This window comes from Profundibacterium mesophilum KAUST100406-0324 (genome assembly GCF_009835145.1).
Lineage (GTDB): Bacteria > Pseudomonadota > Alphaproteobacteria > Rhodobacterales > Rhodobacteraceae > Profundibacterium > Profundibacterium mesophilum.
The window spans coordinates 1-54,930 of record NZ_APKE01000007.1; the positions used below are offsets into that span (position 1 = coordinate 1).

The 54,930-nt window shown below is 66.6% G+C and carries 54 protein-coding genes and 2 tRNA genes (1 of these 56 only partly in view); 30 read left to right on the forward strand and 26 right to left on the reverse strand.

What is annotated here, in order from left to right:
• Positions 1–334: 334 nt before the first annotated feature.
• From PMES_RS02050 to PMES_RS02060, 3 genes are all read right to left on the reverse strand, one after another.
• Positions 335–2,545, reverse strand: a complete 2,211-nt coding sequence (locus PMES_RS02050) for a TRAP transporter permease (RefSeq protein WP_159963875.1) — start codon at positions 2,543–2,545, stop codon at positions 335–337.
• Positions 2,546–2,636: 91 nt separating this feature from the next.
• Positions 2,637–3,605 carry a TAXI family TRAP transporter solute-binding subunit gene (locus PMES_RS02055; protein WP_159963876.1) on the reverse strand — a complete coding sequence of 323 codons (969 nt, stop codon included), beginning with the start codon at positions 3,603–3,605 and terminating at the stop codon, positions 2,637–2,639.
• Positions 3,606–3,729: 124 nt separating this feature from the next.
• On the reverse strand, positions 3,730–4,644 hold the full coding sequence (locus PMES_RS02060; RefSeq protein WP_159963877.1) for a LysR family transcriptional regulator: 915 nt from the start codon (positions 4,642–4,644) through the stop codon (positions 3,730–3,732).
• A 114-nt stretch (positions 4,645–4,758) separates the two neighbouring features.
• Between PMES_RS02060 and PMES_RS02065 the strand changes: the two genes are divergently transcribed.
• The 3 genes from PMES_RS02065 to PMES_RS16820 are packed head-to-tail and all read left to right on the forward strand — an operon-like array spanning position 4,759 to position 6,974.
• Positions 4,759–5,889 (forward strand): tartrate dehydrogenase, encoded by a 1,131-nt coding sequence (locus PMES_RS02065; protein ID WP_159963878.1) that lies wholly within the window; start codon positions 4,759–4,761, stop codon positions 5,887–5,889.
• Between the two features lie 12 nt (positions 5,890–5,901).
• Positions 5,902–6,309: a DUF4147 domain-containing protein gene (locus tag PMES_RS16815; RefSeq protein WP_268892400.1), complete on the forward strand. Its 408-nt coding sequence runs from the start codon at positions 5,902–5,904 to the stop codon at positions 6,307–6,309.
• A 14-nt stretch (positions 6,310–6,323) separates the two neighbouring features.
• A complete protein-coding gene (locus PMES_RS16820) occupies positions 6,324–6,974 on the forward strand; it encodes a DUF4147 domain-containing protein (protein WP_268892401.1) in 651 nt (216 codons plus the stop codon).
• A gap of 20 nt (positions 6,975–6,994) precedes the next feature.
• Here the strand turns inward: PMES_RS16820 and PMES_RS02075 are convergent, their stop codons facing one another.
• On the reverse strand, positions 6,995–7,339 hold the full coding sequence (locus tag PMES_RS02075) for a hypothetical protein (protein WP_159963879.1): 345 nt from the start codon (positions 7,337–7,339) through the stop codon (positions 6,995–6,997).
• Here PMES_RS02075 and PMES_RS02080 point away from each other — a divergent pair.
• The 6 genes from PMES_RS02080 to PMES_RS02105 all read left to right on the forward strand — a co-directional run bounded on the left by PMES_RS02080 (position 7,326) and on the right by PMES_RS02105 (position 11,652).
• A complete protein-coding gene (locus tag PMES_RS02080) occupies positions 7,326–7,766 on the forward strand; it encodes a hypothetical protein (RefSeq protein ID WP_159963880.1) in 441 nt (146 codons plus the stop codon). The two genes, PMES_RS02075 and PMES_RS02080, sit on opposite strands and share 14 nt — an antisense overlap.
• Entirely contained in the window at positions 7,763–9,403 is a 1,641-nt protein-coding gene (locus PMES_RS02085) for a sodium:solute symporter family protein (RefSeq protein WP_159963881.1), read from the forward strand. Before PMES_RS02080 ends, PMES_RS02085 begins: the two co-directional genes overlap by 4 nt.
• Positions 9,404–9,411: 8 nt before the next feature.
• The gene (locus tag PMES_RS02090) at positions 9,412–9,894 is read left to right on the forward strand and encodes a hypothetical protein (RefSeq protein ID WP_159963882.1); all 483 of its coding nucleotides are present in this window, start codon (positions 9,412–9,414) and stop codon (positions 9,892–9,894) included.
• Positions 9,895–9,936: 42 nt separating this feature from the next.
• Positions 9,937–10,668 carry a haloacid dehalogenase type II gene (locus tag PMES_RS02095; RefSeq protein WP_159963883.1) on the forward strand — a complete coding sequence of 244 codons (732 nt, stop codon included), beginning with the start codon at positions 9,937–9,939 and terminating at the stop codon, positions 10,666–10,668.
• Positions 10,665–10,961 (forward strand): nitrate/nitrite transporter NrtS, encoded by a 297-nt coding sequence (gene nrtS, locus PMES_RS02100; RefSeq protein ID WP_201288939.1) that lies wholly within the window; start codon positions 10,665–10,667, stop codon positions 10,959–10,961. The genes PMES_RS02095 and nrtS overlap by 4 nt, the downstream gene beginning before the upstream one ends.
• 133 nt (positions 10,962–11,094) lie before the next feature.
• Entirely contained in the window at positions 11,095–11,652 is a 558-nt protein-coding gene (locus PMES_RS02105) for a TetR/AcrR family transcriptional regulator (protein WP_236549665.1), read from the forward strand.
• Positions 11,653–11,659: 7 nt separating this feature from the next.
• Here the strand turns inward: PMES_RS02105 and PMES_RS02110 are convergent, their stop codons facing one another.
• Entirely contained in the window at positions 11,660–12,544 is an 885-nt protein-coding gene (locus PMES_RS02110) for a hypothetical protein (RefSeq protein WP_159963885.1), read from the reverse strand.
• A gap of 473 nt (positions 12,545–13,017) precedes the next feature.
• On the opposite strand from PMES_RS02110, the gene PMES_RS02115 reads away from it, so the two are divergent.
• Positions 13,018–14,301, forward strand: coding sequence for an NAD(P)/FAD-dependent oxidoreductase (locus PMES_RS02115; RefSeq protein WP_438943220.1), 1,284 nt, complete (start codon positions 13,018–13,020; stop codon positions 14,299–14,301).
• A gap of 55 nt (positions 14,302–14,356) precedes the next feature.
• Here PMES_RS02115 and PMES_RS02120 read toward each other — a convergent pair whose 3' ends face one another.
• Together PMES_RS02120 and PMES_RS02125 are read right to left on the reverse strand one after the other, a co-directional pair.
• Positions 14,357–16,417, reverse strand: coding sequence for a catalase (locus PMES_RS02120; RefSeq protein WP_159963886.1), 2,061 nt, complete (start codon positions 16,415–16,417; stop codon positions 14,357–14,359).
• 121 nt (positions 16,418–16,538) lie between these two features.
• Positions 16,539–17,180, reverse strand: coding sequence for a TetR/AcrR family transcriptional regulator (locus tag PMES_RS02125; RefSeq protein ID WP_159963887.1), 642 nt, complete (start codon positions 17,178–17,180; stop codon positions 16,539–16,541).
• Between the two features lie 84 nt (positions 17,181–17,264).
• On the opposite strand from PMES_RS02125, the gene PMES_RS02130 reads away from it, so the two are divergent.
• Entirely contained in the window at positions 17,265–18,884 is a 1,620-nt protein-coding gene (locus PMES_RS02130; RefSeq protein WP_159963888.1) for a 4-hydroxyphenylacetate 3-hydroxylase family protein, read from the forward strand.
• 11 nt (positions 18,885–18,895) lie between these two features.
• The gene (locus PMES_RS02135; RefSeq protein WP_159963889.1) at positions 18,896–19,594 is read left to right on the forward strand and encodes a 2-hydroxychromene-2-carboxylate isomerase; all 699 of its coding nucleotides are present in this window, start codon (positions 18,896–18,898) and stop codon (positions 19,592–19,594) included.
• Here PMES_RS02135 and PMES_RS02140 read toward each other — a convergent pair.
• The 5 genes from PMES_RS02140 to PMES_RS02160 all read right to left on the reverse strand — a co-directional run bounded on the left by PMES_RS02140 (position 19,543) and on the right by PMES_RS02160 (position 23,236).
• Entirely contained in the window at positions 19,543–20,259 is a 717-nt protein-coding gene (locus PMES_RS02140) for an endonuclease/exonuclease/phosphatase family protein (RefSeq protein ID WP_159963890.1), read from the reverse strand. The two genes, PMES_RS02135 and PMES_RS02140, sit on opposite strands and share 52 nt — an antisense overlap.
• Positions 20,256–21,608: a phospholipase D-like domain-containing protein gene (locus PMES_RS02145; protein WP_159963891.1), complete on the reverse strand. Its 1,353-nt coding sequence runs from the start codon at positions 21,606–21,608 to the stop codon at positions 20,256–20,258. The genes PMES_RS02140 and PMES_RS02145 overlap by 4 nt, the downstream gene beginning before the upstream one ends.
• Positions 21,609–21,709: 101 nt before the next feature.
• Positions 21,710–22,597: a glutathione-dependent disulfide-bond oxidoreductase gene (yghU, locus tag PMES_RS02150; protein ID WP_159963892.1), complete on the reverse strand. Its 888-nt coding sequence runs from the start codon at positions 22,595–22,597 to the stop codon at positions 21,710–21,712.
• Positions 22,598–22,866: 269 nt separating this feature from the next.
• A tRNA-Ile gene (locus tag PMES_RS02155) sits at positions 22,867–22,943 on the reverse strand.
• Between the two features lie 8 nt (positions 22,944–22,951).
• Entirely contained in the window at positions 22,952–23,236 is a 285-nt protein-coding gene (locus tag PMES_RS02160; RefSeq protein ID WP_159963893.1) for a hypothetical protein, read from the reverse strand.
• A 141-nt stretch (positions 23,237–23,377) separates the two neighbouring features.
• On the opposite strand from PMES_RS02160, the gene purM reads away from it, so the two are divergent.
• From purM to rnd, 3 genes are all read left to right on the forward strand, one after another.
• Entirely contained in the window at positions 23,378–24,439 is a 1,062-nt protein-coding gene (gene purM, locus PMES_RS02165; protein ID WP_159963894.1) for a phosphoribosylformylglycinamidine cyclo-ligase, read from the forward strand.
• Positions 24,439–25,026, forward strand: a complete 588-nt coding sequence (gene purN / locus PMES_RS02170; protein WP_159963895.1) for a phosphoribosylglycinamide formyltransferase — start codon at positions 24,439–24,441, stop codon at positions 25,024–25,026. The genes purM and purN overlap by 1 nt, the downstream gene beginning before the upstream one ends.
• 71 nt (positions 25,027–25,097) lie before the next feature.
• Entirely contained in the window at positions 25,098–26,258 is a 1,161-nt protein-coding gene (rnd, locus tag PMES_RS02175) for a ribonuclease D (protein WP_159963896.1), read from the forward strand.
• A 123-nt stretch (positions 26,259–26,381) separates the two neighbouring features.
• Here the strand turns inward: rnd and PMES_RS02180 are convergent, their stop codons facing one another.
• Positions 26,382–26,843, reverse strand: coding sequence for a hypothetical protein (locus PMES_RS02180; protein WP_159963897.1), 462 nt, complete (start codon positions 26,841–26,843; stop codon positions 26,382–26,384).
• Between the two features lie 159 nt (positions 26,844–27,002).
• On the opposite strand from PMES_RS02180, the gene PMES_RS02185 reads away from it, so the two are divergent.
• Positions 27,003–27,428 (forward strand): SufE family protein, encoded by a 426-nt coding sequence (locus PMES_RS02185; RefSeq protein WP_159963898.1) that lies wholly within the window; start codon positions 27,003–27,005, stop codon positions 27,426–27,428.
• A 109-nt stretch (positions 27,429–27,537) separates the two neighbouring features.
• Here PMES_RS02185 and PMES_RS02190 read toward each other — a convergent pair whose 3' ends face one another.
• From PMES_RS02190 to PMES_RS02210, 5 genes are all read right to left on the reverse strand, one after another.
• Entirely contained in the window at positions 27,538–28,197 is a 660-nt protein-coding gene (locus PMES_RS02190) for a DUF1638 domain-containing protein (protein ID WP_159963899.1), read from the reverse strand.
• A gap of 49 nt (positions 28,198–28,246) precedes the next feature.
• Entirely contained in the window at positions 28,247–28,876 is a 630-nt protein-coding gene (locus PMES_RS02195; RefSeq protein ID WP_159963900.1) for a glutathione S-transferase family protein, read from the reverse strand.
• Complete coding sequence (locus PMES_RS02200; RefSeq protein WP_159963901.1) at positions 28,873–29,574, reverse strand: corrinoid protein; 702 nt, start codon at positions 29,572–29,574, stop codon at positions 28,873–28,875. The genes PMES_RS02195 and PMES_RS02200 overlap by 4 nt, the downstream gene beginning before the upstream one ends.
• A 132-nt stretch (positions 29,575–29,706) precedes the next feature.
• The gene (gene bmt / locus PMES_RS02205; protein WP_159963902.1) at positions 29,707–30,720 is read right to left on the reverse strand and encodes a betaine--homocysteine S-methyltransferase; all 1,014 of its coding nucleotides are present in this window, start codon (positions 30,718–30,720) and stop codon (positions 29,707–29,709) included.
• A 226-nt stretch (positions 30,721–30,946) separates the two neighbouring features.
• Entirely contained in the window at positions 30,947–31,261 is a 315-nt protein-coding gene (locus tag PMES_RS02210; protein ID WP_159963903.1) for a DUF1476 domain-containing protein, read from the reverse strand.
• A gap of 153 nt (positions 31,262–31,414) precedes the next feature.
• Between PMES_RS02210 and purC the strand changes: the two genes are divergently transcribed.
• The 6 genes from purC to PMES_RS02240 all read left to right on the forward strand — a co-directional run bounded on the left by purC (position 31,415) and on the right by PMES_RS02240 (position 39,584).
• On the forward strand, positions 31,415–32,176 hold the full coding sequence (gene purC / locus PMES_RS02215; RefSeq protein ID WP_159963904.1) for a phosphoribosylaminoimidazolesuccinocarboxamide synthase: 762 nt from the start codon (positions 31,415–31,417) through the stop codon (positions 32,174–32,176).
• 155 nt (positions 32,177–32,331) lie between these two features.
• Positions 32,332–32,562 (forward strand): phosphoribosylformylglycinamidine synthase subunit PurS, encoded by a 231-nt coding sequence (gene purS, locus PMES_RS02220; protein WP_159963905.1) that lies wholly within the window; start codon positions 32,332–32,334, stop codon positions 32,560–32,562.
• A 71-nt stretch (positions 32,563–32,633) separates the two neighbouring features.
• On the forward strand, positions 32,634–33,308 hold the full coding sequence (purQ, locus tag PMES_RS02225; RefSeq protein ID WP_159963906.1) for a phosphoribosylformylglycinamidine synthase subunit PurQ: 675 nt from the start codon (positions 32,634–32,636) through the stop codon (positions 33,306–33,308).
• A 31-nt stretch (positions 33,309–33,339) separates the two neighbouring features.
• The gene (locus tag PMES_RS02230) at positions 33,340–35,100 is read left to right on the forward strand and encodes a sensor histidine kinase (RefSeq protein ID WP_159963907.1); all 1,761 of its coding nucleotides are present in this window, start codon (positions 33,340–33,342) and stop codon (positions 35,098–35,100) included.
• Between the two features lie 10 nt (positions 35,101–35,110).
• Positions 35,111–36,442: a sigma-54-dependent transcriptional regulator gene (locus tag PMES_RS02235; protein ID WP_159963908.1), complete on the forward strand. Its 1,332-nt coding sequence runs from the start codon at positions 35,111–35,113 to the stop codon at positions 36,440–36,442.
• Between the two features lie 430 nt (positions 36,443–36,872).
• A complete protein-coding gene (locus PMES_RS02240) occupies positions 36,873–39,584 on the forward strand; it encodes a ribonuclease E/G (RefSeq protein ID WP_159963909.1) in 2,712 nt (903 codons plus the stop codon).
• Between the two features lie 151 nt (positions 39,585–39,735).
• On the opposite strand, the gene PMES_RS02245 is transcribed toward PMES_RS02240, so the two are convergent.
• Positions 39,736–39,963, reverse strand: coding sequence for a sulfurtransferase TusA family protein (locus PMES_RS02245; protein WP_159963910.1), 228 nt, complete (start codon positions 39,961–39,963; stop codon positions 39,736–39,738).
• A gap of 90 nt (positions 39,964–40,053) precedes the next feature.
• On the opposite strand from PMES_RS02245, the gene PMES_RS02250 reads away from it, so the two are divergent.
• From PMES_RS02250 to PMES_RS02260, 3 genes are all read left to right on the forward strand, one after another.
• On the forward strand, positions 40,054–40,806 hold the full coding sequence (locus tag PMES_RS02250) for a cytochrome c biogenesis CcdA family protein (RefSeq protein ID WP_159963911.1): 753 nt from the start codon (positions 40,054–40,056) through the stop codon (positions 40,804–40,806).
• A 75-nt stretch (positions 40,807–40,881) separates the two neighbouring features.
• Positions 40,882–42,126: a hypothetical protein gene (locus tag PMES_RS02255; protein WP_159963912.1), complete on the forward strand. Its 1,245-nt coding sequence runs from the start codon at positions 40,882–40,884 to the stop codon at positions 42,124–42,126.
• Positions 42,127–42,236: 110 nt separating this feature from the next.
• A complete protein-coding gene (locus PMES_RS02260; RefSeq protein WP_159964000.1) occupies positions 42,237–43,625 on the forward strand; it encodes a cytochrome P450 in 1,389 nt (462 codons plus the stop codon).
• 35 nt (positions 43,626–43,660) lie between these two features.
• Here PMES_RS02260 and PMES_RS02265 read toward each other — a convergent pair whose 3' ends face one another.
• The 3 genes from PMES_RS02265 to PMES_RS02275 are packed head-to-tail and all read right to left on the reverse strand — an operon-like array spanning position 43,661 to position 45,902.
• Entirely contained in the window at positions 43,661–44,641 is a 981-nt protein-coding gene (locus PMES_RS02265; protein ID WP_159963913.1) for a methyltetrahydrofolate cobalamin methyltransferase, read from the reverse strand.
• The gene (locus tag PMES_RS02270) at positions 44,638–45,579 is read right to left on the reverse strand and encodes a methylenetetrahydrofolate reductase (protein ID WP_159963914.1); all 942 of its coding nucleotides are present in this window, start codon (positions 45,577–45,579) and stop codon (positions 44,638–44,640) included. The genes PMES_RS02265 and PMES_RS02270 overlap by 4 nt, the downstream gene beginning before the upstream one ends.
• A 20-nt stretch (positions 45,580–45,599) precedes the next feature.
• Positions 45,600–45,902 carry a virulence factor gene (locus tag PMES_RS02275; RefSeq protein WP_159963915.1) on the reverse strand — a complete coding sequence of 101 codons (303 nt, stop codon included), beginning with the start codon at positions 45,900–45,902 and terminating at the stop codon, positions 45,600–45,602.
• Between the two features lie 242 nt (positions 45,903–46,144).
• On the opposite strand from PMES_RS02275, the gene PMES_RS02280 reads away from it, so the two are divergent.
• Entirely contained in the window at positions 46,145–47,260 is a 1,116-nt protein-coding gene (locus PMES_RS02280; RefSeq protein WP_159963916.1) for a Ppx/GppA phosphatase family protein, read from the forward strand.
• A gap of 110 nt (positions 47,261–47,370) precedes the next feature.
• The gene (locus PMES_RS02285) at positions 47,371–48,093 is read left to right on the forward strand and encodes an RlmE family RNA methyltransferase (protein WP_159963917.1); all 723 of its coding nucleotides are present in this window, start codon (positions 47,371–47,373) and stop codon (positions 48,091–48,093) included.
• 6 nt (positions 48,094–48,099) lie between these two features.
• Here PMES_RS02285 and PMES_RS02290 read toward each other — a convergent pair whose 3' ends face one another.
• A complete protein-coding gene (locus PMES_RS02290) occupies positions 48,100–49,422 on the reverse strand; it encodes an ATP-binding protein (protein ID WP_159963918.1) in 1,323 nt (440 codons plus the stop codon).
• A gap of 40 nt (positions 49,423–49,462) precedes the next feature.
• On the opposite strand from PMES_RS02290, the gene PMES_RS02295 reads away from it, so the two are divergent.
• The 3 genes from PMES_RS02295 (at position 49,463) to PMES_RS02305 (ending at position 51,445) form a co-directional block, all read left to right on the forward strand.
• Positions 49,463–50,356 carry an MBL fold metallo-hydrolase gene (locus PMES_RS02295; RefSeq protein WP_159963919.1) on the forward strand — a complete coding sequence of 298 codons (894 nt, stop codon included), beginning with the start codon at positions 49,463–49,465 and terminating at the stop codon, positions 50,354–50,356.
• A 58-nt stretch (positions 50,357–50,414) separates the two neighbouring features.
• Positions 50,415–50,489: transfer RNA gene (locus PMES_RS02300), tRNA-Asn, on the forward strand.
• A 641-nt stretch (positions 50,490–51,130) separates the two neighbouring features.
• On the forward strand, positions 51,131–51,445 hold the full coding sequence (locus PMES_RS02305) for a hypothetical protein (protein ID WP_159963920.1): 315 nt from the start codon (positions 51,131–51,133) through the stop codon (positions 51,443–51,445).
• Positions 51,446–51,705: 260 nt separating this feature from the next.
• On the opposite strand, the gene PMES_RS02310 is transcribed toward PMES_RS02305, so the two are convergent.
• The 3 genes from PMES_RS02310 to PMES_RS02320 form a co-directional block, all read right to left on the reverse strand.
• Positions 51,706–52,452, reverse strand: a complete 747-nt coding sequence (locus tag PMES_RS02310) for an SH3 domain-containing protein (protein WP_159963921.1) — start codon at positions 52,450–52,452, stop codon at positions 51,706–51,708.
• Between the two features lie 173 nt (positions 52,453–52,625).
• A complete protein-coding gene (locus PMES_RS02315) occupies positions 52,626–53,282 on the reverse strand; it encodes a hypothetical protein (RefSeq protein WP_159963922.1) in 657 nt (218 codons plus the stop codon).
• Between the two features lie 262 nt (positions 53,283–53,544).
• Positions 53,545–54,930 carry the 3' portion of a hypothetical protein gene (locus PMES_RS02320; protein WP_159963923.1) on the reverse strand. The gene runs 117 nt beyond the window's last position, so 1,386 of the gene's 1,503 nt are visible here — the last part of the coding sequence; its start codon lies beyond the right edge, outside the window; the stop codon is at positions 53,545–53,547.

Here is a 54,930-nt window from a genome sequence, read left to right on the forward strand (position 1 = left end):
AACGGCCGAGATCGTCCGCGTGGACTGATGACGGCGGGGAAAGGGGGCATCATGTCTCAGGCGTGAGTTACGCAACAACGCCGTTCAAGTCCCTCATCCGCTACCATTCTTTCCCCAATGTTTTCGGCGACTTCCTTCTAAGTGGGGTTGTTGCATGACTTCGGGAAAGCCCCCCGGGGTGGCGGGACGGTGCTGCTGGCCATGTTTCGCGAGGCCGGCATGGAGATCATCTCCCGGGCGGACCGATTCCGGCAACCTGGCATGGCCAGAATCGCAACGTGCCAGAAGAAACTCCCGATTTTGGGACCCTGCGCAAAAGACCTTCGGAAGCTCCTTATGCCCCGCCCTCACCGGTTTGCTGGGCAGAGAGATCACCGGGCGTGGCGATCCTTTTCTGCACAAGGACCAGAGCCAGCGCGATGCCAAGTCCTACCGCGTCGGTAACCCAGCCGCCGGCGATCATGGTCAACCCGCCCACTACGAGCGCGGCGCGCACCAGACCGCTCGCCGGGCCGAAGAACCAGCCCTGCACGGCGCAGGAGAGCAGGTAGACGCCGAAAATCGCGGTGATCGAGATATGGGCGATCTCGAAAGGGCTGCCTTTCAGCAGCATCGCCGGGGAGTAGAAGAACATGTAGGGCACGACGAAGGCGGCGAGACCGATCTTGAAGCTTTCCACGCTCGTGCGGATCGGGTCGGACCCAGCAAGCGCCGAGCCGGCATAGGCGGCCAGCGCCACGGGGGGCGTGATCGCTGACATAACCGCGAAGTAGAAGATGAACAGATGCGCGGTCAGGGGGGCGACGCCCAGGTTGATTACGCCGGGCGCGATGACGCTCGCGGCCACGGCATAGGCCGCCGTGGTGGGCATGCCCATCCCGAGGATGATCGAGACGACCATTGCGAAGAACAAAGCCAAGATCTGGCTCTGATCGGCCAGTGCCAGAAGCACCGTGGAAAAGCGAGAGCCAATCCCGGTCAGTGCGATGACGCCAACGATGATGCCGGCGGTGGCGCAGACGGCGACCAGTTGCAGCACCATTCGCGCGCCGTTGTCGAGCGCCTGGAACAACTGGCGCGGTCCCATCCGGTGCGGCGTCAGCCAAGACACCACAGCGGCTGTAATCATTGCCAGCGTGCCGCAACGAATGACCGAATAGCCCGCGAATAGCGCGTAGATCAGCACCACGATGGGCAGGAAGAGATAGACCTGCCGGATCAGCTTGGCGAGCTTTGGCAGCTGATCGCGCGGCAGGCCCTTCATGCCGACCCTCTTCGCCGCGAGGTCGACCATGAAGTAGACGGAGATGAAGTAGAGAATCGCGGGGATGATCGCGGCGTAGACGATCTCCATGTAGGAAATGCCGGTGATCTCGGCCATGATGAAGGCGCCCGCGCCCATGATCGGTGGCATGATCTGCCCGCCCGTCGACGCCGCGGCCTCGACGGCGGCCGAGGTCTGCGGTCGGTATCCGACCTTCTTCATCATCGGAATGGTGAGCGAGCCGGTGGCGACGACGTTGCCAGCCGAGGTGCCGTTGATCATCCCCATCAGGCCAGACGCGAAGATCGCGACCTTGGCCGGCCCGCCGCGGCGATGACCGGCGGCGGCGAAGGCGAGGTTCACGAAGTATTCCCCGACCCGGGTGGTCTGGAGGAAAGCGGCGAAGACGACGAAGAGGATGATGTAGGTCGAAGAGATTGCGATCGGCGCGCCGAGCACGCCGTTGTCGGTGAAGATGTAGGAGAAGAAGCGCTTCACGTCGTAGCCGCGATGCTCGAAGATCCCCGGCAACCAGGGCCCGGCAAAAGCGTAGGCGACGAAGACGCCGGCGATGATGACGAGCGCGAGCCCGGCGAGCCGACGGGTCAGTTCGATGATCAGCAGAACGCCGGTGATTGCCGACCACATGTCGCCTGGCAGAGCCATGGGCATGCCCGCGCGCAGCTGAAGCTGGCGGGCGAAGAAGATCAGGTAGGCGATGGCACCGACTGTGGCGGCGGCGAGCAACACGTCGCCGGGGGCGAAGCGCGTCCGGTTGCGGTGGGGAAAGAGCCAGCCGTGCAGAATGGCGATCGCGGTGCCCGCGGTCAGCGGGATGCCGAAGGTGGACATCGCCCAGGCAGGCGGCAGCATTTCCCCCATGATCCGGCCGTTGATCCAGATCGCGGCGACACCGGCCAGACCGTAGAGGATTCCGGCTCCGGCCAGCACCAGAAGCGCCTTCGAGAGCAGCCCATCTGGCCGCCCTCGCGCATCGCTCTCGGCAAAGGGGGAGGAGCCGAACAGCAGATAGCCCAGCAAAAGGCCGCCCCCCACATGGCTCAACCGATAGGCCCATGTCTCGAGCGGGTAGACGTTCATCACCAGCAGGTGAAAGACCGTGTAGGCCACGCACATGATCGCGATCAGGGCGTTGCGACCGCCTTCGAAAAGACGCTGGTTGCCGGCGACCGGGTCCGCGTCGACATTGGCACGGGCCAGTTCCTGCTCGATGTTGGACTGTGCGGTCTGCGCCTGATGGGCGTCGGAGGAATGGGTCATCGCGGGCGCCTGTAGCTGCTGGGTTCAGGACGAAGGCGGGCGGCGGGTTCGCTCCGCCGCCCGTTCCAAGATCGGTCGAGGGCCGCTGGCCTTACTCGGCGGACGGCACGTCGTAGCCGTTTTCCTGGAACCAGCGAGCGGCGCCCGGGTGGAACGGGATCACGGTGTTGAACTGCACGTTCTCGGGCAGCGAGTCCTTGGCGGCCGCGTGATTGGTCACCATCCTGTCGTTGTTCTCCATCGCCAGCTTCGTGATCTCGTAGGCGAGATCTTCGGGCATGTCCTGATGAACGATGGCGAAGTTCCATAGCGAGGTCGTCTCCAGCGGCTCGGGCTGGTCCTCGTAGGTGTTGGCGGGAATCGTGAAATTGGACATGGCCGGCACGATCTCCTTCATCGTGTTGCGGGTCTCGTCGTCCATCGACAGGAAGCGAACGTCGTTCTCGACCGCGAGTTGGCTGTAGGCGCCGGTGGGCAGGCCAGCAGCATAGACGAACGCGTCGATCAGCCCGTCCTTGAGCTGGCCCGCAGTGTCCGAGCCGCCGGCATTGGAGACGGTGACGTCGTCATAGCCTTCGGCATTCTCGAAAAAGCGGGTCCAGTAGGTGGCCGAGGTGCCGCCCGCCGGGCCGACGCCGACGCGCTTGCCCTGCAGATCAGAGAAGCTCTCGATATCCGAGGAGGCTAGCACCGCCGCCTGCAGCGGGGTCTGATACATCGGGAACAGCGCGCGGACGTTCTCGTGCGGCACGCCAGGCATCAGCGGGCTCTCGCCGCGCCGCGCCTCGTCCGCCGGGCCGAGGGTGACGAAGCCAAGCTGATGCTCGCCGGTCTCGACAAGCGTGACGTTCTGCACCGGGCCGCCGGTGATTTCGGCGCCGGCGTTGATGCCCAGTTCCTCGCTGATCATCGCGCCGAAACCCGAGCCATAGCCGAAATAGGTGCCGCCTTGGCTGCCGGTCCCAATGGTGATGCTGCTGGGCCAGTCCGCGCGATCCTGTGCGTGGACGGGCAACGCCAACGCGCAAGTGGCAGCGGCGATAAGTGCCGTGAGTTTCATGAGAGCTCCTCCTCTGCGATTTCCTCCCGGACGGGCCTTGGCGAGGCGCATCCTCTCTAGGAAAAATGACTCGAGAGATGCTCTCGACTCAATTTGCTGCGTAATATATTCATTTACGATATAATCAGGCCGATGCTTCGATCTCGCTCAGATGTCCTTCGAGCAGTTCCATGAGCGCGTCCCGCTCCGGATCACGCGTATTCCGGGCCCAAGCCGATGCAAGGATGAGCTTCGCCTGGGGCGGGGCATCTTTTGTGCGCAGCGGCAGAAAGCGCACACCCCGGACCCTCAGGCGGGACGTCCACCGCGGCACGATGGCAAGCCCAGTTCCGGTCGCCACAAGATTGACGATGGTCTGCTTTTCCTCGGCGATCTGCGAAATACGCGCCGTCAGTCCGGCGCGCAGGAAAAGGGTGATCGTTAGGTCATGCGAATGTGGGCGCGAGCGCCGGTCCGGCACGATGAGCGGCTCGTCGGCCAGATCGGCGATCTCGATCTGTTCGCGGCTGGCCAGGCGGTGATCGGCCGGCAGGGCCACGACCGCGGTTTCATGGAACAGGGTCCGGAACACGAGCCGCGGGTCGCGAAGGTCCGGGGGGCGGCAGAACGCGATGTCGAGGCTGCCGCTCAGCAGTTTCGGCAACAGGTGGATCGTCTTCTGTTCGACGATCTGAATCTCCAGGTCGGGGTGCGACTCCCGCATCGGCGGCAGGATCTGTGGCAGAAGACCGGCTGCAGCGCTGTCGATCGCCCCGACCCGCAGGACATGCGACCGCGCCATGCGCACGGCCCGCACCTTCCGCTCGAACGCGTCCATCTGAGCGAGCAGGTTCCGAGCGTCCTCCACGATCGCCTTGCCAGCCTCCGTGAGTGCCACGTCCCGCGTGGTTCGGCGGAACAGCTCCACCCCCAGGTGATCCTCAAGCTGTTTGATCTGACGCCCGAAGCTTGCGGGCAGGATCTCCAGCCGCTGCGCCGCGCGACCGAAATGAAGCGTTTCGGCGGCGGTCAGGAAACAACGGAGCTGCATCTTGTTCATCGCCGGCATCCGGGCTGCTATATCGGTTATGTATATAATCACTACAGAATTGAGGTGTCCATCGCCGTTCCGGTAGCGTTGTGACAGATCACATACCGCGCGAGGAGGAAGAGGATGACGGTCGTTCACCAGGATGTCACCGAAGGCGAGACGCGTGCGGCCAGTCCGGAGCAAAAGACCTACCGCATTGCCTCGATTCCCGCAGATGGCATCGGCCCGGAGGTAATCGCCGCCGGGCTTCAGGCGCTCGAGGCGCTGGCCCGGCGCGACGGCGGCTTCAAGCTCGACGTCACCGAGTTCGACTGGGGCTCTGATCGCTACAAGACGACCGGCGCGCTGATGCCCGAGGACGGGCGCGACCAGATCCGGGATTTCGACGCGATCTTTTTTGGCGCTGTCGGCGCGCCCGACGTGCCCGATCACGTCACGCTCTGGGGTCTTCGCCTGCCGATCTGTCAGGGGTTCGATCAATATGCCAACGTGCGCCCCACCAAGATCCTGCCCGGCATCACCTCGCCGCTGGCGGGCGTCGGCCCCGGCGATCTCGACTGGGTCATCGTGCGCGAGAATTCCGAGGGTGAATATTCCGGCGTCGGCGGGCGCGCCCATCGTGGCATGCCCGAGGAGGTTGCCACCGAGGTCTCAATCTTCACCCGCACCGGCGTCGAGCGGATCATGCGCTATGCCTTCGAACTGGCCCAGTCGCGCCCGCGCAAGTTTCTCACCGTGGTCACCAAGTCGAACGCGCAGCGCCACGGCATGGTGATGTGGGACGAGATCGCCGCCGAGGTGGCGCAGGAGTTCCCGGACGTGAGTTGGGACAAGATGCTTGTCGACGCCATGACCGTGCGCATGGTCAAGGATCCCAGGAGCCTCGACACCATCGTGGCAACGAACCTGCATGCCGATATCCTGTCGGACCTGGCCGGTGCGCTGGCCGGTTCCCTCGGGGTCGCGCCGACGGGCAATATCGACCCGCAGCGCCGCTACCCTTCGATGTTCGAGCCGATCCACGGCTCGGCCTTCGACATCACCGGCAAGGGCATCGCCAATCCGGTGGCGACTTTCTGGACCGCGAGCCAGATGCTTGAGCACCTTGGTGAAGCGGACGCGGCCATCCGCCTCATGCGCGCTGTGGAGAAGGTCTGCGCGGATGGCGTGCTGACGCCGGATGTGGGCGGCAGCGCGACGACCCAGCAGGTCACCGACGCGGTCTGCGAGGCGATCCGCGGCGACAACATCTGAGCCCCCGCTGGCGTGAGCCCGAGCAACCCGGAAACCCTGCTGCGCGAGATGCCGGGCGCCGCCATCAAGGCGGCCGATCCCGGCGTGGTTCTGGCCCGTCATTTGCCCGAGAAGCCCGCGGGCCGCTGCATCGTGGTCGGCGCGGGCAAGTCCGCCGCCGCGATGGCGCGCGCGGTGGAACGGGCCTGGCCCGATGTCGACCTGTCGGGGGTGGTGGTCACCCGCTATGGCCACGCCGTTCCGACCCGGCGCATCGAGGTGCGCGAAGCCGCCCACCCGGTGCCCGACATGGCAGGGGCGGCGGCGGCGCGGGAGATCATGCATAAGGGCGCCGAGGCCGGACCGGGCGATCTTGTCCTCGCCCTGATCTCGGGCGGCGGTTCCGCGCTGCTGCCCATGCCAGAGCCATCCCTCCCCTGAACGACGTCATCGAGGTGAACCGGCTCCTTCTGGCCTCCGGCCTTTCGATAAGTGCGATGAACAGCGTGCGCCGACGGCTTTCCCGCATCAATGGCGGGGGGCTCGCGCAGGCGGCGGAAGGGGCGCGGATCGTGACGCTCGCGATCCCGGACGTGCCCGGCGACGACCCGGCGGCCATCGCCTCAGGCCCCACGGTCGCGGACCCCACGGCCGGGGACGACCTGTCGTACCTGTCGTACCTGGCGGAACGGCTCGGCTCCGGTCTGCCGGACGTGGCCCGAAGGCTGCTTTCGACCTCCTCCCCCGCGCGGCCGGACCAGTCAGAGTTTCGGTTCATCGCCATACCGCAAGCCTCGCTGCAAGCGGCGGTCCGGGTCGCCGAAGCCCGCGGCATCACCCCTATCCTGCTGGGCGACGCTCTGGAGCGCGAAGCGCGCGAGCTCGGCATCGACATGGCGGCCATCGCGTCCTCGGTGGCGCGGAACGGCACTCCCGCCCCGCCACCCGCGGTGCTGATGTCCGGCGGCGAGCCCGCTGTGACGATCCGGCAAGGTTCTCCCGGGCCTCGCATTGGACGATCACGTGCCGGCGTTTTTCCTCGCCGGACACTGTCCGAAGTCCAAGCTGCCATCGAGCGCCCCTCCCGGAAGCGTTCGGACAACTGAATGCTGCTCGTTTCGTCGAGTTAGGCTCGGAGAACGTCGCTGAGGCCGTTGGCCAGCGTGACGATGCTCTCGACCCCGGGCCGGGCGGGCTGGGGAGCCGCTAAGCGCCCTGCTTCGATCCGGGGCGGGTCATGGACAATCAAGAACACCGGCAGATTGATCGACGCGCCGCAAGCCGTGTTAATCCGTTCGGCCGACAGATGAAGCAGCGCACAGCCCTCGAGTACCGATCGCGCCAGGCGTATCCCATTGGGTCTGCCAAGCAGATCGGCGGCGTGCAGCAGGCCATCTGCTCCGCGGTCCGGAGCCTGCATCGGGTCTCGCAAACATTTATTGAAAACAAATTCAATAATGCGTAGCGTCATCTCTATTCGCAGCGGTCAGCCGGGAAACTGTTCGATCAAAGACCAGCCGGGGAGGCACGGACCCGCGAAGAACAAGGGGGGAAAGGAAGTGAAAGCGTACAAGAAAGAGGTCCGGTCAACGATCGGCTTCGGGATCGGCTATGTGTTGCTCGGGCATACCGGGCTTTGGGTGGTGATGCTTGGCAGCGACAACAGCGTGAGGCTGTTCGGGCTGCCGGCCCATTATCTGGTCGCCATCCTGCTCGGCTCCTTCGGGGTCCTTGTCTGGTCCGTCATCTGGTGCATCTTCGCCAACCGGCTGGAAGACGAGATCGAGGCTGAGAACGCGGCCGCCACGGGCGGGCCGCGGACGGACGCAAACGTCACGGCTTCGACCTCCGCCGCATCGCCGGCCGCGCCAGGTCAGCTCGCGGGGGCCGCCAAATGACTTCCGCAGACTGGCAAATCCAGAATATCTGGCTCGGGCTCGGCATTACGCTGGCCGTCTTCGGCCTCTATTACGCCGTCGCGATGATCAACAACAAGAAAACGGCGAATGCGACCGATCTCTACCTGGCCGGCCGCTCGATCGGTCCGCTGGTCAATTCGCTCGCCGCATCTTCCACCTGGATGAGCGTGGCAACGTTCCTGGGCGTCGTGGCGTTGATCCAACAGCTCCATCTTCCCTTCGTCTACATGTGGATCCAGCTCATCCTGAGCGTGCCGCTTCTGGTAATGCTCTACGGTGCATCGCTCTACCGGATGGGTGTTTTCACCTCGGTGCATTTCGTGCAGCTGCGCTACGGGCGCAACACGGCATTCCTGGCCGCGGGTTGGATGCTCCTGATCATGCTCATGTATATGGTCGGCCAGTTCATCGGCATCGCGAAGGTCTTCGAGGTGCTGCTCGGCCTGCCCTACACGCCGTCGCTCATCCTCTCGGCGCTGGTGATAACCGGATACATCACCATCGGCGGCATGAAGGGCGCGACCTACAACGATGCCATCCAGATGGTGATCATGATGATCGCTCTGCTGGTGCCCCTGGCGGCCATTCTCAAGGCCATGGGCGTGGCAGGCTACTGGGTCCCGCCTCTGGGTTACGGCGATCTGACGGATGCGCTGCTCGAGCAGATCCCGACCTTCTTTGACCTGAAATTCGAGGCGCGCTTCTACCTGTCGCTCTTCGTCGCCCTGACGATCGGCACCCTGGGTCTGCCGCAACTGGCGCAGCGGGTGCTGACTTCCGAGAACATCAAGTCGGCGCGGGTCGTCGTCCCATGGTTCTGCCTCTGGGTGGGGCTGATGTTTCTCGGCACCTATGCCATGGGCTTTGCCGGCGTCTACCATTTCGCCATGATGGGCCAGGAGCTCACGCCGGAAGCTGCGGACAAGACGACGCTGCTGCTGAACCTGGCCTATAATCCCGAGTGGGTCTCGGCCTTCGTTATCGCCGGGGTCCTCGCCGCGGGCGTCTCCACGATCGCGGGGCTGATGATCGGCGTGGCAACGGTTGTCGGGCATGACATCGTGGGAGTCCTGCGTCCCCACATGAGCGAGAAACAGCAGCTGCGCTACGGTTACATGGCATTGGCGGGCACGGGGGTCGTCTCGCTGCTCGTGTCGCTCGATCCGCCGGCCTTCCTGATAACGTCGATCTTCTGGGCCTTCGGACTTTGCGCCACCGCCATCACGCCCATGGTGGTCCTCGGGGTCTGGTCGACGCGGATCAATCCCTGGGGCGCCTTCGTGGGCAGTCTGCTGTCGGGTGCGCTCTACATATTGCTGTCGCCATATGTTTTCGCCGACCTGGTGGTGGGAAGCGGTCTCGTGGCAGGGCTGGGCTTCTCGACGTCGCTCATCTCGGTGCCCGTGGGCTTCATCCTCACGATTCTGGTGTCCCTGGCCACCGAGCGTTTCGCACGCGGCAAAGCTGAGGTGGCGCGGAGCCGGGCGCAGGAGCTGGTCGAGGGCATGCATGGCTGGGCTACGGTGACGCGGCAACGATATGACAGCAGCCAGTGGCTTCTCATCCTCGCGGCGCTCTGGGCACCCGTGCTGCTCTGGGGCCTCGTGCCTTGGTAGAGGTCCTCATGGCACCCAACCGGCGTCTGCCCGTTCCTTTGGGCGTACCGATCGCGGGGCTCCTCTGGAGCCTCGCAACCCTCCAGGCCCGCTCATCGGAGATCGCGTCACTGGACATGAGCCTTGCCGAGGCGGCGTTTCCGGTCACTCTTGGCGGGATAGGCCTCTTTCTCGCGCTGTGGGGCGGGTTCACCGGGGTGACCTGGGCCTTGTGCCGTGCATTCGGCGGGCGGCTGTCCCTGCTCGGCACGGGGGCGCTCGTTTCGCAAGCTGCCCTGCCGCTCTGGATCGCGGCGCCGGTTGCGGCCTTCTGGCTCGCCGGGGCCTCCACGGCCGCAGCCCCCCTGGCGGCGCTGGCCGGACTGGCCCTCTACGGATGGACCCTCTCGGGGCTGCTATCCACCGATCTCGATTGGAGCCTCGCCAGAGCCGGCGCCGCGACCGCGAGCGCGATCATCTTCCTGGTCAGCTTCGTCTTCCTGACGATCTGAGCCTTTCGCCCATAACAGACACCACTGACGGAGTTTTACCCGATGAAGACCGAAGCCTTCGTGTTCGACGCCTACGGCACCCTTTACGACGTGCAATCAGTCTCGAAGATCACCTGTGAAAAATTCCCCCGGCACGGAGAGCTCATCACCCAGGTCTGGCGCCTGAAGCAGCTGGAGTACACATGGCTCCGCTCTCTCATGAACAGCTATCGCAGCTTCTGGGATATCACCGAGGAGTCGCTGATCTATACGCTCGACGCGGTGGGGGTGGAGAGTGACGCGGCGACGCGCGCGCAGATCATGGACAAGTACCTGCATCTCGACCCTCATCCCGATTGTCATTCGGCCCTCGATGCACTGGCCGGGGTGCCCCTCGCGATCCTGTCGAACGGCAACCAGGGCATCCTCGACACGCTGGTCGAGAACACCGGGCTCGACCGCAAGCTCGAGGCCACGATCAGCGTCGACAAGGTCGGCATCTTCAAGCCTCATGCGGCGGCATACGAGCTTGTCGAAGAGCGGCTGAACGTGAAGCCGGAGAACGTGGTCTTCGTCTCATCCAACGCCTTCGACGCCTGCGCGGCCAAGAATTTCGGCTTCCGCGTGGCCTGGATCGAGCGCGTGACGCGAAAGGCGATGAACCGGGAGGTGGACGAGGCCGAGCATGTTGGCCCGTCGACCATGTTCAAGCTCCTGCGGATGCAGATGGAGGATCTGGGGATGGAGCCGGATTACCGGCTGACATCGCTCAACGAACTGGTCGCGCTGCGGTGAGCGAACAAGGGCCACCCCGGGGCGGGGCTGCCGCTCCGCCCCCGCGTTTCTGGAGTATCGCCCTGCACCGCACGGTGGTGCGCCGGGCGGCACGTGTCGCACTCGTGGTGGGGGTGGTCCTGGCGACCATCAATCATGGGGACGCCATACTGCGCGGCGACATCGATCTGAGCCGCATGCTGAAGATCATGCTGACCTTTTGCGTGCCCTATTCCGTTTCCACGTATTCCTCGGTTCTGGCCACGCGCGACCTGCTCGCGACCCGCCGTCCTTGCGGGGACCTGCCCGGGTAGTTCATCGGGTGCGCGCGGGTGCGGCACCGGCGATCCGGCGGCATCGCCTTGTTCGGACGTTGCAAAAATTGCAGGGTCGGAGGACTGACTGGCTCGGAAAGGGGTGTTCATGGGACGGCCGAGGGAATTCGACATGGATACGGCCTTGGACAAGGCCCTGGAGATCTTCTGGCATCGCGGCTACGCCGCTGCTCCGATCCAGGAGATTTGCGTTGCCATGGACCTCAATCCAGGCAGCGTCTATGCCGCTTTCGGCAATAAGCACGGGCTCTTCGTCAAGGTGGTTCAGCGCTATCTGGACCAGATGAATCGTCCCGGTGTGGACCTGATGGATGCCGAACCGGACGGGCTGAGGGGGATCCGCGCCTATTTCGAGTTCATCGTCGAGGGGATCGTCAATGGCAATCGCCGCTGGGGCTGCCTCGGGACCAACGCCTTTCTCGAACTCAAGGAGAACGACGCGGAGGTCGGGCGCCTCATGTCGGACCACCTTGGCCGGTTGGAACAGGCATTCTGCCGGGCCCTCGATCGCACGGGCATCGAGGATGCCGCCGGGAATGCCAAATACCTGCTTTGCCTGTCACAGGGGCTCAACGTGATCGCCAAAACCGACCCGGATCGCTCGACGCTTCGCAATATCGTCGAAATGGCACTCCTGCCATTCGCACGCCAGGAACCGCTCGTCTCCTGATCGGTGGTCAGTTTTCGAGCTGTCCCTGGAAGACAGCGACATTCGTGACCAGGCCCGGCAGCAGCCATTGAAACAGGTGCACAACGGCCAGAACCTCTCCGGACGCTCCCTCCGCGGCAGCCGCCGCCCGAACGGTTTCCGAGCGCACGTCGTTCGGATTGGGCAATGCCATGGCCAGTTCCGTGGCGCGGTCATGAACGGCCGTGACGATTTCGGAGTAGAGAGGCTGCCCGACCTGCGGCTGCAGCCCTTGCCAGGCCAGGTGGAAGTAGCTGGGCCACCGCGCCAGCGCGCGGTAATCGGTGTTCAGGAACGGGAGCCCCAGCGTCGCCTTGATATCCTCGTAGAGTGCGCGGCCGGAAGCGTCCTGGTGATGCGGCTCGACAAGTGTCAGCGCCTGTCCGGCGGGCCAGAGCACCGGCGGCGCGCCGGCCTGTGTGAGATCGCCCGGCGACGCCTCTCCCACCTCGTGCCCCTCCAGCAGCAGACGCGCGGACGTGGCCATCAGCAGGTAAGGCATGTTCCCTGCCGCGAAAACCTCGATGACCTTGCGGATCGCCGCGAGATCGGCGTCGGTATATCCCGCTTTTTCCAGGTCCCGGGCGAGCGGTGCCTGATCGAGCCGCGCCGCCTCCCGCTCGGCGCAGTCGCGCAGCTCGGTGCATGCAGAGCGGAAGGCGGTGCTGCGCACGATAGGGTCATACAGGCCCCAAAGCGCGCGGTAGAAACCCGGGAAACTGGCGAAGGCCATGGCGACCACGCCCATCCAAGGCACCCCGAACGCGGCCTTCGTGCTCGCATATGCGGCCGCCAGCTCTCCGGCGGCGAGATTCTCGGGAACGGTCCGGGGAATTGGGACGGGCCGGGGCTTGTGGCGCTGCAGGATGGGCATCGTGTCTCCTCTGGCTGCGGCTGTGGGCGCGCGTATCGCCCATCGGCCACGCGGAATGGATATGACCAAGACTGTCTGAATTGAACCGAAGTTCAACTACTCGTGGATCGAAAACCGCAGGCGCGCCGATCGACACGATCGCAGGCGGCCTTCCCGGGTCCGGCGCAGGGTCGGCGGTGGGCTCGGATGTCGCGCCTCCCACCAGTTGTCCACGCTGTCGGATGTGCCGAATGCGCGCCGGGCGGAACTGCCGCGGCCTGCCGCAGCCGCGCGTGATGCGGCCGGGATGCCGCCGCCCCGTGGCAGGCGCGATCCGCCGGCCGCTGCCTTGGGCCGCACGAAGTGCCGTGCATTGCATGCCTGCCCGTGCTAGAGGGCGCTGATTGCGCTAACGCCTTGAGTTGTCGCGAGCGGCCTGCGCGCGCGGCGGCATTTCCGGTGCCGCGCCAGCCCATCGCAAAGGACCGATCACCGTGATCCATCCCTCCTCCCCAGCAACGGATATGCGCCATCACGTGGTTGTCGTGGGGGGCGGCTTCGGCGGTCTGCAATGCATCAAGTCGCTGCGCGGGCCGGGGATCCGGATCACGCTCATCGACCAGCGCAACCACCACTTGTTCCAGCCGCTGCTCTATCAGGCGGCAACGACAATCCTCGCGCCGTCGGAGATCGCCTGGCCGCTGCGCCAGCTCTTTCGCGACCGCGAGGACGTGACGACGCTGCTCTCGACGGTGACGGGGGTGGAGCCGGCCACGCGGCAGGTTGCCCTGGAGGACGGGGAGCGGATCTCCTACGATACGCTGGTGCTCGCAACCGGTGCGCGCCATTCCTATTTCGGCAATGACGGCTGGGAGCTGCACGCACCCGGGCTGAAAACCCTCGAGGACGCGACGGCGATCCGGCGCAAGATCCTCTTCGCCTTCGAGGCCGCCGAGGCGGCACGGGATCCGGCCCTCAAGCAGGCGCATCTGACCTTCGCGGTGATCGGGGCAGGTCCGACCGGGGTGGAGATGGCCGGGATCATCGCCGACCTGGCGCATCGCATCCTGCCGCGCGAATTCCGGCGCATCGATACCCACAGGGCCCGCGTGATGCTGATCGAGGCGGGGCCGAAAGTGCTCTCGGCCTTCTCCGAGGACCTGTCCGATTATGCGCGTGCCTCGCTGGAGCGGCTCGGTGTCGAGGTCGTCCTCGGCACGCCGGTGACGCAGATCGACGCCGATCGGGTCGTGATGGGCGACACGCAGGTCCCCTGCCGCACCGTGATCTGGGCCGCCGGGGTGCAGGCATCGTCCGCCGCCGAGTGGATCGGCGCACCGCGCGACGGGGCAGGGCGCGCCGAGGTGGCGCCCGACCTGAGCGTGCCGGGCCGTCCCGAGATCTTCGTGATCGGCGATACCGCCGCCGTGCCGGACGCATCGGGCGCCCCGGTGCCCGGCATCGCGCCCGCCGCCAAGCAGATGGGCGATTACGTCGGACGGCTGATCGCCGGACGCCATGCGGGAGCGGAGGCGCCGCCGCCCTTCCGCTACAAGCATCTGGGCAGCATGGCGACGCTCGGGCGCCGGGCGGCGATCGCGGATTTCGGAAAGGTCACGCTGAAGGGACGCCTCGCCTGGTGGATCTGGGGCGTGGCACATATCTTCTTCCTGATCGGAACACGCAGCCGGATCTCGGTCGCGCTGAGCTGGCTGTGGTCCTTCGTGACCGGCCAGAACAGCGCCAGGATCATCACCACCCCGAAGGGCAGCCGCTAGAAGCCCCTCCCGCCCCGCGGCGCCTGGCCGGGGGCGGGAGGGCATGGTGTGATGCTCAGCTTGCGCGGTCCCAGAAGCGCAGGGCCCGGCATTGCGCGACGAACGCGCCCGCATCTGTGCCGCCGAGCGCGAGGATGCCACCATCGCCGCCCTCCGGCAGCCCGCCCGCGCGCGCCAGCGCGTCCGGCTCGCCGCCGAGCGCGATGAACTTGTAGTGGGCATAGGCATCGGACAGGAACTGGCGCGCCTGGGGGATCGCGGCGAGCTTTTCGGCACCTTCGGCGGAAACGATGACCGCGACCGCGTCGTAGAGGACCGAAGGCGCGCCATCGATCTTCTCGTCCGCCTCGATGGCCTTGCCGCCCGCGGTGGTGACACCGCCCACACGCGGGGCGACCACCTCGACCATGGCCCCTTCGGCCTTCGCCGCCGACATCAGCGCCTCGATCAGCGCATCATCGGCCCCGTCGCTGAGCAGAAGGCCGATCTTGCGGCCCTTGAAGCTGTCGGGCGCGTTCTTGAGGATGCTGAGCTTGTCCGAGACCGAAAGGTTGCGGTTCACCGGATGCGCGGGCTCGGCGGCCTGCGGCATCTTCGCAAGACCCAGACCCTCGCAGACCTTCTTCGCGAGGTCCTCGTCGATATTGGGCAGGTGCGAGACCATACGCTCGCGGATCGCGACCGTCTTGACCTTGCTGAGCTCGAAGACCAGCGCATCGGCGATATGCGCCTGCTCGACCTCGGTCTGGCTGAGATAGAACTGCCGTGCCTGGCTGTAGTGATCGGCGAAGCTTTCGGGGCGCAGGCGCCGCTTCTCGCCCTGCACCTGCTCGGGGTAGGACCGGAAGCCGCGACGCGGCGTCTCGCGCGGTCCGCCCTGCGCGCCGCCCCAGCTGTTGGGCTCGTAATTGGCGCGGCCCTTGGGGTTGTGCATCGCCATATGGCCGTCCTGCTGGAAGTTATGGAACGGGCATTTGGGCGCGTTGATCGGGATATGGGTGAAGTTTGGCCCGCCGAGACGCTTGGTCTGCGTGTCGAGATAGGAGAAGTTGCGCCCCTGCAGCAGCGGATCGTTGGTGAAGTCGATGCCGGGGACGATGTTCTGGGTGCAGAAGGCGACCTGCTCGGTCTCGGCGAAGAAATTGTCGACCAGGCGGTTCAGGGTCATCTTGCCGATGATACGCACCGGTACCTGCTCCTCGGGGATGATCTTGGTCGGATCGAGCACGTCGAACTCGAAGTTGTCGGCGAATTCGTCGTCGAAGACTTGGATGCCCAGCTCCCATTCGGGGTAGTCGCCCGCCTCGATCGCGTTCCACATGTCGCGGCGGTGGAAATCGGGATCGGCGCCGTTGACCTTGACCGCCTCGTCCCAGAGCACCGATTGGAGACCCTGCTTGGGCTTCCAGTGGAACTTGACGTAATGCGACTGTCCCTCGGCATTGACCAGCCTGAAGGTGTGGACGCCGAAGCCTTCCATGAAGCGGAAAGAGCGCGGGATCGTCCGGTCCGACATGATCCACATCGCCATATGCATCGATTCGGGCATCAGCGACATGAAGTCCCAGAAATTGTCATGCGCGGTCTGGGCCTGCGGGAAGCCGCGATCGGGCTCGGGCTTGGCGGCGTGGATCAGGTCGGGAAACTTGATCGCGTCCTGAATGAAGAAGACGGGAATGTTGTTGCCGACGAGATCCCAGTTGCCGTCCTGGGTGTAGAACTTAACGGCGAAGCCGCGCACGTCGCGGGCCAGGTCGGCCGAGCCCTTGTTGCCGGCCACGGTCGAGAAGCGCACGAAGACGGGGGTCTTCTCGCCGGGGCGCTGGAAGATGTCAGCGGCGCTGAGATCGGAGAGGGTTTCGTAGAGTTCGAAATGCCCGTGCAGGCCGTAGCCGCGCGCATGGACGACGCGCTCGGGGATGCGCTCGTGATCGAAGTGGAAGATCTTCTCGCGCATCACGAAATCTTCGAGAAGCGCCGGGCCGCGGGGGCCGGGACGCAACGTGTTCTGGTTGTCGGAGACGGGGATGCCCTGCGCCGTGGTCAGGTCGGGCACATCGCCGCCCGACTGCTGATGGGTTTCGCCGTTGCCGTTATCGTTGGATGAACGCGTCATGTCTTGGGATCCCGTAATACCGTGAAAGCCTGAGGGTAGAGTTTCCGGGAGGCCGAATGGTTCCATCACGCGCGCATGTTCCGCGGCGCGCCGCCCATCCTGAACCGCCGCGCCAACGTGATCACCCGTGTTTGCGCGCCCGCAATGCCCCGCCCAGGGCCGCGCGGCGCTCGGCGACATGACGCTCCATCAGGATCGACGGCGCGACGCCGAACATCTTGATGCGCCGCGTATGCGACAGCAGCAGCAGGCCGGCGGCATGGGCGAATGTATCGGCCGTCATCAGCTGCGCCTCCCCGGGCGTCACGCCCAGATCCTCGAAGGCACGGCGCATCGGGGCGAGGGTCTCGGCGAAGGCCTTGTTCAATCCCAGGTCATGCGCACGCCCGAGCCCCTTGGGCCGAAGCCCGGCCCGGAGGAGGTAGAAGCCCAGGTCGAGATCGCGCGGATTGCGATCGTAATGCTCGAAGACGGCCATGGCTGCGGCCCGGAGGCGCATGCCGGGATCGGGGCCGGCATGCTCCACCGCGTGCCGCACGCCCATCCTGCAGACCGCGAGCGCGTCATGCAGAAGCGTTGCATAGAGCGCCTCCTTGGAGTCGAAGTGGAAATAGAGCGCCGCCGGGGTGTAGCCCGCCTCCGCCGCGATCGCCCGCAACGACGCCCCCTCGAGCCCCTCTCGCTCGAAGACCGCGCGGGCCGCCATCATGATGACCCCGCGCCGCTCGAGCCGCGTTCCGGGGCGCACCGTCCGCTTGACCATACTGACACCCTCAAATTTATTCGTTGATAGATTTTCAATAGTTGTAAAGAATTGACCGCGAATGCGCAATCAGGAGGAGCCATCATGCTAATGAGTGCCGCGGAATACCACCAATCCCTTTATGCGCTCAGCCCGCGGGTCTTCGTCAACGGAGAGCGGATCGAGACCGTGGCGGACGCTCCGATCCTGCGGCCCGGGATCGAGGCGATCGGGGTCACCTACGACCTTGCGCGGATGCCTGATCATGCAGCCGTGATGACGGCGGCCGGCGCGGATGGCAGGGGGCCGGTGAACCGGATGCTGCATGTCGACGAGACGGCCGAGGACCTCCTCGCCAAGCTCGAGGCGGTGCGGCTGGTATGCCGGATATCCGGTTGCGCGCAAAGATACCTCGCCCATGATGCGTTCGGCGGGCTCCTGGAGGGCACGCGCCATGCCGATGCCGAGCACGGGACCCGGTATGGCGAGCGCTTCGACGCGTGGATGCAGCAGGTGCAGCGCGCCGACCTGGCGATCGGGATCGCGATGACCGATGCCAAGGGTGATCGCAGCCTGCGGCCGGGACAGCAGGTTTCGCGGGACACCTATGTCCATATCAAGGAGCGCAGGCCGGATGGCATCGTGCTATCGGGGACCAAGGCGATCGTGACGGGCGCGCCCTATGTGCATGAACTGCTGGTGATGCCTTGCCGCACGCATCGGGCCGAGGATGCCGATTGCGCCGTGATCTGCGCGCTCGCGGTCGATGCGCCCGGCGTGACGATCATCGCCCGCAAGGCGGGCCGTCCGGGACAGGGGGATGCGATCTTCTCGAACCGCTACGGGCAGACGACGGCCGTGGTCCAGTTCGAGGATGTCTTCGTTCCCTGGGAGCGGGTCTTCATGGCCGGCGAGACGGTTTCCGCGGGGCTCGCGACCACCACCTATGCCACGCATCACCGGCACAGCTGCATCGCGGCGCGCGCGGGTTTCGGCGATCTGCTGATCGGGGCGGCGGCCCTCATGATCGAGGCCAACGGGCTCGATGCCGACCGCCATCCGCATATCCGCGAGCAGATGGTCGAGCTGATCAAGATCGTCGAGGGGTTCTATGCCTGCGGTATCGCCGCCTCGGTGCAGGGGCGGCGCGGGGCCGCAGGCAACATGATGCCCGACCCGGTCTTCTCCAATATCGGCAAGCTGCTTCTGGCCACGCAGATCTACGACATGCACCGCATCGCCCATACCGTCTCCGGCGGCTTGATCGTGGCGCTTCCGGGCCCGGACGAGGATCACAACCCCGAGACGGCCGCCTCGCTCGCCGCCGTGCTTGGCGGGCGCGAGGATATTCCCCATGCGCAGCGGATGCAGACGGCGCGTTTCATCGAGGATCTGACCGTGTCGGACCAGGCGGGGTGGTATTCGGTCATCTCGCTGCATGGCGGCGGCTCGCCGGAGGCCATGAAGCGCGAGATCTGGCGCAATTATCCCGTGGGCGAGAAAGCGGAGGTGGTCGCCGCCCTGATGGGGCGGGGGGTGCACGGCCCGAGCGCGGCACCGCAGACCGCGCGAAGCCAGCCGGGACGTTGCTGCCCGACGGGATGCCAGATCGCCGATCTGCCCGGCATCGACGGTCCGCTGCGCGAACGGCCCGCCGGCGGCGCGGGGGCGCAGGTTTCGGCAGGGCGCGAGAACGGGCGGGTGGTGGCGGGTCCCGCACGGTGAGCGGGGCCGGAATGCCGCGGCGGGCGGTCTGGGTCTTCGATTTCATCTCTCCGTATGCCTATCTGCAGTTCAACCGCCTGCATGCCCTGCCCGAGGGGCTCGAGCTGGAGTTCAGGCCGGTCCTCTTCGCGGGATTGCTGTCGCATTGGGGGCAGCTTGGCCCTGCCGAGATCCCGCAAAAGAAGGTCCACACGATGCTGACGGCGCAATGGCGCGCCCGCCGGGCGGGATTGCCTTTCGTGCCGCCGCCGCGACATCCGTTCAACCCGCTGACATTGCTGCGCCTGTCGATCGCGCTGGGCAACCGGCGGGCGGTGATCGCCACCATCTTCGATCATGTTTGGGGGCGGGGAGAGGATGGCCAGGCGCCAGGCAGCATGGCGCGGCTCGCCGCACGGCTCGAGTTGCCGATGCCCCGGCTCGAACGCATGATCGCGGCGCCGGAGGTGAAGCGCAGCCTGCGCGCGAACACCGAGACGGCGGCGCGCGAGGGTGTGTTCGGCGTGCCGAGCATCGTCATCGACACGCGCATCTTCTGGGGTGACGACATGTTCGGCCTGCTGCTCGACTGGTTGCGCGATCCGGGCATACTGGAAACCCCCGAGGCACGGCGTATCGCCGCGCTTCCCGCGGCCGCCGAGCGCTCCCGCACCGCCCCTCACCCGCCGGGGGAGCCCTTGAGCGAGAGTTCGGCCACCAGCGGCAGGTGATCGGATGCGAAAGGCAGCTCGGGGCCCGTCGCGGCATGCAGGCCGTGCACCTCGAACTCGGGGCTCAGCGCGATCCTGTCGAGGGCGAAGAGCGGGCGGCGGGCATGGTATGTCGCGCCGCCATCGAGAATGCGGAAGGCCGGCGAGAAGCGTCCCAGCCCGACGCGCAGCGAACGCTCGTTGAAATCCCCCCCGATCACCGTCGGCAGGCTCGGGCCGGCGGCGAGCATGTCGCGCAGGGCGCTGATCTGCACGCGCCTTGCGCCGCGCAGCAGCCCCAGGTGAACGCCGATCGCCTTGAACCGCACACCCTTCAGCGCGAGATCCACCGAGATGCCGCCGCGCGGCTCCAGCCCCGGAAGGTCGAAGAAATCCCGGGCCACAAGCTCGATCCCCTCCCGGACCAGGACCGCGTTGCCGTGCCAGCCGAGGCTGTCGCGCCCGTGATCGAAGGTCACGGGATGCAGGCCCGTGGCCGCGCCGAGCTCTGCGGGTGGCAGGGCGGGCGGGCGCGGGGCGCGCCGGCGATCGGCCTCCTGCAACAGGACGACATCGGCGCGAAGTGCCGCCAGGACGCGCATGATCCGGCGTGGATCGCGGCGCCGGTCGGTGCCCATCGCCTTGCGGATGTTGTAGGTGACGATGCGCAAGCTGTGCTCGGTCATAGGATCGGGGCTCCCAATCTGAAAATGCCTTCGGCAAGGCGCCTGGTGAAGCCGGCGGGCCGCAGGCCTTCCCGCGCCTCGTCCTGCAGACGCAGCATCCACTCCGTCATCGCCTCGAGGCTGGCATGGTCGTAGATGAACAGCGTCGTCTCGAAATTGAGCAGCATCGAGCGCACGTCGAAATTGGCCGAACCGAGCCAGCCGAAATCGTCGATGATCCCGGCCTTGCCATGGATCATCCCCTCATGTCGGAAGATCCGGGCGCCGGCGATCTCGAGGTCGCGCACATAGGCGCCCCGCGCGAAATCGGCGGTCCACTGGTTCGAGCGGCGGGGCATCACGATGCGCAGGTCGATCTTGCGATGCGCGGCGGTGTGCAGCGCATGCAAGAGCGCCTCGGTGGGCAGGAAATAGGGTGTGGTGATCCAGACCCGTTTCTCGGCCCGGTGGATGGCATTCACCAGCCCGTCATGGAGCGGATCGTTGGGCGCGTCGGGCCCGGAGGGGACAAGCTGCACGATGGCGGTCGCGTCGCGGTCCGGCACGTCGATGGGCGGCATCAGCGCGGAGCCCTTGGCGGTCACGTTCCAGTCCGAGGAGAAGACGTCGATATAGGTCTGCACCACCGGGCCGGACACCGTGAAGCTCAGGTCCTGCCAAGCGCCGGGCCCCACGCCGAAATACTCGTCGCCGATGTTGCGCCCCCCGGACCACACCCGGTTCAGATCGGCGATCACCAGCTTTCGGTGGTTCCTCAGGTTCAGGTGGCCCTTGTCGGGCGGCTGGATCAGCGGGGAGAAGTAGGTGAGTGTTCCGCCCGCCTCCGCGAAGCGGCGCAACGCGGCCTTGGGGCGCGAGAGCGATCCCAACCGGTCGAGGATCAGGCGCACCTCGATGCCCGCCTCCGCCCGCTCGGTCAGAAGGTCGACGAAGCTTTCTCCGGACGGATCGTTGCGGATCAGGTAGAATGTCGCATCGATGCGCTCGCGCGCACTGCGCACCAGATCAAAGAGGGCGGCCTCCGCCTCGGCATTGCCCGTCAGGAGGGTCAACGCGTTGTGCCGTGTCGCGCCCGGAATGCCCAGATCGCGCAGCACATGTCCCACCTCGTGCACAGGCTCGATCGTCTCGTCGGCCTCGCGGTAGGCGATCGCGGAGAAACGCGAGCCGCGCTTGCGAAAGCCCAGCAGCAGGAAGAGCGGGATCGCGGCATAGGGCAGCACGATCACGAAGAGCACCCAGGCCGCGGTTGATTGCGGACTGCGCCGCTGCTGCAGGATCACGACGAGGGTGATCATCGACAGGACCATTCCGACGGCGACATGCAAGGAGGGCAGGGCCTGCATCATTTCGGGCCGCGTTCCGGGGGGGCGGGTGGCATGGGGTGATCTCCTGGAACCGCCCGCCCGGCGCGCGCGAATGCGCCGGGCGGGCGGGATGCCGCCAAGGCTCAGTCGTTCTTGGCGAGCGCCTGTGCGTCGGTTTTCTTGTCCTGCGTCTCGGTCTCGAAGTCACCGGCCGAATGGCGTTCATGCAGCTGCATGTCCAGATCGCCGAAATTGCGATTGACCTTGCGGCCGCGCAGGACGGCGGGACGCGCGTCGATCTCCTTGGCCCAGCGCATGACATTCGTGTAGCTCTCGACGTCGAGGAACTCGGCCGCGCCGTAGAGACGGCCGAGCACAAGCTGACCATACCAGGCCCAGACGGCCATGTCGGCAATGCTGTAGCTGTCGCCGGCCAGATAGGACCGCTCTGCCAGCTGCCGGTCGAGAACATCGAGCTGGCGCTTGGTCTCCATCGTGAACCGGTTGATCGGATACTCGAACTTCTCCGGCGCATAGGCATAGAAATGGCCGAAGCCGCCGCCCAGGTAGGGCGCGCTGCCCATCTGCCAAAAGAGCCAGTTCATGCATTCGGTCCGCTCGGCGGCATCTTCGGGCACGAAGGCGCCGAACTTCTCGGCGAGATAGACGAGGATGCTGCCGGATTCGAAGACGCGGCGGGGCGGGGTGGTGCCGTGATCCATCAGGGCCGGGATCTTCGAGTTCGGGTTGACCTCGACGAAGCCGCTGCCGAACTGGTCGCCGCTCGAGATGTCGACCAGCCACGCGTCATACTCGGCATCGATGCCCCGCTCCAGCAGCTCCTCTAGCATCACGGTGACCTTGACGCCATTGGGCGTGGCCATCGAGTAGAGTTGCAGCGGATGGGCGCCTTTCGACAGATCCCGGTCATGGGTGGGCCCGGCGACGGGGCGGTTGATGCTGGCGAACTGGCCGCCATTCTCGGCGTCCTGCGTCCAGACCTTCGGGGGCGTATAGGAAGACTCGCTCATGTGGCTCCTGCCTTTCATCTCGTTCTGGGGCGATGCGGGGCACCGTCCGGTTGAGCGGCCGGCCGCCGCGTAATGCGGGGCGCGGCATCGTTGTCCTGACTATCTAAGGGTTCATGCGCCGCGGGCAATCGCCGATCCCTGTGCCCCGCCGCGCAAACGCCCTGCGCTCGTGGTCCCGGTCCGCGCGTTGCAAGGGCGGCGCGCGCATGCGGCGGAAAGTTACAAGGCGGCGGCGAGCGAATGGGGCGCCGATGGCTCGATCGGGGGAATGGTAGGCCCGGCAGGACTTGAACCCGCAACCAAAGCGTTATGAGCGCTCTGCTCTAACCAATTGAGCTACAGGCCCGACATGCCTCAACTATCAGAGCGGGGCGTCTGGTCAAGACCGGTGGGCATGACGGAATGCGTGACGACATATCGGGCGGCAAGCGCCGGATCGGCGCCGAGCACCTGTGCCAGAAGCGCGAGCTTTTGGGCCTCGCGGGGCGTCAGGGTCGCGGGGTCATCGTCGATCTCCGCCATCGCACGCAGTTCGGGAAGGGGGTCTGCCACATCCTGCGCCGCCTCGCCCTGCGCGGGTGCCGCGCCGGCCGCCGGGGAAATCAGCGCCGCCATGGCGAGAATGAAGAAGTGTTTCATGATCTTATCCGCGTTATCGACAATGATCGAACGCGCGTTCCGCCGGCACGGTTCCCCGCTAGCGGAAAGGCCGGCGCCTTGACCGTTGCGAGGTGAGGGGTGATCGGCTATCGCAGCGGTGAGCGCGAAAGGACCCAAAGCATGACCAACCGAGATCAAACCGGCCCCGCGGCGGGCCTGACCTATGCCGATGCCGGTGTCGATATCGCGGCCGGCAATGCCCTCGTCGAGCGGATCAAGCCCGCCGCCAAGCGCAGCGCCCGCGCGGGCGTGATGTCGGGCCTGGGCGGCTTTGGCGCGCTCTTCGATCTCAAGGCGGCCGGATATGACGATCCGATCCTCGTGGCGGCGACCGATGGCGTGGGGACCAAGCTGAAGATCGCGATCGAGACCGGCGAGCTTGACGGGGTCGGCATCGACCTCGTGGCGATGTGTGTCAACGATCTCGTCTGCCAGGGCGCCGAGCCGCTCTTTTTCCTCGACTACCTGGCCACCGGCAAGCTCGAGCTCGACGCCGCCGCGCGGATCATCGAGGGCATCGCGGAGGGATGCGTGCGCTCGGGCTGTGCGCTCATCGGGGGCGAGACGGCCGAGATGCCCGGCATGTACCAGGGCGGTGATTTCGACCTGGCGGGCTTTTGCGTGGGCGCGATGAACCGCGGCGCCGCGCTTCCCGCAAACGTGTCGGAGGGAGATGTCCTTCTTGGCCTGGGCTCGGACGGCATCCATTCCAACGGCTACTCGCTGGTGCGCCGCATCGTCTCTCGCAGCGGGCTCGGCTGGGACGATCCCGCGCCCTTCGCCGAAGGAAGCCTCGGGGCCGCGCTGCTCACGCCGACCCGGCTTTACGTCAAGCCGGGGCTCGCTGCCATCCGTGCCGGCGGCGTCCACGCGCTCGCCCATATCACCGGCGGGGGCCTCACCGAGAATCTGCCGCGGGTACTGCCGGAGGGCCTTGGCGCGCGGGTCGATCTGGGGGCATGGAAGCTGCCGGCGGTCTTCGCCTGGCTGGCCGCCGAGGGCGGGCTGGACGAGGCGGAGATGCTGCGCACCTTCAACAGCGGCATCGGCATGGTGCTGGCGGTGGCCGAGGACCGGGCGGACGCCCTCGCTGACTTGCTGGAGGGCCAGGGCGAGCGCGTCATCCGGCTGGGCCATGTGGAGCGCGGCGAGGGCGTCCGCACCGAGGGCGCGCTCGGCTGATGCGCGTCGCGATCCTGATCTCGGGGAGCGGCTCGAACATGGACCGCCTGTGCGAAAGCATGGTCGGCGATCATCCTGCACGCCCGGTCCTGGTCCTGTCGAACCGGCCGGGGGCCGGCGGGCTTGCCTTGGCGGAGGCGCGCGGGATCGCGACCGCGACGGTCGATCACCGGCCCTTCGGCAAGGAGCGCGGGGCCTTCGAGGCGGCGCTGACGGCGAAGCTCGAGGAGGCGCGGCCCGATCTCATCTGTCTCGCGGGCTTCATGCGCATCCTGACACCGGGCTTCATCGATCGCTGGGCGGGACGCATCCTGAACATCCATCCCTCCTTGCTGCCTGCCTATCGCGGGCGCGACACCCATGCGCGCGCCATCGCGGCGGGGGACCGGGAGGCGGGCTGCAGCGTGCACGAGGTGACGGCGGAACTCGATGACGGCCCGGTGCTGGGCCAGGCGCGGGTGCCGGTCCGGCCCGGCGACACGCCCGAGCGTCTGGCCGCGCGGGTGCTGCTGGCTGAGCACCGCCTCTACCCTGCCGTGCTGCGCCGTGTGGCCGAAGGGAACCGGACGCCGCTTTACCTGCGCTGACACTTCCAATTTGCGCCGCCCCCCCCTATCACCGTCGGACGCAGGAACGAGCAGGGAAGCAAGACAGCGCGATGATCACGATCAGCACGACACAAGCACTTGCCGATTTCTGCGAACGGGCCGCCCGACATCCTTATGTCACCGTCGATACCGAGTTCCTCAGGGAGCGCACCTATTACTCCAAGCTCTGCCTGATCCAGCTCGCGCTGCCGGCCGAGGGCGAGGAGAACGCGGTCCTCGTCGACCCGTTGATCGGGGAGATCGACCTCGAGCCGCTCTACGCGCTCTTTCGCAATCCCGACGTGGTCAAGGTCTTCCACGCCGCGCGCCAGGACCTCGAGATCTTCTGCGTCGAAGGCGACGTGATCCCCGCGCCGCTCTTCGACACGCAGGTCGCGGCCATGGTCTGCGGCTTCGGCGAGCAGGCCGGCTATGAGACGCTGGTGCGCAAGATCGCCCGTCAACCGCTCGACAAGACATCGCGCTTCACCGACTGGTCGCGCCGCCCCCTCACCGATGCGCAGAAGCATTACGCCCTCGCCGATGTCACGCATCTGAGGACCATCTACGAATATCTCGACGCCGAGCTGCGCAAGTCGGGCCGGATGGACTGGGTCGAGGAGGAGCTCGCGGTGCTGAGCGATCCCGCCACCTACAGCGTCGAGCCGGACGAGGCCTGGCGCCGGATCAAGACCCGCACCCAGTCGGGGCGGTTCATGGCGATCGTCAAGGAACTCGCCGCCTTTCGCGAGCGCTACGCGCAGGAGCGCAACATTCCGCGCAACCGCGTCTACAAGGACGACGCGATGCTCGAGCTGGCCTCGACCAAGCCGCAATCGGAAAAGGACCTCGCGCGCGCGCGGCTGCTCCTGCGCGAGGCGCGGCGCGGCGAGATCGCCGACGGGATCCTCGCGGCGGTGAAGGCCGGCATGACTAGCGATCCCTCCACCCATCCCCAGCCCGACCGCTCACGCGAGAAACTGCAGGTGAACCCGGCGCTCGCCGATCTGCTCCGGGTCCTGCTGAAGGCCAAGAGCGAGACGGCCGGGGTGGCGCAGAAGCTGATCGCGACATCGGCCGATCTCGATCTGATCGCGGGGGGCGAGCGCGACGTGCAGGCCCTGACCGGTTGGCGCAACAAGGTCTTCGGGATGGATGCGGTGCGCCTTTGCCGGGGGGAGATCGGTCTCGTGGCCAAGGGTGCGGATGTCGTGGTCTTCGACCTGACCTGAAGCGGCCGGGCGGAGAGTCGGGAGGGTGCAATGCGCGATCCCGTTCGCGGCTCGGTCATCCCTGACAGATCACGTGCCGCATGGCGGCCTCACGTAAGGAATGCGCGCGGTGCATCGCCGGCGTCAGCGGGCGGCGCTTAGGGCGTTCTGCGCCGCGCTGACGGTGATCGTTCCGACCCCCTCCAGCTCGCGCCGGGTCAGATGGAGTGCGACGCTGACGAGGCGTGCCGCCGGCGCTCCCGCCGCGCGCGTGACGGCGGGCGGGCGCAGATGGAAGCGGAATGCGAGGGTGTTCTCGGGCGCGCCCTCCACCGGGATCAGGGCCGCGTCCCAGTAACCCGTGCTGGGCGGCAGACCGACCGCGGTGAGGATCGCGCCTCCCGGCGTCGGCTCCAGGGAAACGCTCGTGATCTGGTCCACGAGCGGGCGCGTCTCCGGCGGGCGGACGTAATCGGCGGGCCGGGCGGTGCTGCTCCCCCCGCCGCCGCCCAGCCAGTTGAGCGGATTGAAGCGGCTTTCGGAGACCCGGGCGCATCCTCCCAGCATCGCGAGCGCCAGAACCGACAGGACAAGCTTTTTGCGCATGGGTGTCTCCTCAGGGCCTTCCCGACGGAAGTAGCGGATCGCCGGGCGCTTTGAAAGCGTGCCTTGGCACGGGAGGGGACACGGCGGCCGCTGTGTTGCACTTGTCCTTCGGCCGGTCGTTGCCTAGGTCAGGCACAGTCTGACACGCGGAGAGAGCACATGGCCAGCGCGGCATTCGAGGAGATCGCCGAGACGTTCGAGTTCCTGGACGATTGGGAAGAACGCTACAGGCACGTGATCGAGCTGGGCCGTGCCCTGCCGCCGATGCCCGAGGCGCTGAAGGTTCCGGCGACGAAGGTGGAGGGCTGCGCCAGCCAGGTCTGGCTGCATCCGGCGATCGACGGCGAGGGGCCGGGCGCCGTGTTTCATTTCCAGGGTGATAGCGACGCGATGATCGTCAAGGGCCTGATCGGGGTGCTGCATGCGCTCTATGACGGGCTGACCGTGCGGGAAGTGACGCAGGTCGATACCGCGCGTGAGCTTGCGCGCCTCGGCCTCAACGACCATCTGTCGGCGCAGCGCTCGAACGGGCTTCGCGCGATGATCGAGCGGATCGACGGTATCGCCGAGCAGACCGCGGCTTGATATCGTCCCGGCGCAGATTGCGGACTGCACGCTTGAGCCAGATTGCGATCGCCGCCGGGGGCTTTGCGCCCCCGGACCCCCGCAAGGTATTTCTCGCGGAGATGAAGGGTCAGCCGGGTGGGGCTCTGCGGACGATCTCGTCTTGCAGATTGCCGTACCCGGTAAAGCGTCGTTCGAAGGTCAGACCCAGCCGCGTAGCGCAATCCTGTGCACGGCGCGTGAGTTCGGGATCCTCCGTCTGCGCCTGGTAGACGAGGCGGTCGTAGTTGCCGAAGTAGAGATCACGCAGCTGTGGATGCCGGTCGAGCCCGAGCGGACGGATCACGAAGGCATCGAACTGCCGCACGAGGAAATCGGTGAGATAGAAGGCGGTGCATTCCTCGCGCGCTGCGAACGCCTCCAGTCCCTCGTAGAACGCGTAGCAATGGGGCCCCTGCACCATTTCCACCCCGAGGGCATCGCATTCGCTTTGCAGGCGCCCGCCGGTGCCACAATCGGCGTAGACCACGAATATCCGCGCATACTCCGCCCGGTGATCGAGCACTGCCTGGCGAACCGCCTGCGGGATCTCCTCGGGGCGGTTATGCAAGATCGCCGGCAGGCAGATCAGGTCGACATGGGACCAGCCGGCACCGCCGATCACGGCGCCGATTTCGCGGGCGAGGGCGCCGCAGGCGACGAGCAGCAGCCTGTCCGGCCCGACCGGGGCGCCGGCCGCATCACGGGCGGCGCGCGACGCCGAAGGTGAGAGGGGGCGATCCTGTCTCATGCTGCGTGTCGCCTCCCTGGGGCGCCGGGGTGCCGCGCGGTGTTCGGGATCAGGCGTGGCGTGCCTCGACGGTCTTGACGGCCTCGCGCTCGGCCATCGCGGCGTGATGCGCGGCGAGGGCGGGATAGTCGGCGATCGCCACCCCGTCGCCCTTCAGCCAGCGGCAAACGGCATAGAGATAGGGATCGGCGATGGTGTAGCCCGACGCCGTCGCCCAAGGTCCCTCGTGATCGTTGAGCCGCGCCTCGATGACGGCGCAGCATTCTGCCATTAATGCCGGGGCCTTCGCCTTCATCGCAGCGACCGCATCCGCATCATCCGCCCAGCGGCCGCCCCTGGCGAAGTGGGCATGCGCGACATGCATCGTGGCGGCAAGGTAGAGGGCGAGCTCGTCGATCCGGGCGCGCTCCCACGGATCGGCGGGCAGGAGGCCGGCATCCGGATGGGTGCTGGCCAGCCAGACGAGTATCGCGTGGGTTTCCGTCAGAACGCCCTGCGGAGTGGACAGGGCGGGAACGCGGCCCTTCGGATTGACCTCGAGATAAGACGCGCCGCGCTGCGCCCCGGCGCGCAGATCGATCCAGCGCGGCTCGTAGGGCAGGCCGAGCTCTTCCAAGACGATATGGGGCGCCACGGAGATCGTCCCGCGCGCAAGGAAGAAGGTCAACTTCTGTGTCATGCGTTCATCCTGTTATGCTTGCGTGCGATGAAGTCCTTGGCCGTCTCCACCGCGACGGCCGCATCGCGGCAATAGGCGTCGGCACCGATGGCGCGCCCGAACTCCTCGTTGAGCGGCGCGCCGCCGACAAGGACGATGTAGTCTTCGCGGATGCCTTCGGCGACCATCGTGTCGATGACCACCTTCATGTAGGGCATGGTCGTGGTCAGCAGGGCGGACATGCCCAGGATGTCGGCCTCCTCCGCCGCGAGCGCCTCGAGATATTTCTCCACCGGGTTGTTGATGCCCAGGTCGACCACCTCGAAGCCGGCGCCCTCCATCATCATGCCCACGAGGTTCTTGCCGATGTCGTGGATGTCGCCCTTGACCGTGCCGATCACCATCTTGCCCATCCGGGGCGCGCCGGTCTCCGCCAGCAGGGGCTTGAGGATCGACATGCCGCCCTTCATGGCGCCGGCGGCCAGGAGCACCTCGGGGACGAAGAGGATGCCGTCGCGGAAGTCGTTCCCCACGATCGTCATACCGCCCACCAGCGCCTCGGTCAGGACGCGGTAGGGTGCCCAGCCGCGCTCGAGCAGGATGTTCACCGCCTCCTCGATCTCGTCCTTCAGACCGTCATAGAGATCGTCATGCATCTGCAGCACGAGCTCGTCATCGGGCAGTTCCGACAGGATGATGTCGTCTTGGTCATCGGACATGGCAGGGCACTCCCTTTCTCTGGGTCATGTGCGGTAATGGGGCCAGTAATACGCAAAACGGCCGCCCGGGTTGCCGAATAACGACACGCGCGGCGCGGCCACCGACCGCGCGGGCCGCGCCGGCGCGCAATGTCAGCTCCGGCGCCGCCGGCGGGTGCGTTCGGGCGCGGCTTGCGTCCCCGTCCCGTCATTGGCGGAGGAAAAGCCGCCGAGCGTTTCGGTGATCTGCTCGAGCGTGGGACGCGGACCGCGCGCGTGGGTCTCGAGCGCCTCGCGCATGGCGCGCAGGTGCTCGGGCGTGGTGCCGCAGCAGCCGCCGATGATGCTGGCACCGCAATCGCGCGCAAGGGTGGCATATTCGGCCATCAGCTCGGGCGTGCCGTCGTAGTGGATATGGCCCTCGACGTATTTGGGGATGCCCGCGTTGCCCTTGGCGATCAGCGGCCGCTCGGCGCCCTGCGCGGTGAAGCCGAGCACGGTGCGCAGCAGGTCGGAGGCGCCGACGCCGCAATTGGCGCCGAAGGCGAGGGGCTTGGCGCTCTTGAGCCCTTCGACCATCTTCACCATGTCGGCGGAGGTCAGGCCCATCATGGTGCGCCCGGCCGTGTCGAAGCTCATGGTGCCGCACCAGGGCATTCCGGCCAGCTCGAACGCCTCGGCGGCGGCGCGGTATTCTTCGGCGGCGCTGATCGTCTCGACCCAGAGCACGTCGGCGCCGCCTTCCTTGAGGCCCTCCGCCTGCTCGTGGAACATCTCGACCGCCCCCTTGTAGGTCAGCTGCCCCATCGGCTCCATGATCTCGCCGGTGGGTCCGACCGATCCCGCGACCACCACGTCGCGGCCCGCCTTGTCGGCGACCTCGCGGGCGATCTCGGCGGCGGCACGATTGAGCTCGTGCACCCGGTCCTGCGCGCCATGCAGCTTCATGCGCGCCGCGTTGCCACCGAAACTGTTGGTCAGGAACAGATCGCTCCCCGCGCCGACCGGACCCTCGTAGAGGGCGCGGATCTTCCCGGGCGCCTCGACATTCCACAACTCCGGCGCGTCGCCTGCCTGAAGGCCCATGTTGAACAGGTTCGTACCGGTGGCTCCGTCAGCGAGGATCCACTCGCGGTTCTCGAGCATCCGTTGCAGCGCGTCACTCATCTTCGGTGGCCTTCCTCGCTTGGGCGCCCCGCCATGCAGGGCAAATCAGGGGGCTCTCGCCCGGCTTGCGCGCGCGCTACATCGCATGCGCCGCGCCGGGGCGCAAATGACGAGACGTCATGATCATCATGCAGCCCGTGCACGAAACCCGCCCCGGCATCCGCGATGCGGTCCCAGGGCGGGCAAGGGCGCCGGGGAGGCGAATGGCGGCGCCCGAGCGGGCCGGTCAGTCCTCGCCCATGATCTGCGCCTTGGCGGCGGTCATCAGCTCGCTCATCTTGGCGCGCACCGTGGCCGCGTCGCAGCGCGAGGCCAGATCGCCGGACACCTTGCGGAACACGTCCTCCTCGCCGGCCTCGGCGAAGTCGGCCTTGATCACCTCGCGCGCGTAGTCGGCCGCCTCCGCCTCGCTCTTGCCGAGCAGGCCGGCGGCCCACAGGCCGAGCAGGCGGTTGCGCCTTGCCTCGGCCTTGAACTGCATCTCGGCGTCATGTGCGAATTTCTGTTCGAAGGCGCGTTCGCGGTCCTGGAAGCTGGTCATCTTGGATCCTCCTCAAACATCGGTTGCTCTTCTGATATGCTCAGCCGCCGGCGCCTTGCCAAGAGGGCGTTCTTGCCCGCCTGACGACGATGCCCTATAGCGGGCGCTGAAACGGGCCCCTGCAATCCTGCGCATGGCCCGGTTGGAGCAGGCATGGCACGTCGCAAGAAGATTTACGAAGGCAAGGCGAAGATCCTTTACGAAGGCCCCGAGCCCGGCACCATGGTTCAGTATTTCAAGGACGACGCGACCGCGTTCAACGCCGAGAAGAAGGCGACGATCGACGGCAAGGGCGTGCTCAACAACCGCCTGAGCGAGTATTTCATGAAGGGGCTGACGCAGATCGGCATCCCGAACCACTTCATCAAGCGCATCAACATGCGCGAGCAGCTGATCCGTTCGGCGGAGATCATCCCGCTTGAGGTGATCGTGCGCAACTTCGCGGCCGGCTCGCTCAGCAAGCGGTTGGGAATGGCCGAGGGCACCGCGCTGCCGCGTCCCATCGTGGAGTTCTGCCTGAAGGACGACGCGCTGGGTGATCCGCTGGTCAGCGAGGAGCACATCATCGCCTTCGGCTGGGCCAACCAGCAGGATCTCGACGACATGATCGCGCTCGCGCTGCGGGTCAACGACTTCATGTCCGGCATCATGATGGCCGTCGGCATCAAGCTCGTCGATTTCAAGATCGAGATCGGCCGGGTCTGGGAGAACGATTTCCACAGGCTCATCGTGGCCGACGAGATCAGCCCGGACAGCTGCCGTCTTTGGGACATCGAGACGGGCCAGAAGCTCGACAAGGACGTCTTCCGGCGCGATCTCGGCAATCTCGCCGATGCCTATACCGAGGTGGCCCGCCGGCTCGGGGTGCTCCCCTCGAATGTCACCCACACGACGAAGCCGACGCTTATCAACTGACGGCGCGGCGGGCGGTTCGATCCGCCCGCCGCTCCTAGCCATCCGCCCGGCGGGCAGAGGCGGCCGAATGCACGACGATGACGAGCGGGCCCGCCGGGGCGGGTCCGATACTGGATGAGGTCCGCGCGGCGGACGGACGATCGAGGAGCTTGGAGATGAAGGCACGAGTGCATGTGATGCTGAAGGACGGTGTCCTCGACCCGCAGGGCGAGGCGGTGCGTCACGCGCTGGGCGCGCTCGGCTTTGACGGCGTCGAGGGCGTGCGCCAGGGCAAGGTCATCGAGCTCGATCTCGCCGAGGGCACCGACGAGGCCACGGTGCGCGAGATGTGCGAGAAGCTCCTCGCCAACACCGTGATCGAAAGCTACCAAGTCGAGCTCGTCTGAGCTGTTCCCGGCCGGCGCGCCCGGCAAGTGACACCCCGCGGCGCCCAGCGCCAGACCGAGAAGGAAGCGCCGTGAAGGTTGCCGTCATCGTATTTCCCGGCTCCAATTGCGACCGCGACATGGTCCGCGCCTTCGAGCTTGCCGGTGCCGAAGTGTCGCGCGTGTGGCACAAGGAGACAGCGCTGCCCGCCGGGATCGACCTCATCGGGATTCCGGGCGGCTTCTCGTTCGGCGATTACCTGCGCTGCGGCGCGATCGCGGCCCGTTCGCCGATCTGCGGCGCGGTGCGCGAGCATGCCGGGCGGGGGGGCTACGTGCTCGGGGTCTGCAACGGCTTCCAGATCCTCGCCGAGACCGGCCTGCTGCCGGGCGCCCTGATGCGCAACCGCAGGCTCAAATACATCTGCCGCACCGTTCCGCTGACCATCACCAGCACCGACAGCCCCTTCACCGCACGCTTCACGCAAGGCCAGCAGATCGCGCTGCCGATCGCCCATCACGATGGCAATTACAATGCCACGCCAGAGCAGCTCGAGCTGCTGCGCGGCGAGGACAGGATCGTCTTCACCTATGACGACAATCCCAACGGCTCGGTGAACGACATCGCCGGGATCGTCTCGGCCAACCGGCGGGTCCTGGGCATGATGCCCCATCCCGAGCGGGCGGTCGAGGCGGCGCATGGCAATACCGATGGTGCGCAGCTTTTCGCCGGCCTGATGGAGGCGCTGGGCACCGCGGATGCTTGAGCGCGCCCGCCAGCCGGCGTAACCTTCGCGCATGACCGCAAGCGACGACATCGAAGACGAGGGCGACCCGCCGGCGCGCAAGTGGCCGATCCGGCTGTTCCTCGCGGTCTTCGTGGTGGTGGCCGTCTCCGTCGTCTGGGTGACCAACACCCTGCTGACCGAGCGCTTCACCGAAAGCACGCGCAACCGCGCCGAGGTGCGGCTGGCGCTCTACTCGGGCAATCTGCTGAGCGAGCTGCGCCGGGCCTCCATCGTGCCGCTCTTGCTGAGCCGCGATCCGGCCCTGATCGGGGCGCTCAACTCGGGCGATTTCTCGCAAACCACCCAGAGGTTGATCTCCTATGTCGAGGAGATCGGCGCGGCCTCGCTGCTGCTCCTGGACCGCGACGGGCGCACGGTTGGGGCGACGGATCGCAACCTGATCGGCTCGGGCTACCGCGCGGAGCCCTTCTTCGTCGAGGCGCTGCGTTCCAACGGGACGGTTTTCTCGACCGTCAGGATGCCCAGCGGCGCCTTCGCCTTCAGCTATTCGCGGCGGATCGAGGTGGACGGACAGCTTGCCGGGGTGATCGTGGTCGGCGTCGATCTGCGCCAGTTCGAGCAGAGCTGGGCCGGGTTCTCCGATGCCGTCTTCGTCAACAATTCCGAAGGCAAGATCATCCTGTCGACCGAGAGCCGCTGGCGCGGTCTGCCCGAGGCGGAGGCGCTGGCACGCCGCTCGGCGCCCAACGCGATCCAGAGGGCGATCCAGGCGACGGCCGACTGGACGGCGCTGCCGGCCGATGCCTACCTTTCGGGCGAGGCGGTGATGCGGCAGGAGACACGCATCCCCTTCCAGGGCTGGCGGATGACCAGCTTCACCACCTATGCCAGCGTGCGCGAGAAAGTGAACGGGGTCCTGGCGCTCGAGATCATGGGATTCGCGCTGCTTCTCGCGCTGGGATTCTACCTCGTGAGCCGCAAGGCGCTCAGCCGCGTGATCTTCTTTCAGCGCGAGTCGGCGGCGCTTCGCCGGCTCAACATCGCGATGCAGCGGGAGATCGCCGAGCGCGAGAAGGCCGAAAAGAACCTCGAGGTTGCCGAGCAGACCGTGGCGCAGACCTCCAAGCTGGCGGTGCTGGGCGAGATGTCGGCCGCCGTCAGCCACGAGTTGAACCAGCCGCTCGCCGCGATGAAGACCTATCTTGCGGGCGCGCGTCTCCTCGTCCAGCGCAAGCGGCTGGAGGAGGCGCTGTCGAGTTTCCAGCGGATCGACGACCTGATCGACCGGATGGGAGCGATCACGCGGCAGCTCAAGAGCTATGCGCGCAAGGGGGGCGACGCCTTCGAGACGCTGGACATGCGGGCCTGCCTTTCCTCGGCCCTCGCGATGATGGAGCCGCAGCTCAAGAGCCGCGACGTGGCGATCGAGAAATCGGTGCCGGAGCATCCGCTGCTGATCCGCGCCGACCGCATCAGGGTCGAGCAGGTGATGATCAACCTGCTGCGCAACGCTCTCGATGCGACCAAGGAGACGTCGCGGCCGAAGATCGAGCTGTTGCTGCGCGGCGGCGGTTCGGCGAACCTGACGGTGCGCGACAATGGCCACGGGATCGCCGATCTGGAGTCGCTCTTCGAGCCATTCTACACCACCAAGTCGCCCGGAGACGGAACCGGACTGGGTCTTGCCATTTCCTCCGGTATCGTAAACGACCTTGGCGGACGGCTGACGGCTCGCAACGGACGAGCCGGCGGCGCCGTATTCGAAATGCAGCTGCCGACGGCGGATGATGCGCTGAAGGCGGCCGAGTGAGGAAGCTCCCATGGCGCAAACCATGAAAATCGCGATCGTCGACGATGAACAGGACATGCGGCAATCGATCAGTCAGTGGCTGTCCCTGTCAGGCTTCGACACCCAGACATTCGCCAGCGCCGAGGAGGCGCTCAAGACCGTCGGACAGGATTGGCCCGGCGTGGTCGTCAGCGACATCAAGATGCCGGGCATGGACGGGATGGGGTTTCTCAAGCGTCTCATGAGCGTGGATTCGGCCCTCCCGGTGATCATGATCACCGGTCATGGCGATGTGCCCATGGCGGTCGAGGCGATGCGGATCGGGGCCTTCGACTTCCTCGAGAAGCCTTTCGATCCCGAGCGGATGACCGAGCTGGCCAAGAAGGCGAGCAATGCGCGCCGCCTGACCCTCGACAACCGGGCGCTGCGCCGCGAGCTCAGCGACGGGTCGGGGATCATGAAGAAGCTGATCGGCTCCTCGCCGGTCATGGAGCGCCTGCGCGAGGACATCCTCGACCTGGGACAGAGCGACGGGCATGTCCTGATCGACGGCGAGACGGGCACCGGCAAGACGCTCGTGGCCCACGCGCTGCACGCGGTCGGCGCGAAGGCGGGACGCAAGTTCGTGCTCTTCTCCGTCGCGGGCCATGACGAGGACACCCTCGCGGCGCGGCTCTTCGGCCCGATGGCCGAAGGCACCCAGCCGCCGCTCCTCGAGGAGGCGCGCGGCGGCACGCTGGTGCTGGAGGATATCGACGCGCTGCCGGCGCCCCTGCAGGGCCGCCTTCTGGCCTGGATGAACGAGCAGGGCAGCCCCGCCGAAACCCGCATCGTCGCGATCTCCAATCTCAGCGAGCAGGGAAAGACCTGCGAGGACGTGCTGCGGCCCGATCTCTACTACCGTCTCGCGGCGATGAAGATCACGCTGCCGCCGCTGCGCAGCCGGGGCGAGGACATCCTCACCCTCTTCGCCCGGTTCTCCGAGCAGTTCTCGGACGAGTATGGCTGCGATGCGCCCGAGGTCAGCGCCCAGGAGGCGGCGCAGCTCCTGCAGGCGCCATGGCCGGGCAACATCCGCCAGCTGGTCAACGTGGCCGAGCGCGCCGTGCTGCAGAGCCGGCGCGGCACCGGCACGATCTCGAGCCTTCTGATGGCCGATGACGACGAGGGCGAAAGCGGCATGACCACCGAGGGCAAGCCCCTTAAGGAATATGTCGAAGCCTTCGAGCGGATGCTGATCGACAACACGATGCGCCGCCATCGCGGCTCGATCGTCGCGGTGATGGACGAGCTGTGCCTGCCGCGGCGCACGCTGAACGAGAAAATGGCCAAATACGGCCTGACGCGCTCCGACTACCTGTGAGCGGACCGCCCCGGCATCCCGCCATGCGGGTGCCGGGCGCCACCGGTGATATTGGTCATTGTCATTTCACCATCCACGCCCTTATGTTGAGCGTGGTTTCCCATGCGCAAGATTGCATGGCGGGATCCGAGACATTTTCTGCAGGACGGGCACGTCGCCTCCGCTGAGACGCGGCACCCCGAGAGCGGACCTTCGGTCGAAAGGCCAGTCGATTGCCCGCGTGCCCAAAAGGCCGGGCCTGAATGGATGCCGCCATGGGGCGGTATCGGAGAAGAAACGCGATGACACGCGCCGGAACAGCGAGGCAGCTCTGGGGGACCGCAAGGTCGCTTGCCATCTGCCACGTCTCGGGCCGCATCGCCCCCAGCAAAACACACCCTCAGCGGCTGGCGCCACCCGGCGCGCCCTGTTCGGTGCGAAAGTCAAGAACATGCCAAAGAAGATGCTTATCGATGCCACCCACGCGGAGGAAACCCGCGTCGTGGTGGTCGACGGAAACAAGGTCGAGGAATTCGACTTCGAATCCGAGAACAAGCGCCAGCTCGCCGGAAACATCTATCTCGCCAAGGTAACGCGGGTAGAGCCGTCGCTGCAGGCCGCCTTCGTCGATTACGGCGGAAACCGTCACGGCTTCCTCGCCTTTTCCGAAGTGCATCCGGATTACTACCAGATCCCGGTCGCCGACCGCGAGGCGCTCCTCGCCGAGGAGGCCGCCTATGCCAAGTCCCTTGAGGACGAGGACGAGAAGCCCAAGCGCCGCAGCCGCACGCGCCGCAAGTCCGAGAAGACCGTCAGCGACGATCAGACCGACAGTGCCCCCGCCGATGAGGAGGGCACCCCGGCCAGCGCCGAGGAGGCCGATCTCGAGGCCGCCGCCCGCACCGCGGCGATCGTCAGCGACATTCCCGGAATGGCGGTCGTCGATCTCGCGGAGAGCGACGATGACGAGGACGAGGATGCCGGCGAGGGGCGGGATGACGATGGCGGCCGCCAGGATGCCTCGGCGCGCGACGCCGATATCGAATCGGTCGCCGATGACGATGTCAGCGACGAGGTGCGCCGCCCGCGCAAGCCGCGTGCCCGCAAGTACAAGATCCAGGAAGTCATCAAGGTCCGGCAGATCCTGTTGGTGCAGGTGGTCAAGGAAGAGCGCGGCAACAAGGGCGCGGCGCTGACGACCTACCTGTCGCTGGCGGGCCGCTATTGCGTGCTCATGCCCAACACCGCGCGCGGCGGCGGCATCAGCCGCAAGATCACCAACGCCGCCGACCGCAAGAAGCTCAAGGAGATCGCGCAGACGATCGAGGTGCCGCAGGGCGCCGGGCTCATCGTGCGCACGGCCGGTGCCAAGCGCACCAAGACCGAGATCAAGCGCGACTACGAATACCTGCAGCGCATGTGGGAGCAGATCCGCGAGCTGACCCTGAGATCGATCGCCCCGGCGCCGATCTACGAGGAAGGCAACCTGATCAAGCGGTCGATCCGTGACCTCTACAACCGCGACATCGACGAGGTGCTGGTCGAGGGGGCCGAGGGCTACCGCACGGCCAAGGACTTCATGAAGATGATCATGCCGTCCCATGCCAAGAACGTGAAGCACTACCAGGACCAAATGCCGCTCTTCGCGCGCCATCAGGTCGAGAGCTACCTGTCGGGCATGTTCAACCCGACCGTGCAGCTGAAATCCGGCGGCTATATCGTCATCGGCGTGACGGAGGCGCTGGTCGCCATCGATGTGAACTCCGGCCGGGCCACCAAGGAAGGCTCGATCGAGGACACCGCGCTCAAGACCAACCTGGAGGCGGCCGAGGAGGTCGCGCGCCAGCTGCGCCTGCGCGATCTGGCCGGTCTCATCGTGATCGACTTCATCGACATGGACGAGCGCAAGAACAACGCCGCCGTCGAGAAGCTTTTCAAGGACAAGCTCAAGACCGACCGCGCCCGCATCCAAGTGGGCCGGATCTCGGGCTTCGGCCTTCTGGAGATGTCGCGCCAGCGCCTGCGCCCCGGCATGATCGAGGCGACGACGCAGCCCTGCTCGCATTGTCACGGCACCGGGCTGCTGCGCTCGGATGACAACCTGTCGCTCAATATCCTGCGCCAGCTCGAAGAGGAGGGCGTGCGCAAGCGCACCCGCGAGGTGCTGGTCAAGGCGCCGGTGGCGATCGCCAATTACCTCATGAACCACAAGCGCGAGCATATCGCCCAGATCGAGGCGCGCTACGGCATGGCGGTGCGTGTCGAGGGGGATCCGACCCTCGTCAGCCCCGATTTTACAGTCGAGAAGTTCAAGACCCAGACCGGCCGCGTGGTCGAGCAAACGGCGCCGGTGATTTCCGGCGGTGCGGCCCTGATGGCCGATGTCGACGAGGCCGAGACGGTCGATCCCGACGAGGCACCGGAAGCGGCGAGCACCGAGGTCGAAACGCCGGAGCAGGACGACACGGACACCGAGACCCGCACCGATGCCGCGCCGCGCGGCGAGGATGCCGAGGGTGACGGCCAGAACAAGAAGCGCCGCCGCCGCCGTCGTCGCCGCAAGGGCAACGGCAATGGCGACGGACCCGCGTCGCAGTCGGCCGAGCCGAACGGCCAGGCCGGCAGCCAGGCATCCGAGGGCGAGACGGCTCCGGCGCAGTCCGGTGATGCCGGCACCGATGCCGCCCCCGCCGAGACCGGGGAGGCGGCCGCGCCGCAGGAGGCCGAGACGGCAGAGGACACCGGCGAGGGCAATGCCGCGCGCAAACCGCGCCGCAGCCGCTCGCGCAGCCGCAAGCGCGCCGAGCAGGACAATGGTGACGGGCAGGGCGGAGCCGAGAAGATCGCCGAGCGCGTCGCCGCCGATGCGCCGATCGCGCCGCCCTCGCCGCAGGACGGACCCGTGCCCCGCGAGGCCACGGTCGCGCAGATCGCGCAGGCTTCGGAAGCGGAGCAACCGGCGACGCCGGCCGCTGCCGAGCCGGCTTCCACGACGGCTCCTGCGAGCGAGCAGCAGCAAGAGGCGGCGCCCGTTCGGGACGATGCCGAACCGGCGAATGCGGATGCCGCGAATGAGGGTGCTGACGACAGGCCCGAGGCGGCAAATGACGAGGGCGAGGCCAATCCGCCCAAGCGCCGCGGCTGGTGGTCGCTCGGCCGCTGAGCGAATATCCGATCACGGGCCATGCGGGCCCCGGACAAGAAGGCCCCGGCATCCGCCGGGGCCTTCGGCATTTCGGCATGTGGATGTGCGCGGGGCCCGTTGCAAACTCTCTTGGAAATCGCGGCCCGCGACGGGCCGCCCGCTGGCCGCTCTATGCCTTGCGCAGGTAGTATGTCTGCACCGTGCCGTCGCTTTCGCTGAGTGCCAGCTCGTGGCCGGCTTCGGCACAGAAATGCGGGATGTCGATGATCGCCGCCGGATCGTCGGCGAGGACCTTGAGCACCTGGCCGCTCTTGAGCGCCTGCAATCTCTTGCGTGCCTTCAGGACCGGCAGCGGACAAAGCAGGCCGAGCGCATCCAGTTCGGAATCATGGGTCATGAGCGGGTTTCCCGGTAAGGCGCGCGCCACAAACGGTGTTGTGACCGCGCGGTGCGTGACGGAGCGGATCGCAACGGGTATGGCAGAGAAATGTTCGGAATTGAAATCATGGATGCGGGCCTGCTTCCCGCGATGCTGGTGGCACTCGCGGCCGGGCTGCTGTCGTTTCTCAGCCCCTGCGTGCTGCCCATCGTGCCGCCCTACCTGGCCTATATGGGCGGCATTTCCCTGCCGGAGCTGAGCGCGGGGGGCAGGGCGCGGAGCAAGGCCGTCATCGCGGCGCTCTTCTTCGTGCTGGGCCTGTCGACCGTGTTTCTCTTCCTCGGCTTCACCGCCTCGGTGTTCGGAGCGTTCTTCCTCACGAACCAGGTGCTTTTCGCGCAGATCTCCGGCGTTGTCGTGATCGTCTTCGGGCTCCATTTCCTGGGTGTCTTCAGGATCGCCGCGCTCAACAGGGACGCACGGCTCGATGCCGGGGACAAGGGCGGCTCGGCCTTCGGGGCCTATATCCTCGGCCTCGCCTTCGCCTTCGGCTGGACGCCTTGCATCGGCCCGCAACTGGGCGCGATCCTGAGCCTTGCGGCCTCGGAGGGGGATATCGGCAAGGGCACGGCCCTGCTGGCCGTCTACGCGATGGGTCTGGGCATTCCCTTCCTGCTGGCCGCGATCTTCCTGCAGCGGGCGATGGGCGTGATGAACCGGATCAAGCGCCACATGAAACTGATCGAGCGCATCTCGGGCGTCTTGCTGGTGATCGTTGGCCTGGCCCTGCTCACCGGTGCCTTCAGCACCTTCTCCTATTGGTTGCTCGAAACCTTCCCCTCGCTCTCTCTTCTCGGCTGAGGCTTACCGTCACGCGGTTTTGGCCCTAGTCTGGGCCCCGGCGGCGGGCAGGGGCATCGCGCGGGAGGGGCCAAGATGGACGAGCCAGGCAGAGTGCGCAGGCGTGCGGTCTTCTACATCCCGGGCTATGATCCGATCCCGCCGCGCCGCTACCGCGAGCTCTATCGCCGCGAGGCGGCGACGCAGGCCCGGATCAGCGGCTATGAGATCGCGCTTGCTGCCGGCCCCGCACCGCGCGATGCGAGCGGCGCGCCGCGCCCCTTCGGCTGGAGCGTCACCTCCCATATGGAAGGGCACGAAACGAGCGCCCGCGTCGAGGTGCTGGTCTGGTCGGACATCGTCCGGCACAGCATGCAGGGCGGCATCGCGCGGACCTATGCGATGATGCTGCGCACCGCGTGGATCTATATTTCCTCGGGGGCGCTCTGGCGGCTTTTGCGTTTGCGCAAGGGTCCGGTCATCGCGGCGCTCTACCCGGTGGCGGCGCTTCTGGGCCAACTGCTCGCCGCGGTCGCCATCGGCGTGGCGGCGGGGCGGCTGGCAAGCTGGGCCCTGCCGGGCGGCGCGATCGGCGCCGGTGCGGGGCTCGCGGCGGGGCTCGCCGCCGGCTGGGCGGTGCTGCACTGGTTCAGGACACTCGATCACCGCCTCTTCGCCTATTACCTGATGCACGACTATGCCTTCACCGCGCGCTGGCGCGGGGACATCCCGCCGGCCCTGCGCGGCCGGCTTGCGCATTTCACCGATCGCATCGAGGCGGCGCTCGACGAGGATATCGACGAGGTGCTCATCGTGGGCCATTCCTCGGGCGCGCATCTGGGCGTCATGGTTCTCGCGGCGCTCTTGCGCGGGCGCGGGACGGCGCCCGGCGGTCCGGCCCTGTCGTTCCTGTCGCTGGGGCAGGTGGTGCCGATGGTCAGTTTCCTGCCGCGTGCCGGGGCGCTCAGGGCCGACCTGGCGGCGCTCTCGGTCGCGCCCGGGCTGACTTGGGTGGATGTCACGGCCCCGGGGGATGGATGCGCCTTCGCGTTATGCGACCCGGTCGCCGTCAGCGGTGTCGCCCCGCCCGCGCAGCGCTGGCCCCTGATCCTGTCGGCGGCCTTCAGCGAAAGTCTCGCGCCGCAGACATGGAAGGCGCTCAGATGGCGTTTCTTCCGGCTGCATTTCCAGTATCTCTGCGCCTTCGACAGGCCGCGCGGCTACGATTACTTCGCGATCACCGCCGGGCCGCGCAGCCTTGGCGCTCGGTTCGCGGGCCGCGTGAACTCGCGCTCGGTGCGCCGCGCTCCGGTCTCCCCGCACAGGGACATGGCCGCGTGAGCCGGCCCGTGCCGGATGAGCCCGCAGGTTCGCAGCCGTCACGTCCCGCGCCGGGGGATGCCGGGTGGTTGCCGCCCAAACCGGTGGCGCGGGCCGGGAATGTCTCGCTCATGCGCTATCTGCGCCTGTTCCGCAGGGATATCCTCTCGGCGCAGCCCGCGCGGCTCTACCGCGCCTGGATGGCCGAGTTCCGAACGCCGTTCTTCACCAGCTTCCTGGTCAATGATCCCGCGCTGGTGCGCCTGGTGCTGCGCGAGCGACCGCAGGACTTTCCCAAGTCGGACCGCGTGGGCGAGGGGCTGCGCCAGCTGCTCGGCCGTTCCGTCTTTCTGACGAACGGGGAGGAGTGGGAGCGCCAGAGACGGATCATCAACCCGGCCTTCGAAGGCGGCAGGCTGCGCGGAGCCTTTCCCGCAATGCAGGCCGCGGGGCAGGCCGCGGCCGCGCGGCTGCAGGCAGGAGAGGTGGAGATCGAGGCCGCGACGAGCCACGCGGCGGCGGATGTGATCTTCCGCACGCTCTTCTCGATGCCGATCGAGGACCGGGTGGCCCGGCGTGTCTTCGACGCCTTCGGTCAGTTCCAGAGGAAACAGCCGATCCTGACCCCGGCCGCCTTCGTGCCCCTGCCGCGCTGGTTGCCGAGGGTGCCGCGCCGGGGAACGGGGCGGCCGGCGCGTGTCATCCGCCGCCTGATCACCGAGCTGACCGATGAGCGGGCGCGCCAGATCGAGGCGGGCTCCGCGCCGGACGACCTCGCGACCAAGATCATGACCACGGCCGATCCGTTGACAGGGCGCCGCCTCGCTCCGGCCGAGATGGTCGACCAGGTTGCCATCTTTTTCCTTGCGGGGCACGAAACCAGCGCCTCGGCGCTCGCCTGGGCGCTCTATCTTCTGGCCTGCGATCCGCAGGCGCAGGCTCGCGCCGCCTGCGAGGCGAAGGCATTCCAGGCCGCGCCGGACATGTCGTCCCTTCCGCAGCTGCGTTATGTCAGGGCGGTCTTCCGCGAGGCCCTGCGCCTCTATCCCCCGGTTCCAATGATGGTGCGCGAGGCGCGGGGCCGCGAGCTGTTCCGGGGCCGCACCGTGCCGCGCGGCGCACAGATCGTGCTCAGCCCATGGCACCTGCACCGGCACGAGCGGTTTCACGATGATCCCGACGGTTTCGATCCCGACCGGCCCGCGGGGCCGCCGGATTGCTTCTTGCCGTTCTCCGCCGGCCCGCGTGTCTGTCCGGGCGCGGGTTTCGCGATGATGGAAGGGACGGTCCTTCTCGCGGCGCTGCTGGCCCGGTGGCGGTTCGAGCCGGTGAAGGATGCCGTTCCGGTCCCCGTCGCCCATCTGACGGTGCGCTCGCGGACCGGCATCCGCCTGCGCCTGAGGCCGCGCGGCGGCGATGATGGCGCCGATGGCGAAGGCGGTGCCACGGGCAATGGCGGCACCGAGGCCGGGTCCGGGGGCAAGGGTGGAGCGCGGGCGCGGGAGGCCGGCCCGCTCTAGCCCGCGCTCCCGCCGTTCAGCCGCGCCCCCGCCGTTCAGCCGCGGCGGCGGCGGCGTCCGCCCCGCGCGCCGCCCGCATCCATGCTCGCCTTGGAGGCTTCCGCGAAGGGGGTCCCGGCGGCGACCGCGTCGAGGATGCGGCTGAACTTGATCCACTCGTAACCGTTGTCGTCGTGGTTCATCAGGAAGTTCGCGGCACGGATCGCCTCCATCTCCTGAACGCGCACGGGGTTCATGATCGCGCTCGTCATGCCGGCCCCGATGGCCATCGGCAGGAAGGCGGCGTTGATCCCGTGGCGCTGCGGCAGGCCGAAGCTGATATTGGACGCGCCGCAGGTGGTGTTCACCCCGAGCTCCTCGCGCAGGCGGCGCACGAGGGCGAAAACCTGCTGGCCGGCGCTGCCCATCGCCCCGATCGGCATCACGAGCGGATCGACGACGATGTCATGGGCGGGAATGCCGAAATCGGCGGCCCGCTCGACGATCTTTTTGGCCACGGCGAAGCGGACCTCCGGATCCTCGGAGATGCCGGTATCGTCGTTCGAGATCGCCACGACCGGCACGTTGTATTTCTTGACCAGCGGCAGGACCAGCTCGAGCCGCTCCTCCTCGCCGGTGACGGAGTTGAGCAGCGGACGCCCCTCGGCCGCCTCGAGCCCGTTCTCCAATGCGCCCGGCACCGAGCTGTCGATGCAGAGCGGCACGTCCACGAGGGCCTGGATGCGGGTGATCAGCTCGCGCATCAGCGGCGGCTCGACGAAGTTGTTGTCGGCGTAGCGCGGGTCCTCGGCCATCTTGTTGGTGAAGACCGCGCCGCTGTTCACGTCGAGCACCATCGCGCCGCAGGCTACCTGCTCGAGGGCATCGCGCTCCACGGTCGAGAAATCGCCGGCTTCGAGCTCGGCTGCGAGCTTCTTGCGCCCTGTTGGGTTGATCCGCTCGCCGATCACGCAGAAGGGCTCGTCGAAGCCGATCGTGACGGTCTTGGTCTTCGATTCGATAACGGTGCGGGTCATGCGTGGTCCTTGGAATGAGAGGTGTTGCCGGCGACGGCGCGCGTCCAGTCGGCCGTGGCGCGGATGCCGCCGAGGGGGAAGAAATGCGCGGCCTCGATCGCGAAATCGGGATTGGCCGCCTTGTGATGCGCAAGCTCGGTCACGAATTCGGTCGGCTCGTAGGGCGTGAGCAGCTTGGTCACGTCGAGCGCGCGTTTCTGCAGCACGCCCAGCGAGGGGCCGACACCGCAGGCGATGGCGAACTTGATCAATGTCTGCAGCTTGGCCGGACCCGCCACGCCGATATGGATCGGCAGGTCCATTCCCGCGGCGCGCAGCGTCTCGGCCCATTCGATCACCGGCCGGGCCTCGAAGCAGAATTGCGTCGCCAGTGCCATGCGCGCATCGGTGCGCTGGGCATAGGCCTGCTTCCAGCTGAGGGCTTCGGAGACGTTGAGCGTGCCGCCATCGGGATCGATGTCGCGGTTGCCCTCGGGATGCCCGGCCACGTGGAGCCGCGTGAACCCGGCGCGGTCGAAGGCGCCCGTCTCCAGAAGGTCCATCGAATTGTCGAACATGCCGCGCGGCTGCGCGATGCCGCCCGCCAGGATCAGCCCCTCGCGCACCCCCGCCTCGCCCTGGTAGCGCGCGATCCAGTCGTCGAGGGTCGCGGCATCCTCGATGCTGCGTGCCGGGAAATGCGGCATGACCGAAAAGCCCGAGCGAGCGAGGCGGGCGGCGGTGCGCACCATGTCCCCGATCTCGGTCCCGTCGATATGGGCGATATAGACGCGGGTGCCGGGCGCGAGGATCTCGGTGAAATCCTCGATCTTCTCCGCGGTGCGCGGCATCACCTCGATCGAATGGCCCTGAAGGAACGCGGCGAGCGCGGCGTCGCGGCCCGCACCCGGGGCAGGGGCGGGGGCAGGCTGTGTGCGCAGGAAGTTCAGCAGGGCCATGGCGGTCTCCAGAAGACGGGTCAGGCGGGCGCCCAACCGTTGTTGTCGATCAGTGCCTTGAGGCGGGCCTGATCGAAATGGGCATCGAGCGCGGTTGCCGCGGCGGCGGCGGCCTCCTCGGGGGTGCCGTCCCGCGCCTCGCCCGGCGCGCGGCGCCACTGGGCGAGATAGGCATCCGTATCAGCGGCGCCCACCTTCATCGCGGCGCGGTCGATCGCCTGCTCGAAGCGTTCGGGAAGCTGCACCTTGGCCGCGGCCCGGCCCCGGCCGACGATGACCTGCGCCGGAATGTCGCGCCAGTAAACGATGGTGACGTCCGGCATGGATGATTCCCCTCTCACTGCCTCGTGATACGCGGCCCCGCCGGCACGGCATCGACGAATATCGACACTTGACCGCACCCGCGCGACCCCGCGCCCCATGGCGGGTGTAGGCCACGGGGGCGGCCGGGGCCAGATCCGCGCGGGCTCATATCTTTCACGATCTTTATGAGCATGGCAGCCAGCAGGCTTGCGCCGGCATGGCCGGGCCATTAGCCTTGGAGCCAACTGATATGGAGGGCGAAATGCCGCCCAAGCGTCCCAACGGTGCGGGCGCGTTCCCCAAGCCGGTCGAGCCGCACGGCACCGCCAAACCAGATTCCGCCGAGCTCTATGCCGCGCTGGATCTGGGAACGAACAGTTGCCGGATGCTGGTGGCCCAGCCGAAGGGCAACCAGTTCCACGTGGTCGACAGCTTCTCGAAATCCGTCCAGCTTGGACAGGGGCTCGAGGCGTCGGGGCGGCTGAGCCGTGCCTCGATCGCGCGGACCGTGCAGGCACTGCGTATCTGCCAGCGCAAACTGATCAAACATGACGTTCGGCGGATGCGGCTGGTCGCCACGGAGGCCTGCCGCCGGGCGACGAACGGGCGTGATTTCATGTCCTTCGTGCAGCGCGAGACCGGCCTCGCGCTCGAGGTGATCGAGCCCGAGGAGGAGGCGCGCCTCGCGGTGATAAGCTGCGCGCCACTCGTCAGCATGAAAACCGAGCAGCTGCTCGTCGTCGATATCGGCGGCGGCTCCACGGAGCTTGTGTGGATCGACCTGACGAGGGTGCCGCGCCTCGACCGCCCCAAGGCGATCATGCGCCTGCATGCGGGCTTCAGGCCCGATGACGCCTCGCCTTTCCCGGCCGCGCGGGTGGTCGACTGGATTTCCGTGCCGCTAGGGGTGGCAACGCTGCGCGAGCAGTTTGACGACGTGAAGAACGACGCGGCGCGCTTTGCCCTGATGAGCTGGTTCTTCGAGGAGAACCTTGCCGATTTCACCCCCTACGCCCAGGAGCAGGACAAGGAGAACTTCCAGATCATCGGCACGAGCGGCACCGTGACGACCGTTGCGGCGAGCCATCTGGGCCTGCGCCGCTATGACCGCAGCCGGGTGGACGGGCTGCGCATGACCTCCGAGCAGATCCACAAGGTGATCCGCGACTACCTGACGCTCGGGCCGGAGGGGCGGCGGGCCGATCCGCGGATCGGGCGCGACCGGCAGGCGCTGATCATGTCGGGGGCCGCGATCCTGCAGGCACTGCTGCGGGTCTGGCCCACCGACAGGCTGTCGGTGGCGGACAGGGGATTGCGCGAGGGCCTGCTCTACGCGCAGATGTCGGCGGACGGGGTGCTCGAGGACGGACCGTTCTGAAGCGGCCCATTAACCGTCCGCGCGGGCGGCCGGGGGTTGCGCAAGTGGCATGAGGGGCCGATATACGCCAATCCATTCAAACGGGGCCTTGCAGCCCGGAGGGTCAGGGCATGACGACGAAGAAGACCAGCGGGCGCGGGCAGCGCGATCTCACGGTAAAGGTGAAGACCGCGCGCGGGCGCAAGCTCAGCTCGACGCTCTGGCTGCAGCGCCAGCTCAACGACCCTTACGTGCGCCGCGCCCAGACCGAGGGCTATCGGGGGCGGGCGGCCTACAAGATCCTCGAGCTCGACGACCGCTACAGGTTCCTCGTGCCCGGCGCGCGCATCGTCGATCTGGGCGCGGCGCCCGGTGGCTGGTCGCAAGTCGCGGTCAAGCGCGCGAACACGCTCGGCGAGAAGGCCGGCAAGCGTCAGGGCAGCATTCTCGGGGTCGATCTGCAGGAGATCGAGCCGCTTGCCGGCGCCGAGTTCCACGTGCTCGACTTCATGGCCGACGACGCCGATGAGCAGGTCAAGCAATGGCTCGGCGGAGAGGCCGACGTGGTCATGTCCGACATGGCGGCCTCCTCCTCGGGGCACAAGCAGACCGATCACCTCAGGATCATCGCCCTGTGCGAGGCGGCGGCCTATTTCGCCTTCGATGTGCTCGCACCGGGCGGCACCTTCGTGGCCAAGGTTCTCGCCGGGGGGGCGGAGGGCGATCTGCAGAAACTGCTCAAGCAGCGGTTCACCAAGGTCGCCAACGTGAAGCCTCCGGCCAGCCGCAAGGACAGCTCCGAGAAATTCGTCGTCGCGACAGGTTTTCGTGGCCGCGACACCGAGGAGGACTGACGGCGCCTAACGCGCGATCACCAGATCCGCCTTCAGACCGCCCAGCTCGGGGCTGCTGGCGAGCCTGAGCGTGCCGCCGTGCTGGCGCGCGATGTCCATCGCGATCGACAGGCCGAGCCCCACCCCGCCGCCGCGATTTTGATTGCGCGCGGTGTCGAGCCTGGAGAAGGGTTTGAGCGCATCGTCGCGCAGCTCCGGCGCGATGCCGGGACCGTCATCCTCGACGCTGAACACTGCCGCGCGCTCGCCCGTGGTGCAAGAGATGCGCGCCCTGCTGCCATGGCGCACCGCGTTGCCGATCAGGTTGTCGAGCGCCCTCGTGATGGCCAGGGGGCGCAGGTGCAGCAGCCCTTCGCACTGGACCGGCCCGGCATCGACCACGTGCCCGGCCCGGCGGGCCTTCTCGACGAGTTCGGCGATGAGCGCTTCGGGCTCGATCTGCGCCGGGTCGTCGAGCGCGTCGCCCGCCGCGAAATCGAGGAAGCTGGCAAGCATCTTCTCCATTTCCTCGACATCGCCCAAGAGCGCCTCCGCCTCGTCCTCCGGCTCCAGCATCGCAAGGCCGAGCCTCATCCGCGTGAGCGGCGTGCGCAGATCGTGGCTCACCCCCGACAGCATCAAGGTGCGCTGTTCGATCTGCCGTTCGATCCGGTTGCGCATGTCGAGAAAGGCGCTGCCGGCCGCGCGCACCTCGCTCGCCCCGGCCGGGCGGTAGGGCAGGGTCCGCCCCTTGCCGAAGGCCGAGGCGGCATGGGCGAGGCGGGCGATCGGGCGCAGCTGGTTCTTCAGGAAAAGATAGGCGATCACCGTCATCAGCAGGCTGACGGCGACCATCAGCACCAGCAGCTGATGCGGGTTGGAGGCGGTGACGCGGCTGCGCGGCATGCTGAAGCCCAGCAGCCCCGCGCGCGTGCGGACGGTCGCCTCGACCTGTTTCTCGTCGGAGGCCAGGTCGATCCCGGTCAGCCCCGGCAGTCCGGCGCGCAGCGTGGCGATCATCGCCCGGCCCGACAGATCGTAGACCCGCCGCCGGTCGCCCCGGATGACCCGCGGCGCCGGCAGCGTCAGCCCGATATTGAGATCGCGCGCCAGCGCCTCGACCTGTGACAATCCGCGTTCAGGGCCGGGGGCCTGCTCGATCACGGTGATGATATGGCCGAGTTCGCGGACCACGTTCCGGGTCATCTGCTCCGTGACGCCCTCGAAATGGCGTTGCAGGAACACCACCGATACGGTCAGTTGGATCGTGATGACGGGCAGCAGCAGGATCAATGCTGCCCTTCCATAGAGCGTGCGCGGCATGTAGCGCTTGAGCCATTGGAATGTCATGGCGCGACGATAGGCGCCTGTGACCGGGGGAGGAAGAGCGATGTCGAACGCGGTCGATCTGGGCGGAGGCGTGCGATGCCTCCTGGCGCCCAACCCCTCGCCGATGACCGGTCCCGGCACGAACAGCTACCTCGTGGGGCCGGCGGATGGCGGCGCGGGACGGCTGGCCGTGATCGACCCAGGGCCCGACATCCCGGCCCATCTGGATGCACTGCGCGCGGCCATCGGCGAGCGGGGGGTGAGCCATATCCTCGTCACCCATGCCCATCTCGACCATGCGCCGCTCGCGGCCGCGCTCTCGGCGGTGAGCGGCGCGCCGGTCCTGGCCTATGGCGATGCGGGGGCGGGGCGCTCGGCGATGATGCGGCGCCTTTCGGCGGGCGGGCTCGCCGGCGGCGGGGAGGGGGTCGATCATGCCTTCGTTCCCGACCGGGTCCTGTCGGATGGCGAGCTCGTGCGCGGCGAGGGCTGGCAGCTCGAGGCAATCTGGACGCCGGGCCATTTCGGCAATCATATGTGCTTCGCGCTGGGCGAGACGATCTTCAGTGGCGATCTGGTGATGGGTTGGGCAAGCTCGCTCGTCTCGCCGCCCGATGGTGACCTGGGCCGCTTCATGACCTCCTGTGCCCGGCTCGCGGCACGCGGGGCCGCCCGGCTCCTTCCGGGGCACGGTGATCCCGTGGAGGACCCGGTGGCAAGGATCGAATGGCTGCTTGCGCATCGACGCGCACGCGAGGCGCAGATCATGCAGGCGCTTGCCGAGGGGCCCGCGACGGCTGCCGAGCTGACGGCCGTGATCTACGTGGAGACCCCGCCCGCCCTGCATCCCGCCGCCGCGCGCAACGTCTTCGCCCATCTTCTCGACCTGCACGAACGCGGCGCCGTCACCGCGGACCCGGAACCGGCCCAGAACGCTATTTTCACGGTGGCCTGATTTTTCTCAGAGAACCCTATGGACGCCGCTCGGCACCCTTGTTATATCGCCCCCGTGTTCCGGCGTAGCTCAGCGGTAGAGCAGTTGACTGTTAATCAATTGGTCGTAGGTTCGATCCCTACCGCCGGAGCCAAACAACCACTTGGTTGTAAAATAAAATGGCGATCCTCCCGGATCTCTTTTTTCGTTTTTGCAACGATTTTGCAACGCTCCTGTGGTCAACGATCCGTTAAGGGTGTCGGTGGCTGCCTAATAGGACGTGTATGCCCTAAGTCGTTGAGGATGAGCGTCGAATCAGATCGCTGATATTAATCCGATAGTTTCGAGAACCTACAGCCTTCCGCCGGTTGAGGATTGCTCGGGCTTGCCTGAAGCTCCGCGCTTTAAGGACAACGAGTGGAAGCCTCTGCCTGAATGGTTCCTTGCAGGCATCGAGTTCGCATCGCGCTGCACGGCTGTCCCTGTGGACGGCCCTTATACCTATTAAGTAGCGGCCATCCACATTAGCGGCGAGCGTGCGATTGCGACCGATAGAAAGCCGCTCGTCGAGTTCGACCTTGGCGGCACGGTCCCCTGCGACTTGCCCCTGACGGTTAAAGAAGTGCGTGTGCTTCGGGCCTTCGGTGCGTCGCCCTCCCATGCCAGCACACCTCGTGAAAAAGACAGCAGACAGCACTTTCTCTGGGTAACGGCGCGTCGCTCGCCTTCAAGCCGGCCGGCCACACTGCGCCTCCGGCGGTCAGGTCGCTGGTCGCGAAGTTCAACTGGTCTGACATGAATTCAGTCGATGCCCATTGGCGCGGCCAAATCGTCGATCAGTTCTCAGTCAGGCCTGACCGCGACCATACCGATCTGCTGCATGTTTATCCCGACCGGATCGAAAGCCCGGCTTACGGCAGTCAATCGCAGGTGTGCTTACCCATCGCGACGCACTCCCCCGTTTACACGGTGTATGAGCGCTCACGGATCATTCAGGTGATCAAGATTGCGGAACAGGTCAAGTTCGTCGAGCGTCCCGAGGGCACATGTTTCCTGTTCAGCGCCGAGAACATTCGCGGCGTCGTGTCCTCGATGGCGGTGCGCGCGTAACCCGTATCCTCAACGACGGCCTGTTCTTCCACCCGGACGGTTCAAGTGCGATGGACGTACTCATGCAGTTGGCCGAAGGCGCGTCTATATCCGCAGTCGTGATGCAGGCTGATTGCCAATTGACAATTGTGGAGAGACATTTTGTATCGGAGCCTTACAGGTCCGTTTTTACCCGGTGTCCATTCCCCTGAAGGTGTTCATGCCTGAAGGCCGGCTGCATGCGTTTCCAGTCCGGCACGCAGGAAGACGGGCCGAAGCCTTCAGTTTTTCTGGCAGCTATTGGCGAAGATGACCGCCGGAAAGCGGTTGAGGCGAATACCCTGCTTTTTTATCCAGCCTTCCTGTTCACCAAGATCGGTGCGGCACCAGACACCATCCGGGCCCGCGGTGCAGCGGTCGGCCGTCACGCAGGTTTCCGGCTCGATCACCGTCAGTATATCCGAAGACGGGTCCGCAGATGCCCGCAAATTCGCGCGTGTCAGAACCTTCACCTGCACCGGTCCTTCGATGCGCGGGGGTGCCAGCTCGTCTTGCCGCGCGCAGCTCGAGGTATAGCCGAGATAGACACATTCCCGCTTTGCTGCGAGAAGGCGCTCGTTCAGCCGTTCGAAAATCACCGCGTTGCTTGCGATCGTGTCGCCGTTGAGGCGCAACTGGTTGCCTCCGAGGCGCGCAAGCTCCTGCCCATCCATGTCGAGCAGGATGATCTGCCCCTGGTCGATATCCCAGGCTGCGACCGTTGCCAGTTCCCGGCTGCAATTGGCGTTCTGAAGCGGCAGGGGCGCTTGCGTAGAGGGGAGTAACCGAAGGGCGCACCGCTCACCGTCCTGCGTGAAGTTGCCGCTCTGGGAGAGCCAGTCGCCCGCCAGGGCACGGACGAAATCCTCGCGGCTTTGGGCAAGCGCCGAGCCTGGCCAGCCCGCAAGGGAGGCGAGGATCGATACCAGCGCGCATAGTGCCGTGAGTTTCATCCAAGGCGGCGTTGATCCGTCCGCGATAGCGACCATGGTCGTTCCTTCTTTTGTCCTGTTCCGGATGTGCCTGTCGAGATGATCGAACCGCGCGGCATGATCAGTAGGTTGTCATCCGGCGCGTTGTTGCCCTGTGCCTTGGCAGGCATGCAGAGCCGTGCCGCCCTGGACCACGGCCCGGGTTCTGCAGTTTCGCGGTCTGCTGAAAGTCATGGCCGAATATTGCGCTGAACGATGGTGACCGACTCGGCATTGCTGTTCGCGACAAGACCTTCGCTGACGAGATTGTCCCCGGTCTGCATAAGGCGGACCCGCGCGCCGGTGCCGCCAACCTGGACACCTGTGGCGATGTTGTTGTTGCCCTGTTGTATCAGAAATCCCTCAGCGGACGCCCCCGAGACCGTCAGGTCGCTGCGGTTGTGCGATCCGATCTGGGTGATGGCTCCCATGGCCCCCGCTCCCGATATCACGATCGAGGCATCATTGCCGCCGCCGTCCTGAAACAGCAGGGCAACCCCGTTCCCCTGCACCGAGATCATACCGGAATTGGCAAGGTCGATGCCCTGTAGGGACGCATTTTGCGAGAACAGGACCTGGCTGCCCAAACCGTCGATGTCGATGTCGATATCGTTGTTGTCGCCGACCTGATTGAGAACCGGCAAGGCCCCCCGGGTGCGAAGCGGCAGCAGGTTGAGACGTCCGCCCGTCAGATCGCTCAGCGGACCGATCGACGATCCGGCAGCGTCGGATTGATCGATGGTTGCGGTATTGCCAAACCCGTCCTGGATGAGCTTGAGCCGATTGTTCTGGGCGGTCGCGGCCGATGCGGAGACCGCGATGGCAAGGACGATCATCGAACGCAGCATCAGCGAATACCTTCCGTGGCAATTGATTGTCATGAAAATCGGGCGGGCATGGAATTGTTCGCGAAGGCCCATCGCTCCATTGCCCCGCCTCTCTGCGCCAGGCCGATACGGGTCCGTCCTGGTGCGGCGGCGCATCCCTTTGATCCGAAGAAGGTCAGGATGCCATGTCTCGAACGAGAAACGGCCGGGGACGAGTATGCTGCCCCCGGCCTTGAGGATGGTTATGCGGCCTTTCCTTTATACCAAGGAGTGCCGCCGATCCTCAGGAGCCTTGGCGAATGGCCAGCGCGTTGCTGCTGCCCATCTGGTCGAAGTTGATCAGGTTGCTTCCGCCGGACTGCCAAACAGCGATCTCGTTGCTGTTGCCGTTCGTGGAACCTTCGATCTCGTTGCTGCCGCCGTCCTGGACCATGGTGTAGAGGTTGTCGTTGCCATCCACATTGTAGTCCAGGGAGTTCCCGTCACCTTTTTGGTGCAGGGTCGCGCCGCCGCCACCGATGCGCAGGTTGCCGGCATAGTTGAGGTGCATCGCGCGGTTCAGGGTCGAGGATTCGGTGAGCGCCATCGCGGCACCGTTTTTGCCGTTCCCGAAGCCGTCGAGGCTGACGGACATCTCGTTGGAGTTGCCGAGCTGCTCGAACAGGATCGAGCTCGAGCCGCTACCGGTAGAGGCGAGCGCGGCACGGTTCATATCGCCAACCTGACGCACGCCGAAGGTGTTTTCATCGCTGGTGATGGCGCCGAGGGCGACGGTATTGGTGGCGCCGCCCTGCTTGATGCCGAGCTGGTTCTCGCGGCCGGTGACCATGATCGTGCCGACCGTGTTGCCGTTGCCGGATTGGTTCAGGCCGATCCGGTTCCTGTCACCGTTCTGCATCATCGTGGCGCTGTTGCCGTCGCCGATCTGGCGGAACGAGGTCAGCTGGTCATTGGCATGGCGGGCACCGCCGCCGATGCCGGTGCCGCCGCGATTGTCGTCGCCCGTCACCGACAGGGTCATGGTGTTGTCGGTGCCCTGCTGGGCCCAGTCGAAGACCCAGTTGTTGTTGCCTGTCATGCTGATGTTCGACGTGTTCGTGTCGCCGACCTGGCGAGCGCTCTGGATATAGTTGGCATTGCCGGTCTGGGTGATCACCATTCCGTTTCCGGCACCGTTCTGGGTGATGCCGTTGCGCTGGTTGGTCGTGCCGTCGAAACCGATGCGGTTGAAGTTCGTAAAGTTGGTCGTATAGGCGATATCGGTGCGCGTCTGGGTGACAGCCAGTGAGTTCGCGGTGCCGCCCGCGGCATTGCGCTGATAGATATCATCGATGAGGTTAGCGCGGTTTTCGGCAGTGCCGCTCGCCCCGCTTTGGGTGACGGTCGCGGTGTTGTTGCCGAACTGGTAAAGGCTGAAGATGTCGTTGCCGCTGGAAAGCTGCGAGACGGTGGCCGAGTTCGTGCCGTCAAGTTGGTCGACACCGAGTCCGCGACCGTTGTGCTGAATGCCGCGCGAGCCATCGGTGCGCGAGCCAAAGGTGTTGCCGTCGCCGCTCTGGATCAGTTTCAGGGTGCTGTTCGCGCCTTGGGTGATGCGGTGCCGCTGGGTCGCGGCGGCGGTGCCATTGGCAGTGGCGGTGCGCGAGCCGGCCGTGTTGCCGGTGCCGGT

Excerpts from the sequence above, each read along its gene's own strand:
- PMES_RS02160 (WP_159963893.1), bottom strand. The coding sequence starts at position 23,236 with ATGAAACACTTCTTCATTCTCGCCATGGCGGCGCTGATTTCCCCGGCG.
- PMES_RS02055 (WP_159963876.1), bottom strand. The coding sequence starts at position 3,605 with ATGAAACTCACGGCACTTATCGCCGCTGCCACTTGCGCGTTGGCGTTG.
- PMES_RS02105 (WP_236549665.1), top strand. The coding sequence starts at position 11,095 with ATGGATACGGCCTTGGACAAGGCCCTGGAGATCTTCTGGCATCGCGGC.
- PMES_RS02210 (WP_159963903.1), bottom strand. The coding sequence starts at position 31,261 with ATGACCAGCTTCCAGGACCGCGAACGCGCCTTCGAACAGAAATTCGCA.
- PMES_RS02185 (WP_159963898.1), top strand. The coding sequence starts at position 27,003 with ATGGCCAGCGCGGCATTCGAGGAGATCGCCGAGACGTTCGAGTTCCTG.
- PMES_RS02270 (WP_159963914.1), bottom strand. The coding sequence starts at position 45,579 with ATGGCCCTGCTGAACTTCCTGCGCACACAGCCTGCCCCCGCCCCTGCC.
- PMES_RS02085 (WP_159963881.1), top strand. The coding sequence starts at position 7,763 with ATGACTTCCGCAGACTGGCAAATCCAGAATATCTGGCTCGGGCTCGGC.
- PMES_RS02310 (WP_159963921.1), bottom strand. The coding sequence starts at position 52,452 with ATGGTCGCTATCGCGGACGGATCAACGCCGCCTTGGATGAAACTCACG.
- yghU (WP_159963892.1), bottom strand. The coding sequence starts at position 22,597 with ATGAGCGAGTCTTCCTATACGCCCCCGAAGGTCTGGACGCAGGACGCC.
- PMES_RS02265 (WP_159963913.1), bottom strand. The coding sequence starts at position 44,641 with ATGACCCGCACCGTTATCGAATCGAAGACCAAGACCGTCACGATCGGC.
- PMES_RS02140 (WP_159963890.1), bottom strand. The coding sequence starts at position 20,259 with ATGACCGAGCACAGCTTGCGCATCGTCACCTACAACATCCGCAAGGCG.
- PMES_RS02120 (WP_159963886.1), bottom strand. The coding sequence starts at position 16,417 with ATGACGCGTTCATCCAACGATAACGGCAACGGCGAAACCCATCAGCAG.
- bmt (WP_159963902.1), bottom strand. The coding sequence starts at position 30,720 with ATGAGTGACGCGCTGCAACGGATGCTCGAGAACCGCGAGTGGATCCTC.
- PMES_RS02195 (WP_159963900.1), bottom strand. The coding sequence starts at position 28,876 with ATGACACAGAAGTTGACCTTCTTCCTTGCGCGCGGGACGATCTCCGTG.
- PMES_RS02305 (WP_159963920.1), top strand. The coding sequence starts at position 51,131 with ATGAATTCAGTCGATGCCCATTGGCGCGGCCAAATCGTCGATCAGTTC.
- PMES_RS02135 (WP_159963889.1), top strand. The coding sequence starts at position 18,896 with ATGCCGCGGCGGGCGGTCTGGGTCTTCGATTTCATCTCTCCGTATGCC.
- PMES_RS02295 (WP_159963919.1), top strand. The coding sequence starts at position 49,463 with ATGTCGAACGCGGTCGATCTGGGCGGAGGCGTGCGATGCCTCCTGGCG.
- PMES_RS02080 (WP_159963880.1), top strand. The coding sequence starts at position 7,326 with ATGCGTAGCGTCATCTCTATTCGCAGCGGTCAGCCGGGAAACTGTTCG.
- PMES_RS02275 (WP_159963915.1), bottom strand. The coding sequence starts at position 45,902 with ATGCCGGACGTCACCATCGTTTACTGGCGCGACATTCCGGCGCAGGTC.
- PMES_RS02260 (WP_159964000.1), top strand. The coding sequence starts at position 42,237 with ATGCGCTATCTGCGCCTGTTCCGCAGGGATATCCTCTCGGCGCAGCCC.
- PMES_RS02290 (WP_159963918.1), bottom strand. The coding sequence starts at position 49,422 with ATGACATTCCAATGGCTCAAGCGCTACATGCCGCGCACGCTCTATGGA.
- PMES_RS02190 (WP_159963899.1), bottom strand. The coding sequence starts at position 28,197 with ATGAGACAGGATCGCCCCCTCTCACCTTCGGCGTCGCGCGCCGCCCGT.
- PMES_RS02095 (WP_159963883.1), top strand. The coding sequence starts at position 9,937 with ATGAAGACCGAAGCCTTCGTGTTCGACGCCTACGGCACCCTTTACGAC.
- purM (WP_159963894.1), top strand. The coding sequence starts at position 23,378 with ATGACCAACCGAGATCAAACCGGCCCCGCGGCGGGCCTGACCTATGCC.
- PMES_RS02090 (WP_159963882.1), top strand. The coding sequence starts at position 9,412 with ATGGCACCCAACCGGCGTCTGCCCGTTCCTTTGGGCGTACCGATCGCG.
- rnd (WP_159963896.1), top strand. The coding sequence starts at position 25,098 with ATGATCACGATCAGCACGACACAAGCACTTGCCGATTTCTGCGAACGG.
- PMES_RS02235 (WP_159963908.1), top strand. The coding sequence starts at position 35,111 with ATGGCGCAAACCATGAAAATCGCGATCGTCGACGATGAACAGGACATG.
- PMES_RS02245 (WP_159963910.1), bottom strand. The coding sequence starts at position 39,963 with ATGACCCATGATTCCGAACTGGATGCGCTCGGCCTGCTTTGTCCGCTG.
- PMES_RS02075 (WP_159963879.1), bottom strand. The coding sequence starts at position 7,339 with ATGACGCTACGCATTATTGAATTTGTTTTCAATAAATGTTTGCGAGAC.
- PMES_RS02285 (WP_159963917.1), top strand. The coding sequence starts at position 47,371 with ATGACGACGAAGAAGACCAGCGGGCGCGGGCAGCGCGATCTCACGGTA.
- PMES_RS02130 (WP_159963888.1), top strand. The coding sequence starts at position 17,265 with ATGCTAATGAGTGCCGCGGAATACCACCAATCCCTTTATGCGCTCAGC.
- PMES_RS02255 (WP_159963912.1), top strand. The coding sequence starts at position 40,882 with ATGGACGAGCCAGGCAGAGTGCGCAGGCGTGCGGTCTTCTACATCCCG.
- PMES_RS02065 (WP_159963878.1), top strand. The coding sequence starts at position 4,759 with ATGACGGTCGTTCACCAGGATGTCACCGAAGGCGAGACGCGTGCGGCC.
- PMES_RS02200 (WP_159963901.1), bottom strand. The coding sequence starts at position 29,574 with ATGTCCGATGACCAAGACGACATCATCCTGTCGGAACTGCCCGATGAC.
- PMES_RS02230 (WP_159963907.1), top strand. The coding sequence starts at position 33,340 with ATGACCGCAAGCGACGACATCGAAGACGAGGGCGACCCGCCGGCGCGC.
- PMES_RS02240 (WP_159963909.1), top strand. The coding sequence starts at position 36,873 with ATGCCAAAGAAGATGCTTATCGATGCCACCCACGCGGAGGAAACCCGC.
- PMES_RS02250 (WP_159963911.1), top strand. The coding sequence starts at position 40,054 with ATGTTCGGAATTGAAATCATGGATGCGGGCCTGCTTCCCGCGATGCTG.
- purC (WP_159963904.1), top strand. The coding sequence starts at position 31,415 with ATGGCACGTCGCAAGAAGATTTACGAAGGCAAGGCGAAGATCCTTTAC.
- PMES_RS02060 (WP_159963877.1), bottom strand. The coding sequence starts at position 4,644 with ATGAACAAGATGCAGCTCCGTTGTTTCCTGACCGCCGCCGAAACGCTT.
- PMES_RS02125 (WP_159963887.1), bottom strand. The coding sequence starts at position 17,180 with ATGGTCAAGCGGACGGTGCGCCCCGGAACGCGGCTCGAGCGGCGCGGG.
- PMES_RS02315 (WP_159963922.1), bottom strand. The coding sequence starts at position 53,282 with ATGCTGCGTTCGATGATCGTCCTTGCCATCGCGGTCTCCGCATCGGCC.
- PMES_RS02180 (WP_159963897.1), bottom strand. The coding sequence starts at position 26,843 with ATGCGCAAAAAGCTTGTCCTGTCGGTTCTGGCGCTCGCGATGCTGGGA.
- PMES_RS02145 (WP_159963891.1), bottom strand. The coding sequence starts at position 21,608 with ATGATGCAGGCCCTGCCCTCCTTGCATGTCGCCGTCGGAATGGTCCTG.
- PMES_RS02050 (WP_159963875.1), bottom strand. The coding sequence starts at position 2,545 with ATGACCCATTCCTCCGACGCCCATCAGGCGCAGACCGCACAGTCCAAC.
- purS (WP_159963905.1), top strand. The coding sequence starts at position 32,332 with ATGAAGGCACGAGTGCATGTGATGCTGAAGGACGGTGTCCTCGACCCG.
- purN (WP_159963895.1), top strand. The coding sequence starts at position 24,439 with ATGCGCGTCGCGATCCTGATCTCGGGGAGCGGCTCGAACATGGACCGC.
- PMES_RS02280 (WP_159963916.1), top strand. The coding sequence starts at position 46,145 with ATGCCGCCCAAGCGTCCCAACGGTGCGGGCGCGTTCCCCAAGCCGGTC.
- PMES_RS02110 (WP_159963885.1), bottom strand. The coding sequence starts at position 12,544 with ATGCCCATCCTGCAGCGCCACAAGCCCCGGCCCGTCCCAATTCCCCGG.